The organism is Pseudomonas sp. PDM18 (assembly GCF_014852585.1).
Lineage (GTDB): Bacteria > Pseudomonadota > Gammaproteobacteria > Pseudomonadales > Pseudomonadaceae > Pseudomonas.
In genome coordinates this window covers 56454-113665 of sequence record NZ_JACVBX010000011.1, presented here as the reverse complement: position 1 = coordinate 113665, position 57212 = coordinate 56454, and the positions used below count along the sequence as shown (strand labels likewise).

General features: G+C 64.6%; 50 protein-coding genes (2 of these 50 cut by a window edge). 24 read left to right on the top strand and 26 right to left on the bottom strand.

The window, feature by feature from the left end:
- Window positions 1–663, top strand: partial view of a DUF1302 domain-containing protein gene (locus IB274_RS21395; protein WP_192434561.1) — the end only. It extends 1188 nt beyond the left edge of the window; only the last 663 of its 1851 coding nucleotides appear in the window; its start codon lies beyond the left edge, outside the window; it ends in the stop codon at window positions 661–663.
- A 14-nt stretch (window positions 664–677) separates the two neighbouring features.
- A complete protein-coding gene (locus IB274_RS21390; RefSeq protein WP_192434559.1) occupies window positions 678–2033 on the top strand; it encodes a DUF1329 domain-containing protein in 1356 nt (451 codons plus the stop codon).
- A gap of 77 nt (window positions 2034–2110) precedes the next feature.
- On the opposite strand, the gene brnQ is transcribed toward IB274_RS21390, so the two are convergent.
- The 10 genes from brnQ to sdhC all read right to left on the bottom strand — a co-directional run bounded on the left by brnQ (window position 2111) and on the right by sdhC (window position 15233).
- Window positions 2111–3424 (bottom strand): branched-chain amino acid transport system II carrier protein, encoded by a 1314-nt coding sequence (brnQ, locus tag IB274_RS21385; RefSeq protein WP_192434557.1) that lies wholly within the window; start codon window positions 3422–3424, stop codon window positions 2111–2113.
- 482 nt (window positions 3425–3906) lie between these two features.
- On the bottom strand, window positions 3907–4788 hold the full coding sequence (gene sucD, locus IB274_RS21380) for a succinate--CoA ligase subunit alpha (protein WP_192434555.1): 882 nt from the start codon (window positions 4786–4788) through the stop codon (window positions 3907–3909).
- Window positions 4788–5954 (bottom strand): ADP-forming succinate--CoA ligase subunit beta, encoded by a 1167-nt coding sequence (gene sucC / locus IB274_RS21375; RefSeq protein ID WP_015477516.1) that lies wholly within the window; start codon window positions 5952–5954, stop codon window positions 4788–4790. Before sucC ends, sucD begins: the two co-directional genes overlap by 1 nt.
- Window positions 5955–6114: 160 nt before the next feature.
- Window positions 6115–7551, bottom strand: a complete 1437-nt coding sequence (gene lpdA, locus IB274_RS21370) for a dihydrolipoyl dehydrogenase (RefSeq protein ID WP_192434553.1) — start codon at window positions 7549–7551, stop codon at window positions 6115–6117.
- Between the two features lie 81 nt (window positions 7552–7632).
- A complete protein-coding gene (odhB, locus tag IB274_RS21365; RefSeq protein ID WP_192434551.1) occupies window positions 7633–8865 on the bottom strand; it encodes a 2-oxoglutarate dehydrogenase complex dihydrolipoyllysine-residue succinyltransferase in 1233 nt (410 codons plus the stop codon).
- A 42-nt stretch (window positions 8866–8907) separates the two neighbouring features.
- Window positions 8908–11739: a 2-oxoglutarate dehydrogenase E1 component gene (locus IB274_RS21360; RefSeq protein WP_192434550.1), complete on the bottom strand. Its 2832-nt coding sequence runs from the start codon at window positions 11737–11739 to the stop codon at window positions 8908–8910.
- Window positions 11740–11989: 250 nt separating this feature from the next.
- Window positions 11990–12697: a succinate dehydrogenase iron-sulfur subunit gene (locus IB274_RS21355; RefSeq protein WP_045208028.1), complete on the bottom strand. Its 708-nt coding sequence runs from the start codon at window positions 12695–12697 to the stop codon at window positions 11990–11992.
- An 11-nt stretch (window positions 12698–12708) separates the two neighbouring features.
- Window positions 12709–14481 carry a succinate dehydrogenase flavoprotein subunit gene (sdhA, locus tag IB274_RS21350; RefSeq protein ID WP_192434548.1) on the bottom strand — a complete coding sequence of 591 codons (1773 nt, stop codon included), beginning with the start codon at window positions 14479–14481 and terminating at the stop codon, window positions 12709–12711.
- A 3-nt stretch (window positions 14482–14484) separates the two neighbouring features.
- A complete protein-coding gene (sdhD, locus tag IB274_RS21345; protein ID WP_192434547.1) occupies window positions 14485–14853 on the bottom strand; it encodes a succinate dehydrogenase, hydrophobic membrane anchor protein in 369 nt (122 codons plus the stop codon).
- Entirely contained in the window at window positions 14847–15233 is a 387-nt protein-coding gene (gene sdhC / locus IB274_RS21340; protein ID WP_167523168.1) for a succinate dehydrogenase, cytochrome b556 subunit, read from the bottom strand. Before sdhC ends, sdhD begins: the two co-directional genes overlap by 7 nt.
- 354 nt (window positions 15234–15587) lie before the next feature.
- Between sdhC and gltA the strand changes: the two genes are divergently transcribed.
- Window positions 15588–16871 (top strand): citrate synthase, encoded by a 1284-nt coding sequence (gene gltA / locus IB274_RS21335; RefSeq protein WP_192434545.1) that lies wholly within the window; start codon window positions 15588–15590, stop codon window positions 16869–16871.
- Window positions 16872–17033: 162 nt separating this feature from the next.
- On the opposite strand, the gene IB274_RS21330 is transcribed toward gltA, so the two are convergent.
- Together IB274_RS21330 and IB274_RS21325 are read right to left on the bottom strand one after the other, a co-directional pair.
- Complete coding sequence (locus IB274_RS21330; protein WP_192434543.1) at window positions 17034–17639, bottom strand: START domain-containing protein; 606 nt, start codon at window positions 17637–17639, stop codon at window positions 17034–17036.
- A 124-nt stretch (window positions 17640–17763) separates the two neighbouring features.
- On the bottom strand, window positions 17764–18018 hold the full coding sequence (locus IB274_RS21325; protein WP_138216628.1) for a YkgJ family cysteine cluster protein: 255 nt from the start codon (window positions 18016–18018) through the stop codon (window positions 17764–17766).
- Between the two features lie 596 nt (window positions 18019–18614).
- Here IB274_RS21325 and IB274_RS21320 point away from each other — a divergent pair.
- The gene (locus IB274_RS21320; protein ID WP_045208042.1) at window positions 18615–18956 is read left to right on the top strand and encodes a DMT family protein; all 342 of its coding nucleotides are present in this window, start codon (window positions 18615–18617) and stop codon (window positions 18954–18956) included.
- A 55-nt stretch (window positions 18957–19011) separates the two neighbouring features.
- Here the strand turns inward: IB274_RS21320 and IB274_RS21315 are convergent, their stop codons facing one another.
- On the bottom strand, window positions 19012–19890 hold the full coding sequence (locus tag IB274_RS21315; RefSeq protein WP_192434541.1) for an NAD(P)-dependent oxidoreductase: 879 nt from the start codon (window positions 19888–19890) through the stop codon (window positions 19012–19014).
- Between the two features lie 103 nt (window positions 19891–19993).
- Between IB274_RS21315 and IB274_RS21310 the strand changes: the two genes are divergently transcribed.
- Together IB274_RS21310 and IB274_RS21305 are read left to right on the top strand one after the other, a co-directional pair.
- The gene (locus IB274_RS21310; protein ID WP_192434538.1) at window positions 19994–20545 is read left to right on the top strand and encodes an exonuclease domain-containing protein; all 552 of its coding nucleotides are present in this window, start codon (window positions 19994–19996) and stop codon (window positions 20543–20545) included.
- A 130-nt stretch (window positions 20546–20675) separates the two neighbouring features.
- Complete coding sequence (locus IB274_RS21305; protein WP_192434536.1) at window positions 20676–20957, top strand: pyrimidine/purine nucleoside phosphorylase; 282 nt, start codon at window positions 20676–20678, stop codon at window positions 20955–20957.
- A 156-nt stretch (window positions 20958–21113) separates the two neighbouring features.
- On the opposite strand, the gene IB274_RS21300 is transcribed toward IB274_RS21305, so the two are convergent.
- Window positions 21114–22031, bottom strand: coding sequence for a CobW family GTP-binding protein (locus IB274_RS21300; RefSeq protein ID WP_192434534.1), 918 nt, complete (start codon window positions 22029–22031; stop codon window positions 21114–21116).
- Window positions 22028–23776: an amidohydrolase gene (locus tag IB274_RS21295; protein WP_192434532.1), complete on the bottom strand. Its 1749-nt coding sequence runs from the start codon at window positions 23774–23776 to the stop codon at window positions 22028–22030. The genes IB274_RS21300 and IB274_RS21295 overlap by 4 nt, the downstream gene beginning before the upstream one ends.
- A gap of 111 nt (window positions 23777–23887) precedes the next feature.
- On the opposite strand from IB274_RS21295, the gene IB274_RS21290 reads away from it, so the two are divergent.
- Window positions 23888–24934 carry a helix-turn-helix transcriptional regulator gene (locus tag IB274_RS21290; protein ID WP_192434530.1) on the top strand — a complete coding sequence of 349 codons (1047 nt, stop codon included), beginning with the start codon at window positions 23888–23890 and terminating at the stop codon, window positions 24932–24934.
- 189 nt (window positions 24935–25123) lie between these two features.
- On the opposite strand, the gene IB274_RS21285 is transcribed toward IB274_RS21290, so the two are convergent.
- Window positions 25124–25540: a VOC family protein gene (locus IB274_RS21285; RefSeq protein WP_024765484.1), complete on the bottom strand. Its 417-nt coding sequence runs from the start codon at window positions 25538–25540 to the stop codon at window positions 25124–25126.
- 17 nt (window positions 25541–25557) lie between these two features.
- Window positions 25558–25983 carry a YciI family protein gene (locus IB274_RS21280; RefSeq protein ID WP_192434528.1) on the bottom strand — a complete coding sequence of 142 codons (426 nt, stop codon included), beginning with the start codon at window positions 25981–25983 and terminating at the stop codon, window positions 25558–25560.
- A gap of 242 nt (window positions 25984–26225) precedes the next feature.
- Between IB274_RS21280 and IB274_RS21275 the strand changes: the two genes are divergently transcribed.
- The 14 genes from IB274_RS21275 (at window position 26226) to IB274_RS21210 (ending at window position 40708) form a co-directional block, all read left to right on the top strand.
- Complete coding sequence (locus IB274_RS21275; RefSeq protein WP_192434526.1) at window positions 26226–26912, top strand: hypothetical protein; 687 nt, start codon at window positions 26226–26228, stop codon at window positions 26910–26912.
- A 35-nt stretch (window positions 26913–26947) separates the two neighbouring features.
- Complete coding sequence (locus IB274_RS21270; RefSeq protein ID WP_192434524.1) at window positions 26948–27415, top strand: YbaK/EbsC family protein; 468 nt, start codon at window positions 26948–26950, stop codon at window positions 27413–27415.
- 275 nt (window positions 27416–27690) lie between these two features.
- Complete coding sequence (locus IB274_RS21265; RefSeq protein WP_192434522.1) at window positions 27691–28914, top strand: SfnB family sulfur acquisition oxidoreductase; 1224 nt, start codon at window positions 27691–27693, stop codon at window positions 28912–28914.
- Between the two features lie 151 nt (window positions 28915–29065).
- The gene (locus tag IB274_RS21260; protein ID WP_192434520.1) at window positions 29066–30436 is read left to right on the top strand and encodes an LLM class flavin-dependent oxidoreductase; all 1371 of its coding nucleotides are present in this window, start codon (window positions 29066–29068) and stop codon (window positions 30434–30436) included.
- Window positions 30436–31101 (top strand): methionine ABC transporter permease, encoded by a 666-nt coding sequence (locus tag IB274_RS21255; RefSeq protein WP_192434518.1) that lies wholly within the window; start codon window positions 30436–30438, stop codon window positions 31099–31101. Before IB274_RS21260 ends, IB274_RS21255 begins: the two co-directional genes overlap by 1 nt.
- A 128-nt stretch (window positions 31102–31229) precedes the next feature.
- Window positions 31230–32000, top strand: coding sequence for a MetQ/NlpA family ABC transporter substrate-binding protein (locus IB274_RS21250; protein ID WP_192434516.1), 771 nt, complete (start codon window positions 31230–31232; stop codon window positions 31998–32000).
- Between the two features lie 174 nt (window positions 32001–32174).
- Entirely contained in the window at window positions 32175–33410 is a 1236-nt protein-coding gene (locus tag IB274_RS21245) for an SfnB family sulfur acquisition oxidoreductase (protein WP_192434514.1), read from the top strand.
- Window positions 33411–33419: 9 nt separating this feature from the next.
- Window positions 33420–34619, top strand: coding sequence for an SfnB family sulfur acquisition oxidoreductase (locus IB274_RS21240; RefSeq protein ID WP_192434512.1), 1200 nt, complete (start codon window positions 33420–33422; stop codon window positions 34617–34619).
- Window positions 34616–36013, top strand: a complete 1398-nt coding sequence (locus IB274_RS21235; protein WP_192434510.1) for an LLM class flavin-dependent oxidoreductase — start codon at window positions 34616–34618, stop codon at window positions 36011–36013. The genes IB274_RS21240 and IB274_RS21235 overlap by 4 nt, the downstream gene beginning before the upstream one ends.
- 20 nt (window positions 36014–36033) lie before the next feature.
- Window positions 36034–36831, top strand: coding sequence for a MetQ/NlpA family ABC transporter substrate-binding protein (locus IB274_RS21230; RefSeq protein WP_192434508.1), 798 nt, complete (start codon window positions 36034–36036; stop codon window positions 36829–36831).
- Window positions 36832–36990: 159 nt separating this feature from the next.
- A complete protein-coding gene (locus IB274_RS21225; RefSeq protein WP_192434506.1) occupies window positions 36991–38052 on the top strand; it encodes a methionine ABC transporter ATP-binding protein in 1062 nt (353 codons plus the stop codon).
- Window positions 38015–38689 carry a methionine ABC transporter permease gene (locus tag IB274_RS21220; protein WP_156160322.1) on the top strand — a complete coding sequence of 225 codons (675 nt, stop codon included), beginning with the start codon at window positions 38015–38017 and terminating at the stop codon, window positions 38687–38689. The genes IB274_RS21225 and IB274_RS21220 overlap by 38 nt, the downstream gene beginning before the upstream one ends.
- A 151-nt stretch (window positions 38690–38840) precedes the next feature.
- Window positions 38841–39404: a VOC family protein gene (locus IB274_RS29720; RefSeq protein WP_225614963.1), complete on the top strand. Its 564-nt coding sequence runs from the start codon at window positions 38841–38843 to the stop codon at window positions 39402–39404.
- Window positions 39405–39778: 374 nt separating this feature from the next.
- The gene (locus tag IB274_RS21210) at window positions 39779–40708 is read left to right on the top strand and encodes a hypothetical protein (RefSeq protein WP_192434504.1); all 930 of its coding nucleotides are present in this window, start codon (window positions 39779–39781) and stop codon (window positions 40706–40708) included.
- Window positions 40709–40751: 43 nt separating this feature from the next.
- Here IB274_RS21210 and IB274_RS21205 read toward each other — a convergent pair whose 3' ends face one another.
- Window positions 40752–41573, bottom strand: coding sequence for an alpha/beta fold hydrolase (locus IB274_RS21205; protein ID WP_192434502.1), 822 nt, complete (start codon window positions 41571–41573; stop codon window positions 40752–40754).
- A gap of 138 nt (window positions 41574–41711) precedes the next feature.
- The gene (locus IB274_RS21200; RefSeq protein ID WP_192434500.1) at window positions 41712–42611 is read right to left on the bottom strand and encodes a LysR family transcriptional regulator; all 900 of its coding nucleotides are present in this window, start codon (window positions 42609–42611) and stop codon (window positions 41712–41714) included.
- 115 nt (window positions 42612–42726) lie between these two features.
- On the opposite strand from IB274_RS21200, the gene IB274_RS21195 reads away from it, so the two are divergent.
- Together IB274_RS21195 and IB274_RS21190 are read left to right on the top strand one after the other, a co-directional pair.
- Window positions 42727–43719, top strand: a complete 993-nt coding sequence (locus IB274_RS21195; RefSeq protein ID WP_192434498.1) for an aldo/keto reductase — start codon at window positions 42727–42729, stop codon at window positions 43717–43719.
- A gap of 67 nt (window positions 43720–43786) precedes the next feature.
- Entirely contained in the window at window positions 43787–44254 is a 468-nt protein-coding gene (locus tag IB274_RS21190) for a thermonuclease family protein (protein ID WP_192434496.1), read from the top strand.
- 3 nt (window positions 44255–44257) lie between these two features.
- Here the strand turns inward: IB274_RS21190 and IB274_RS21185 are convergent, their stop codons facing one another.
- The 5 genes from IB274_RS21185 to IB274_RS21165 all read right to left on the bottom strand — a co-directional run bounded on the left by IB274_RS21185 (window position 44258) and on the right by IB274_RS21165 (window position 54128).
- Window positions 44258–45064, bottom strand: coding sequence for a substrate-binding periplasmic protein (locus tag IB274_RS21185; protein ID WP_192434494.1), 807 nt, complete (start codon window positions 45062–45064; stop codon window positions 44258–44260).
- Between the two features lie 95 nt (window positions 45065–45159).
- On the bottom strand, window positions 45160–47877 hold the full coding sequence (gene mgtA, locus IB274_RS21180) for a magnesium-translocating P-type ATPase (RefSeq protein ID WP_192434492.1): 2718 nt from the start codon (window positions 47875–47877) through the stop codon (window positions 45160–45162).
- Between the two features lie 114 nt (window positions 47878–47991).
- On the bottom strand, window positions 47992–51657 hold the full coding sequence (locus tag IB274_RS21175; RefSeq protein ID WP_192434795.1) for a translocation/assembly module TamB domain-containing protein: 3666 nt from the start codon (window positions 51655–51657) through the stop codon (window positions 47992–47994).
- A 14-nt stretch (window positions 51658–51671) separates the two neighbouring features.
- A complete protein-coding gene (locus IB274_RS21170) occupies window positions 51672–53399 on the bottom strand; it encodes an autotransporter assembly complex protein TamA (protein WP_192434490.1) in 1728 nt (575 codons plus the stop codon).
- Between the two features lie 81 nt (window positions 53400–53480).
- Window positions 53481–54128: a GNAT family N-acetyltransferase gene (locus IB274_RS21165; RefSeq protein WP_192434488.1), complete on the bottom strand. Its 648-nt coding sequence runs from the start codon at window positions 54126–54128 to the stop codon at window positions 53481–53483.
- Between the two features lie 129 nt (window positions 54129–54257).
- Between IB274_RS21165 and xthA the strand changes: the two genes are divergently transcribed.
- The gene (gene xthA / locus IB274_RS21160) at window positions 54258–55070 is read left to right on the top strand and encodes an exodeoxyribonuclease III (RefSeq protein ID WP_192434485.1); all 813 of its coding nucleotides are present in this window, start codon (window positions 54258–54260) and stop codon (window positions 55068–55070) included.
- A gap of 57 nt (window positions 55071–55127) precedes the next feature.
- Here the strand turns inward: xthA and IB274_RS21155 are convergent, their stop codons facing one another.
- Window positions 55128–56333 carry a hypothetical protein gene (locus tag IB274_RS21155; RefSeq protein WP_192434483.1) on the bottom strand — a complete coding sequence of 402 codons (1206 nt, stop codon included), beginning with the start codon at window positions 56331–56333 and terminating at the stop codon, window positions 55128–55130.
- Window positions 56334–56641: 308 nt separating this feature from the next.
- Window positions 56642–57212: the 3' portion of a response regulator transcription factor gene (locus tag IB274_RS21150; protein ID WP_192434481.1), read on the bottom strand. The gene runs 80 nt beyond the window's last position; the window shows 571 of its 651 coding nt (coding positions 81–651); the start codon falls outside the window, past its right edge; it ends in the stop codon at window positions 56642–56644.

Below are 57212 nucleotides of genomic sequence, written 5' to 3'. Positions count from 1 at the left end.
GAGATCAGCTACCGGCCGAACATGCCGGTGCAGATCAACCCGGTCGACCTGGTCACCTCGACCCTGGGCGTACCGGCGCTCACACCGGTCTACGGCGCTGCGCCGGCACCGGCCAACGACGCAGTCCTCAAGGGCTACCGGCGCAAGGAAGTGACCCAGGCGCAGGTCACCGCCACGCACTTCTTCGACCAGGTGATGGGCGCCGACCGCCTGACCCTGATCGGCGAGATCGGCGTCACCCACGTCGGCGGCCTGGGTGGCGATGACGAGCTGCGCTATGGCCGCAGCCCGGTGTTCGGCCAGGGCGCGTTGTACCCCGATAACAGCTTGTGCAGCGGCAACAGCGTCACGCCGCAGTACTGCAACGACTCCGGCTTCGTCACCAGCACCGCCTGGGGCTACCAGACGCGGGCGATCTGGGAATACGCCGACCTCATCGACGGCGCCACGGTGCGACCCAACCTGGCCTGGTCCCACGACGTCCACGGCTACGCCCCGGAGCCGGGCTTCAACCAGGGCGCGCGGGCGATCAGCATCGGCGTCGATGGCACCTACCTCAACACCTACAACATGAGCCTTTCCTACACCAACTTCTTCGGCGGTAAGTACAACGTGAATACCGACCGGGACTTCCTTGCCCTGAGCTTTGGCGTGTCGTTCTAAGCGGAGAAAAACCGATGAACAAGAAACTTGCGTGCGCTTCACTGCTGTTCCTGGCCCTGCCCTTCAACCTCCAGGCTGCCGTTCCCGAAACGGAAGCGGCGAAACTGGGCAACACCCTCACGCCCCTGGGTGCGGAGCGCGCCGGCAATGCCGACGGCAGCATTCCCGCCTGGGACGGCGGCCTGCCAGCCAACGCAGGCAGTCGCGGCGCTGACGGCCGCCTGAGCGACCCCTTCGCCGCGGAAAAACCGCTGTTCACCATCACCGCGAAGAATATGGCGCAGTACGAGGCGAACCTCACGCCGGGCCAGCAGGCGATGCTGCAGCGCTACCCGGATTACCACCTCAACGTCTATCCCGCGCATCGCTCGGCGACCTACCCGGCAGCGGTACTGCAAGCTGTGTCCGCGAATGCGCGCCATGCCAGCCTGGTCGAGGGCGGCAATGGCCTGAAGGACTTCCAGACGGCGATTCCCTTCCCCATTCCGCAGAGCGGCGTCGAGGCGTTGTGGAACCACATCACCCGCTACCGCGGCGGCAGCGCCCAGCGTCTGCACGTGCAGGCGACGCCCACCGCCAGCGGCACCTACACGCCCACCTACTTCCAGCAGCAGTTCAGCTATCGCGACCAGCTCACCGATTACAGCCCGGACAAGGACAACAACGTCCTCTTCTACTACAAGCAGCTGGTCACCGCGCCGGCGCGCCTGGCGGGCGATGTGGTGCTGGTCCACGAAACCCTCGACCAGGTCCGCGAGCCACGCATGGCCTGGGTCTACAACGCTGGCCAGCGCCGCGTGCGCCGCGCCCCGCAGATCGCCTACGACGGCCCCTACCCGGCCTCCGATGGCCTGCGTGTCGCGGACAACCTGGACATGTTCAACGGCGCGCCGGACCGCTACGACTGGAAGCTGGTGGGCAAAAAGGAAATCTATGTGCCCTACAACAGCTTCGCCCTCGACTCCACCGCCCACCGCTATGACGATCTCGTCAAACCCGGCCATCTCAATCAGGACCTGGTCCGCTACGAGAAGCACCGCGTCTGGCAGGTCGAAGGCACCCTGCGCGCCGGCGAGCGACACATCTATGCACGCCGCGTGCTGTTCCTCGACGAGGACACCTGGCAGGCCGTGCTCGCCGACCACTATGACGGCCGCGGCACCCTCTGGCGCGTCGGCGAGAGCTTCATGACCCAGCTGTACGACAAGCAGATTCCCTGGCTGGGCGTGGAGGCCATCTATGACCTCATCAATGGTCGCTACCTGGTGTCCGGCCTGACCAACCAGGAGAAGTCCCAGGTGGAGTTCGGCTTCAAGGCCAGCAGCGTCGACTACACGCCGACGGCGCTGAGGAACCAGGGCATACGCTGACCTTCAGTGAATGGGATAAACCGACCTGAATGAAAAAGGCCGCCTTGTGGGCGGCCTTTTTCGTGGATCGCGGGATATCAGGCCATCGCTTCCTGGGGTTTGCCCAGAAGGCGGTCGATGAGCACCATCACGGCCAGCATGACCACCGAGGGGATCAGCCAGGCGAGGCCCTGCTCGGCCAGCGGCAGGTGTTCCATCCACGCCGGCATCCAGGCGTCGAGCTTGGCGCCCTTCAGGGCATCGATGAGACCGAAGACGAAGGAGATCACCATCACCGGGGCGACGATGCGGGTCTGCGAACGCCACAGGCTGGCGCAGAAGCTCAGCGCCACCAGCACGATGCACGGCGGGTAGATGGCGGTCAGCACCGGGATCGAGAACTGGATGAGCTTGGTCAGGCCCAGGTTCGATACCAGCAGCGAGAAGCCGGCCAGGATGACCACCAGGCTGCGGTACGACAGCGGCAGGATGCGGCAGAAGTACTCGGCGCAGGCGCAGGTCAGGCCGACGGCGGTCACCAGGCAGGCCAGCGCGATGAGTACGGCGAGGAAGGTGCTGCCCAGCGAGCCGAAGGTGTGCTGCACATAGGCGTGCAGGACGGCTGCGCCGTTGGCGGCACCAGCGGCGATGTCGTGGCTGCCAGCGCCCAGGCGGAACAGACTGATGTACACCAGCGCCAGGCCGACCCCGGCGATCAGGCCGGCGATGATGGCGTAGCGGGTGATCAGGCGCGGCGACTGCACGCCACGCGAGCGGATCGCATTGACGATGACGATGCCGAAGACCAGCGCGCCGAGGGTATCCATGGTCAGGTAGCCATTGACGAAGCCCTGGGAGAACGCTGCGGCCTGGTAGGCCGGTTCGGCGACACCAATGGGACCGGCCGGCAGCATGAAGGCAGCGATGCCCAGTGCGGCCAGGGCGATGATCTTCAGCGGCGCGAGGAAGCGGCCGACGGTATCGAGCAGCTTGCCCGGATACAGCGAGATCACCAGCACCACCGCGAAGTACACCAGGCTGTAAAGGAACAGCGGCAGCGCGCCCTCCCCGGTCAGCGGCGCCATGCCGACTTCGAAGGAGACGGTGGCGGTACGCGGGGTGGCGAACAGCGGCCCGACCGAGAGGTAGCAGACAGCCGCCAGCAACCCGCCGGCGACCTTGCCGATAGGATGGCTGAGGGTGTCCATCGCACCACCAACCTTGGCCAGCGCGACGACGGTGATCACCGGCAGGCCGACTGCGGTGATCAGGAAGCCCAGCGCGGCCATCCACACGTGCGGCCCCGACTGCAGGCCCACGATCGGCGGGAAGATGATGTTGCCCGCGCCGACGAACAGCGCGAAGGTCATAAAACCAAGTGCCAGGATGTCCTGGCCTTTCAAGACTTTCATGAAGGGAAATACCACAGTGCTGAAACGGTTTCGTGGTCTCCCAAGGCACCTCGCCCGTACAGACGTGACAAAGCCGCATCGAACGGGATTGGCCAACTCACGGCGGGTGAGCCTGCGCATCCTGTGATGCTGCTGTCATCGGTACGGTGATTTGTTCTTGGAAGTCCGATAGCAGAGGTTTTCCATGGGCTCGTGGCCCGGTTGCTCCTGCATTCTGGTTATCCCGGCATCCGTGCCGGTCAGGAATCGCCGTCGCTTCCGGGTAGGAATGGACGGTGAGCGAGCCTTCCCTTGTGGGGAACGCGACGCTTCATATAGTTGCTAGCCTAACGATCTATTCCGATGAACTGCACTGACATACGTCAGATCGTCCGCGGAATGAAAGCGGGTGTCGCCTGAACGACACTTTGTAGACGTGGCCATAACGACAGAGGCCACCCCAAGGTGGCCTCTGTTGACGGACGGTTAAATAAGCGAGGCGCTTACTTGACCGGCCAGCCGGTCAGCTCGGCCAGGGCCTTGCCGATGTCAGCCAGGGAACGCACGGTTTTCACACCAGCGTCCTGCAGGGCAGCGAACTTCTCGTCCGCAGTGCCCTTGCCGCCGGAAATGATGGCGCCCGCGTGGCCCATGCGCTTGCCGGGCGGTGCGGTGACACCAGCAATGTAGGACACCACCGGCTTGGTCACGCTGGCCTTGATGTAGGCAGCCGCTTCTTCTTCGGCCGAACCACCGATTTCGCCGATCATGACGATGGCTTCGGTTTTCGGGTCTTCCTGGAACAGCTTCAGGATGTCGATGAAGTTGGAACCCGGGATCGGGTCACCACCGATGCCCACGCAGGTGGACTGGCCGAAGCCGGCGTCGGTGGTCTGCTTCACGGCTTCGTAGGTCAGCGTGCCGGAACGCGACACGATGCCTACCTTGCCCGGCAGGTGGATGTGACCCGGCATGATGCCGATCTTGCACTCGCCGGGAGTGATCACGCCCGGGCAGTTCGGGCCGATCAGGCGTACGCCCAGCTCGTCGCACTTGACCTTGGCTTCCAGCATGTCGATGGTCGGAATGCCTTCGGTGATGCAGACGATCAGCTTGATGCCGCCGAAGGCAGCTTCCAGGATCGAGTCCTTGCAGAACGGAGCCGGAACGTAGATGACCGAAGCGTCAGCGCCGGTGGCTTCCACGGCTTCCTTGACGGTGTTGAACACCGGCAGGCCGAGGTGGGTGGTGCCGCCCTTGCCGGGGGTCACGCCGCCAACCATCTTGGTGCCGTAGGCGATGGCTTGTTCGGAGTGGAAGGTACCCTGCGAGCCGGTGAAGCCCTGGCAGATGACTTTGGTGTCTTTATTGATCAGGACGCTCATTACTTACCCTCCGCGGCCTTGACGACTTGCTGGGCAGCGTCGGTCAGGCTGGTCGCCGCGATGATGTTCAGACCGCTTTCGGCCAGGACCTTGGCGCCGAGGTCGGCGTTGTTGCCTTCCAGACGAACGACAACCGGGATTTTCACGCCGACTTCTTTCACGGCGCCGATGATGCCTTCGGCAATCATGTCGCAGCGAACGATGCCGCCGAAGATGTTCACCAGAACGGCAGCGACGTTGCTGTCGGACAGGATGATCTTGAACGCTTCGGTCACGCGCTCTTTGGTAGCACCGCCGCCAACGTCGAGGAAGTTGGCCGGCTTGCCGCCGTGCAGGTTGACGATGTCCATGGTGCCCATGGCCAGGCCAGCGCCGTTGACCATGCAGCCGATGTTGCCTTCCAGCGCAACGTAGTTCAGTTCCCACTTCTGCGCATGGGCTTCACGAGCGTCGTCCTGGGACGGGTCGTGCATGGCGCGCAGCTTGGGCTGACGGTACATGGCGTTGGAGTCGATGTTGATCTTGGCGTCCAGGCAGTGCAGGTTGCCGTCTTTCTTGATCACCAGCGGGTTCACTTCCAGCAGCGCCAGGTCGTAGTCCTGGAACAGCTTGGCCAGGCCAACGAAGATGTGGGTGAACTGCTTGATCTGGTCGCCTTTCAGGCCCAGCTGGAAGGCCAGCTCGCGACCCTGGTAGGGCTGAGCGCCAACCAGCGGATCGATGGTGGCCTTCAGAATCTTCTCGGGAGTCTCGTGCGCAACTTTCTCGATGTCCACGCCACCTTCGGTGGAGGCCATGAAGACGATGCGACGGCTGGAACGGTCGACAACGGCGCCGAGGTACAGCTCCTTGTCGATATCGGTGCAGGATTCCACCAGGATCTTGCTGACCGGCTGGCCGTTGGCGTCAGTCTGGTAAGTCACCAGACGCTTGCCCAGCCAGTTGGCGGCGAACGCCTTGGCGTCCTCTTTGCTCTTGACCAGCTTCACACCGCCCGCTTTACCGCGGCCACCGGCGTGTACCTGGGCTTTAACGACCCACTCGGTACCACCGATTTTTTCACAGGCTTCTGCGGCCTCTTCGGGTGTGTCGACGGCGAAGCCCTTGGATACGGGCAGGCCGTACTCAGCGAACAGCTGCTTACCCTGATATTCGTGGAGATTCATGCTTGTCTACCGTTTTCGTCTTGGGTATTGCGCATTCGGCGCGGCGCTCGTGGCACCACGCCACCTGTGACCGAGTCCCCCTCGGGGGAGAAACGATCCGGCGGGATGGACGGCAGCCCCTCGCAAAAGACTGCCGCCCTCCCCGCCGTGGTCCCGTTCCTTAGCGCTTCTTGCGGTTGGCGATGTGGATGGCGTGGCCATTCACTGCCAGGGCCGCTTCGTGCAGCGCTTCGGACAGAGTCGGGTGGGAGAAGACCATCATGCCCAGGTCTTCGGCACTGGTGCCGAATTCCATGCCGATCGCACCTTGCTGAACCAGCTCGGCGGCGCTAGGGCCGATCACGTGGACGCCCAGTACGCGGTCGGTCTTGGCATCGGCGATGACCTTGACCAGACCGCCAGTGTCGTTGGCAGCCATGGCGCGGCCGCTGGCAGCGAACGGGAAGGTACCGACGTTGACTTCGACGCCTTCACCCTTGAGCTGCTGCTCGGTCTTGCCGACCCATGCGATTTCCGGGTGGGTGTAGATCACCGACGGAATCAGGTCGTAGTTCATCTGGGCTTTGTGGCCGGCGATGCGCTCGGCAACCATCACGCCCTCTTCCGAGGCCTTGTGCGCCAGCATGGCGCCGCGGACCACGTCACCGATGGCGTAGACGCCCGGAACGCTGGTCTTGCACTGGTCGTCGACGAAGATGAAACCACGCTCGTCCAGGGTCACGCCGCTGTCGGCAGCCAGCAGATCGGTAGTCACCGGGCGACGGCCCACGGCCACGATCAGCTTGTCGAAGACTTCCTTCTGCTCGCCATTGGCGTCGGTGAAGGTGACGGTGACCTGCTTCTTCTTCACGTCCGAACCGGTGACGCGAGCGCCCAGGCGGATGTTCAGACCTTGCTTGGTCAGGGTCTTCAGGGCTTCCTTGGCGATCTGCTCGTCGGCGGCCGGGAGGAACTTGTCCAGGGCTTCAAGGACGGTGACTTCAGCGCCCAGGCGAGCCCAGACCGAACCCAGTTCCAGGCCGATGACGCCGGCGCCGATCACGCCCAGCTTCTTCGGTACGCTCTGGAATTCCAGGGCGCCGGTGGAGTCGACGATGACGTCGTCGGTCAGCGGGGCCGGCGGGATTTCCACCGGGCGCGAGCCCGAGGCGATGATGATGTTGTCGGCTTCCAGAACCTGGGTCTTGCCATCCAGGCCGGTCACTTCGACCTGCTTGTTGGCCAGGACCTTGCCGTGGCCTTCGAAGGAGGTCACGCCGTTGGCCTTGAACAGGGTGGCGATGCCGCCAGTCAGGTTCTTCACGATGTTGGCCTTGCGGCCGATCATCGCCGGAACGTCCATCTTCACTTCGCCAGTGGAGATACCGTGAACGTCGAAGCTCTCTTTGGCTTCCTTGTACTTCCAGGAGCTGTCCAGCAGCGCCTTGGACGGAATGCAGCCTACGTTCAGGCAGGTACCGCCGAGAGCGACCTTGCCCTCTTTACCGATGTACTTCTCGATGCAAGCGGTCTTCAGGCCGAGTTGGGCGGCACGGATGGCGGCTACGTAACCGCCAGGGCCGGCACCAATCACAACCACGTCGAATTTCTGGCTCATGTCTCAATCCTTATTCCGGTGAAGCGGACGGCCCCTTTCGGGGCCGTCGTGTAGTACGGGGCCGTCGTGTGAACTGACGTATCAGACGTCGAGCAGCAGGCGAGCCGGATCTTCCAGCAGATCCTTCATGGTGACCAGGAAGCTGACCGCTTCCTTGCCATCGATCATGCGGTGATCGTAGGACAGCGCCAGGTACATCATCGGCAGGATCACGACCTGGCCATTAACGGCCATCGGGCGCTCCTGGATCTTGTGCATGCCGAGGATCGCGGTCTGCGGCGGGTTGACGATCGGAGTCGACAGAAGAGAACCGAATACGCCACCGTTGGAAATGGTGAAAGTACCACCGGTCATGTCTTCGATGGACAGCTTGCCGTCTTTGGCTTTCTTGCCGAAGGTGGCGATGCCGTTCTCGATCTCGGCCAGGCTCATGAACTCGGCGTTACGCAGTACCGGTACGACCAGACCGCGGTCGCTGGAAACTGCCACACCGATGTCCTGGTAGCCGTGGTAGACGATGTCGTTGCCGTCGATCGAGGCGTTGACACCCGGGAAGCGCTTCAGGGCTTCGGTGGCGGCCTTGACAAAGAAGGACATGAAGCCCAGGCGAACGCCGTTATGCTTCTTCTCGAACAGGTCCTTGTACTTGTTGCGCAGGTCCATGATCGGCTTCATGTTGACTTCGTTGAAGGTGGTCAGCATGGCCATGGAGGACTGGGCTTCGACCAGCCGCTCGGCAACCTTGGCGCGCAGGCGGGTCATCGGAACGCGCTTCTCGACGCGGTCGCCAGCGGCGAACACGGGAGCGGCGGCAGCAGCCGGAGCGGCAGCCTTGGCGGCCGGAGCGGCAGCCGGGGCGTTCTTCTTGGCTTCAACAGCAGCTACGACGTCTTCCTTGGTCACGCGACCGCCCTTGCCGGTGCCGGCCAGGCTGTTCGGGTCGATGCCGTTCTCTTCGGCCAGCTTGCGGGCGGCCGGCGAGAGGATGTTGTCGTCACCAGCGGCGGCAGCCGGGGCAGCAGCGGCCGGCGCGGCAGCCGCAGCCGAGGCAGCAGCCGGAGCGGCAGCGGCAGCACCGCCTTCACTCAGCTTGCCCAGCAGTTCGTTGGAGAGAACGGTGTCGCCTTCGTTCTTGACGATCTCAGCCAGGACACCGTCGGCCTCGGCCAGTACTTCGATCACGACCTTGTCGGTTTCGATGTCGACGATCAGCTCGTCACGCTTGACAGCTTCACCGACCTTCTTGTGCCAGGTTGCGACGGTACCGTCGGCAACCGATTCCGGGAAGGTTGGGGCTTTGATTTCGATAGCCATTATGTGTGTTTCCTTAAATTCGGTATCAACTGCGCGTTGGCGTTAAACGGTGAAGGCGTCCTGCAGCAGTTTTTCCTGCTGCTCGGCGTGCATCGAAGCGTAGCCGCAAGCCGGAGCTGCCGAGCCTTCGCGGCCCGCGTACTCCAGGTTGAGACCTTTCTTGTGCGCGGCGATGACACGACGCATGTGGTGCTGCGAGCAGTACCAGGCGCCCTGGTTCATCGGCTCTTCCTGGCACCAGACGATGTGCTTGAGGTTCTTGTACTGCGACAGGACCTCCGCCAGATCGTCTTCCGGGAACGGATACAGCTGCTCGAGACGAACGATCGCGATGTTCTCGAGACCTTCGGCACGACGCTTCTCCAGCAGGTCGTAGTAGACCTTGCCGCTGCACAGCACGATGCGGTCGACCTTCTTCGGATCCAGGCTGTCGATCTCGTTGATCACAGTCTGGAACGAACCGTCGGCCAGATCTTCCAGGGTCGAGATGGCCAGCTTGTGACGCAGCAGCGACTTCGGAGTCATCACGATCAGCGGCTTGCGCAGCGGACGGATCACCTGACGGCGCAGCATGTGGTAGACCTGGGCCGGAGTAGTCGGCACGCAGACCTGGATGTTCTGCTCGGCGCACAGCTGCAGGTAACGCTCCAGACGCGCGGAGGAGTGCTCCGGGCCCTGGCCTTCGTAACCGTGCGGCAGCAGCATGGTCAGACCACACAGGCGTTGCCACTTGGTTTCGCCGCTGGTGATGAACTGGTCGATCACGACCTGCGCACCGTTGGCGAAGTCACCGAACTGCGCTTCCCACACCACGAGTGCATCCGGGGTGGTGGTGGCGTAGCCGTATTCGAACGCCAGTACAGCTTCTTCCGAGAGGTAGGAGTCGTACAGGCTGACGCGCGGCTGGCCGTCGAACAGGTTGGCCAGCGGGATGTAGACCGAGTCGTCCTTCTGGTTGTGCAGCGCCGCGTGGCGGTGCGAGAAGGTGCCGCGGCCGACGTCCTGACCGGTCATGCGGACCGGGTGACCTTCGAACAGCAGGGTGGCGTAGGCCAGGTTCTCGGCGAAGCCCCAGTTGATCGGGAAGCCACCGGCAGCCATCTTGGCGCGGTCTTCGTAGATCTTCTGGACCTGACGCTGCATGACGAAGCCGTCCGGGGTTTCCAGCAGCTTGTTGGACAGGTCCTGCAGGGTCTTCAGGTCGCAACGGGTGTCGTGACGCGCGGTCCAGCCGTGGCCGATGTACGGACGCCAGTCGACGAAGAGCTCCTTGTTGGGCTCCTTCACCAGGCTTTTCACCACGTGCAGGCCGTTGTCGAGAGCGTCGCGGTATTCGTCGACTTTCTCCTGGGCCTGCTCGGCAGTCTGCACGCCAGCGGCGATCAATGCATCGGCATAGATTTCGCGGGTGGTGCGCTGCTTGGCGATCTGCTGGTACATCAGCGGCTGGGTGCCGCTCGGCTCGTCGGCCTCGTTGTGGCCGCGACGGCGGTAGCAGACCAGGTCGATGACCACGTCACGCTTGAACTGCATGCGGTAATCTATGGCCAGCTGGGTCACGAACAGGACCGCTTCCGGATCGTCGCCATTCACATGGAAGATCGGCGCCTGGATCATCTTCGCCACGTCGGTCGCGTACTCGGTGGAACGAGCATCGTCCTGACGGCTGGTGGTGAAGCCGACCTGGTTGTTGATCACGATGTGGATGGTGCCGCCCGTCTTGTAAGCACGGGTCTGCGACATCTGGAAGGTTTCCATGACCACGCCCTGCCCCGCGAAAGCAGCATCGCCGTGGATGGAGATCGGTACGACCTTGTCGCCGCTGCCATCTTTACGACGGTCCTGGCGGGCACGTACCGAGCCCTCGACCACCGGGGAAACGATTTCCAGGTGCGAGGGGTTGAACGCCAGTGCCAGGTGGACTTCGCCGCCGGTGGTCATGACGTTGGAGGAGAAGCCCTGATGGTACTTCACGTCACCCGAGCCCATCTCTACCAGCTTCTTGCCTTCGAACTCGTCGAACAGCTCGCGCGGGTTCTTGCCCAGGGTGTTGACCAGGACGTTCAGACGGCCACGGTGGGCCATACCGATGACGATTTCCTTGACGCCGTAGGAACCGGAGCGCTGGATGATCTCGTCAACCATCGGGATGAGGCTCTCGCCACCTTCCAGGCCGAAACGCTTGGTGCCTGGATACTTGGTGCCCAGGTACTTTTCCAGACCTTCGGCGGCGGTGAGGCGCTCGAGCAGGTGGGAACGGGCGTCGACAGAGTACGTCGGACGGCCGCGCACGCTTTCCAGGCGCTGGGCGAACCAGTGGCGTTGCTCGGAATCGACGATGTGCATGAATTCGGCGCCGATAGTGCTGCAGTAGGTCTGCTTCAGCGCATCGATGATTTCACGCAGGGTCGCCTCTTCCTTGCCGATGTAGAGCTCACCGGTACGGAAAGTAGTGTCGAGGTCTGCAGCGGTGAGCCCGTAGTGTTCGAGCGACAGATCGGAGGGAGCGGTACGCACCCAGAGACCCAGCGGATCGAGCGATGCTGCCTGATGTCCACGCAGACGGTATGCCAGGATCAGACGCAGGACTTCAACCTGCTTTTTCTCGTGCTCGGTGCTTACGCTGCCAGCGGAAACAGGCGCGGCGCGGCGCTGATTCTTGGCCAGGAGTACGAAATGATCACGGATAGAGGAATGCGAGACGTCGGGGGCAGGATTGCCGTCGGCGGGGAGCTTCTGGAAGTACGTGCGCCACTCTTCTGGCACAGCGTTCGGGTCGTGCAGGTAGAGCTCGTAGAGCTCTTCGACGTAGGCAGCGTTTCCACCGGATAGATGGGCACTGTTCCACATCCGCTGCATTACGCTTTCGTGCATGCTTGGTCACCCTCGGTAAGGGGACTCCACCTGTGGAATCTCTGGCGCGAAGTCATACACAGCGACTTCAAGCCACCGATCCCCGCAGATAGTCCGGGTACCAGCCCGGATGCCCCTGCTGGTCATATATACGTTTTCAAAACAGGACCCCCGCTTTGTGGGCTTGGGTCCTAGGGACTGTACCGCCGGAAAATGTTCCGGCGGTACAGGTGTCGCTCTTGCAATGATCTTTGGGCGCGCGGCCCTCGGATCAAGTGCCGCTCTGCAGCAGCATGTTACGGATGTGACCGATTGCCTTGGTGGGGTTCAGACCCTTCGGGCAGACGTTCACGCAGTTCATGATCCCGCGGCAGCGGAAGACGCTGAACGGGTCATCCAGGCTCGCCAGGCGCGCCTGAGTTTCGGTGTCACGGCTGTCGGCCAGGAAGCGATAGGCTTGCAGCAGTGCGGCGGGACCCAGGAACTTGTCGGGGTTCCACCAGAACGACGGGCAGGAGGTCGAGCAGCAGGCGCACAGGATGCACTCGTACAGACCGTCCAGCTTCTCGCGCTCTTCCGGGCTTTGCAGACGTTCGATGGCCGGCGCTGCATATTTGTTCTGCAGGAACGGCTTCACGCTCTCGTACTGCTTGTAGAAGATGCGCATGTCGACGACCAGGTCACGGATGACCGGCAGGCCGGGCAGCGGGCGAATGACCAGCTTGCCGCCCTTCAGGCCAACGGCCGACAGAGGCGTGATGCAGGCCAGGCCGTTCTTGCCATTCATGTTCATACCATCGGAACCGCACACGCCTTCACGGCAGGAACGACGGTAGGAGAAGCCCTCGTCCTGTTCCTTGATCAGCGCCAGCACGTCCAGGACCATGATGTCCTTGCCGTCGGTATCGACCTGGAAGTCCTGCATGTAAGGTGCAGCGTCCTTCTCAGGGTTGTAGCGGTAAACACTCACTTGCAACATGGCGGGCACCCTTAGTAAGTACGAACCTTGGGTTCGAATGCCGGAACAGTTTTCGGCGCGAAGTTGACGGCACGCTTGGCTACACGCTTCTCACCCGGGAAGTACAGGGTGTGGCACAGCCAGTTCTCGTCGTCGCGCTCCTCGAAATCTTCACGGGCATGCGCGCCGCGGGACTCTTTGCGGGCTTCAGCCGCAATCGCAGTGGCTTCGGCCACTTCGAGGAGGTTCTGCAGTTCCAGCGCTTCGATACGCGCCGTGTTGAATGCCTGGCTCTTGTCGTTGATCTTGACCGCAGCGATGCGCTCACGCAGATCAGCCAGCTGAGCGATACCTTTCTGCATGTATTCGCCGGTACGGAATACACCGAAGTAGTTCTGCATGCAGGATTGCAGTTCGCGCTTGAGCGGAGCGACTTCTTCGCCACTGGTGCGCTCGTTCACGCCGTTCAGACGCTTGAAAGCGGATTCCAGGTCGGACTCGGAAGCCTGGCGGTGCTCGATACCATCCTTGAGCGCCTTCTCCAGGTGCAGGCCGGTGGCACGACCGAACACAACCAGGTCGAGCAGCGAGTTGCCCCCCAGGCGGTTGGCGCCGTGAACCGATACGCAAGCCACTTCGCCGACGGCGAACAGGCCTTCGATGATCTGCTCGTTGCCGTTGGAGTCCATGGTCAGGGCCTGTCCATGGATGTTGGTGGCAACGCCGCCCATCATGTAGTGGCAGGTCGGGATAACCGGGATCGGAGCGACGACCGGGTCAACATGGGCGAAGGTCTTGGACAGTTCGCAGATGCCGGGCAGGCGGCTGTGCAGAACTTCTTCGCCGAGGTGGTCGAGCTTCAGCAGTACGTGGTCCTTGTTCGGGCCAACGCCGTTGCCGGCGATCACTTCCTTGACCATGGAGCGGGCAACCACGTCGCGGCCTGCCAGGTCTTTCGCGTTCGGAGCGTAACGCTCCATGAAACGCTCGCCATGGGCGTTGATCAGGTAGCCACCTTCACCGCGGCAGCCTTCGGTAACCAGTACACCTGCGCCGGCGATGCCGGTCGGGTGGAACTGCCACATCTCGATGTCCTGCACCGGCACGCCAGCACGCAGGGCCATACCGATGCCGTCACCGGTGTTGATCAGGGCGTTGGTGGTGGAGGCGTAGATACGGCCGGCACCGCCAGTGGCCAGGACCACGGCTTTGGAGCGGATATAAACGGTGTCGCCGGTTTCGATGTCGATGGCGATGACGCCAACCACATGACCGTCCTGGTTCTTCACCAGGTCAACCGCGTACCACTCATTAAGGAAAGAAGTACCGCTCTTCAGGTTGGCCTGATAGAGAGTGTGCAGCAGGGCGTGACCGGTACGGTCAGCCGCGGCGCAGGTACGGGCAGCCTGGCCACCCTTGCCGAAGTCCTTGGACTGGCCACCGAATGGACGCTGGTAGATGCGGCCCTGCTCGGTACGGGAGAACGGCAGCCCCATGTGTTCGAGCTCGAACACGGCTTCCGGGCCGACGGAGCACATGTATTCGATAGCGTCCTGGTCACCGATGTAGTCGGAGCCCTTGACGGTGTCGTACATGTGCCAGCGCCAATCGTCGTTCGGGTCAGCCGAAGCGATGGCGCAGGTGATGCCGCCCTGGGCGGACACGGTGTGCGAACGGGTCGGGAAGACCTTGGTCACCACGGCAGTCTTGTGACCGCCTTGGGCCAGTTGCAGCGCAGCGCGCATGCCGGCGCCGCCACCACCAACGATGATGGCGTCGAAGGAAAGAGTACGAATGCTAGCCATGGATCAGTTACCCCAGAGAATCTGCACACCCCAGACGAAGAATGCGAACATGGCCATGCCGCATACCGCCTGGACGAGGAAACGCACGACGGTCGCGGACTTGCCCAGCGCCATCGGAGTCAGGTAGTCAGTAGTGATGGTCCACATACCAACCCACGCGTGCACGCTCAGGGAAACCAGCGTCAACAGGCTGAAAATCTTCATCAGGCTGTGGGAGAACAGACCATGCCACTCGGTGTAGGTAACACCCGGGTGAGCGATCAGGAAGCCCAGCAGGAAGAGAACATAAGCCGCGAGAACGACCGCGGAGACGCGCTGGACCATCCAGTCATAGAGACCCGAACGCGACAAGTTTGTGACGTTAGTTACCATACCCATACCCCCGCCAGAACGATCAGCACCACTGCGACAGCGATGACGATTTTCGAACCACGCTTACCGCCTTCCAGCGTTTCGCCAATACCTGCGTCCATGACGAGGTGACGAATACCGGCTACCAGGTGGTACAGGAGCGCAGACAGCAGGCCCCAGATCACAAGCTTGACCAACGGATGGGTCAGACACGCCTTCACCTGCTCGAAGCTTTCTTCCGAAGCGAGGGAACGATCCAGTGCGAACAGCAGCACTGCGATGCCCACGAACAGAATGACGCCAGAGATACGGTGGAGAATCGACGTGTAAGCAGTGATAGGGAGTTGGATGGTCCTTAGGTCTAGGTTTACGGGTCGTTTGCTATTCACGGCTTTTTTCACACTGAGAGCCCTTCTATGAATCGGGGCTAGTTGTCGGGAGGTGCACTTGTCAGGTACCCATCACCTTCGGGAGTGACAACCACCAATCAAGCTAGGCCGGACGGCCCTTGGCGGCTGGTCGCCGAGTATAGACAGTTAGGCTCCTAATGACAACGGAAAGACCTCCACCTAAGGACTAATTGCCGCACCCCCCGAAAAGGCGTAAACAGGCAAATTTTTCCGGCAAAACAGGGGCTTGGAGGAGCCAAACTTCTCCGATTGTGCAAATTGACATTCGGATTTATCTCTCTATAGTGGTGCGGGCCCTGCGTGGGGGGTCGTACAGATGATTTCAAGCATAAATAGGAGGCCATCATGGCTGACAAAAAAGCGCAGTTGATCATCGAGGGCGCTGCCCCCGTCGAACTGCCTGTCCTCTCCGGCACGCTGGGTCCCGATGTAGTCGACGTGCGTGGCCTGACCTCCACGGGTCACTTCACTTTCGACCCCGGCTTCATGTCCACCGCCTCCTGCGAGTCGAAGATCACCTACATCGATGGTGATAATGGCGTACTGCTGCACCGCGGCTACCCGATCGAACAGCTCGCCGAGAAGTCCGACTACCTGGAAACCTGCTTCCTGCTGCTCAACGGCGAACTGCCCACTGCCGAGCAGAAGGAAAAGTTCGTCGGCACCATCAAGAACCACACCATGGTTCATGAACAGCTGAAGACCTTCTTTAACGGCTTCCGCCGTGATGCGCACCCGATGGCCGTGATGTGCGGCGTGATCGGTGCCCTCTCCGCCTTCTATCACGACTCCCTGGACATCAATAATCCGAAGCACCGGGAAGTCTCGGCGCATCGTCTGATCGCCAAGATGCCGACCATCGCCGCCATGGTGTACAAGTACTCCAAGGGCGAGCCGATGATGTACCCGCGCAACGATCTGAACTATGCAGAAAACTTCCTGCATATGATGTTCAACACACCTTGCGAGACCAAGCCGATCAGCCCTGTGCTGGCCAAGGCCATGGACCGCATCTTCATCCTGCACGCCGACCACGAGCAGAATGCCTCCACCTCCACCGTGCGTCTGGCGGGCTCCTCGGGTGCCAACCCGTTCGCCTGTATCGCCTCGGGCATCGCCGCCCTGTGGGGTCCGGCTCACGGCGGCGCGAACGAAGCCGTTCTGCGCATGCTTGACGAGATCGGCGACGTATCGAACATCGAGAAGTTCGTGGCCAAGGCCAAGGACAAGAACGATCCGTTCAAGCTGATGGGCTTCGGCCACCGCGTGTACAAGAACTTCGACCCGCGCGCCAAGGTCATGAAACAGACCTGCGACGAGGTTCTCCAGGAACTGGGCATCAACGACCCGCAACTGGAACTGGCCATGAAGCTGGAAGAAATCGCCCGCCACGATCCCTACTTCGTGGAGCGCAACCTCTACCCGAACGTGGACTTCTACTCCGGCATCATCCTGAAGGCCATCGGCATTCCGACCAGCATGTTCACCGTGATCTTCGCCCTGGCACGTACCGTGGGCTGGATCTCGCACTGGCAGGAAATGCTCTCCGGTCCGTACAAGATCGGCCGTCCGCGTCAGCTCTACACCGGCGCCACCCAGCGCGACTTCGTGGACCTCAAAGCCCGCTAAGCGCTACGGCGTACGAGAAAAGGCCGCCTTCGGGCGGCCTTTTTTTATTGCCATGGACAAGGCTTCGCCTTCCAGTAGGAGCGAGCCTCACCGACGCGCCACGACAGGAACGAAAAAGCCGCCCGAAGGCGGCTTTTCATGAGGGGGGAACGTCAGCGCCTGTTATTTCTCGGCAGCGCTGCGCAGGCCCTTCAGGGTGTTCATCGGCGCATCCACCACGAAGCTGTTGGCCAGCCAGGATGGGATGCTGCCACCCGGCTCGGTCTGTACCTGGTAGGTCACTTCGGTCACGCCGGCGCCCTTGGGCACCAGCTTCCACTCGCCGATCAGCTTCGGCACGCGAATTTCGCCCTTCTCTTCCGGGATGTAGGTCGGCTCGGCCTTGAGATGACGAATCAGGCCGCCGTCTGCGGTCTTCTCGGTGGTCACGTGGATCACCACGTCGCGGCCGGTCACCGGCCAGGGCATGTCGATCTTCGAGTAGGTCCAGGAATTGTCGCCTTCGGTTTTCAGCAGGCGCATTTCGGCGCAGGCGTGGATCCACTTGCAGGACCCGGTCACGTCTTCCTGCAGGGCGTTGATCTTGGCCACATCGGCCTTGATGTCGACGACGCCACGGTAAGCCTTGTACTTGGAGCCTGCCACAGGGCTGAGGAAGACCTTCACGCCGTCGTCTTCCTTCTCCAGCTTCCAGTCTTCCGCCAGGACAGTACCGGCAAAGCCCATCACGGCAGTGGCCAGCAGGGTCATACGCAATACACCACGCATCGTCTTACCTCTCTTTATTCTTGATCTTGTGGGGGCAGCAAAAGCCGCCGCCCCGTCGCAATCCGCGGTCTTGAGCGGGTCGGGGCGTCAGTATGGACCGCGAAAACGTGACTTCCAAGTCACATCAGGCGGCGGTGATGCGTTCCCACTCGGTGAGGATCTGCAGGGCCTGCTCGTTGCTGCTGCCGCAGGCGTCCGCGTCCGCCTCGAAGGCCGCACAGACCTTTGGACGCCGCGAGTCGCCGAATAGTTTGCACAGATTACGCTCATCCAGTTGCACGCAGCGCACGCCCGCCGGCTTGCCGTCAGGCATGCCGGGGATGGGCGAGGAAATCGACGGCGCTATGCAGCAGGCGCCACAGCCGATACGGCATTGCATGGGATGAATTCTCTACTCGACGTCAAGGATTGGAGCGCAGCAGCCCCTGCTCGCGCAGCGCCGCTACCAGGTGCTCGCCTTTGGCGGAGCCAGCACGTTAGAACACCGCCGGCTCACCAATGGGTACAGCGACTTCGACTGCACCACCGGAAGCCACCTCGAAGGCGCTACCGCCCCAAAGGTGCACCCAGCGGCCCTCGGACAAAGTCGCGCTCAGGCGCTAGACACCCGGGTTCCAGCACCGGGGCCACCAGAAATTGGTCGCCGAGCATATAGCTCGTCGGCGTTTCCGCCAAGCTGGCCGGATCAGCGCACACGGAGTCCAACTGTCGCTGACGACACAGAAGCTCATGGTGTTCGTGGACAAACATCGCGCCGCAACGGGTTTGCCACAGCGTCTGCACGCGACACGCGCGCAGAGCGAAGGACGCACTATCCCACTCCAGGCGATAGTCACCCGGACGCCAGGTCTGCTCGGCCGCCATGGCCGGTACCATTGCTGCTCCCCGCAATAGGAACCTGATCAATTCCCCCCCTTGGCTGTCACGTCGCGCATCCACTAGGCTCTGGCGCAGTCCCTCACTGGAGTCGCTGTCATGCCGGTCTGGCTGCAAACCGCGTTTCTTCTGTCGCTCTCAAACCTGTTCATGACCTTCGCCTGGTACGGCCACCTAAAAACCCTGAGCAGCAAGCCATGGATCATCGCGGCGCTGGTCAGCTGGGGCATCGCACTGTTCGAGTATTTGCTGCAGGTGCCGGCCAACCGCATCGGGTACACGGTGATGTCGGTGGGGCAGCTGAAGATCATGCAGGAGGTCATCACGCTGGCGGTCTTCGTGCCATTCAGCGTGTACTTCATGCAACAGCCACTGAAGCTCGACTATCTATGGGCCGGCTTGTGCCTGCTGGGCGCGGTGTACTTTATCTTCCGCGCCTGAAGCGATCAGGAGTGGCGCGCGACCGATGGCGCCACCTGAGGGGGAGGAAAATGGATCAGGCCTTGGGTGAGTCCTGAAGGCGGGTGATCAGGCTGGAGGTGTCCCAGCGTCCGCCACCGGCGGCCTGCACCTCGGCGTAGAACTGGTCGACCAGCGCCGTGACCGGCAGTTGCGCGCCGTTGCGGCGGGCTTCATCGAGGACGATGCCCAGGTCCTTGCGCATCCAGTCCACCGCAAAGCCGAAGTCGAAACGCCCTTCCAGCATGCTCTGGTGACGATTCTCCAGCTGCCAGGACTGCGCGGCGCCCTTGCTGATCACCTCCATCGCGGCCATGCCATCGAGGCCGGCGCACTGGGCGAAGTGCAGCGCCTCGGACAAACCTTGAAGCAGGCCGCCGACACAGATCTGGTTGACCATCTTGGTCAGTTGCCCGCTGCCCACCGGACCCATGCGCCGCACCATTCGCGAATAGGTGGCAATCACCGGCTCCGCGCGCGTGTAGAGGTTCTCGTCGCCGCCGACCATCACCGTCAGCGCGCCATTCTCGGCGCCGGCCTGGCCGCCGGACACCGGCGCATCGAGGAAGCCCAGCTCGCGCTCGGCCGCCGCCACCGCCAGCTCGCGCGCCACTTCGGCCGAGGCAGTAGTGTGGTCCACCAGCACAGCGCCGGGCTGCATGCCGGCCAGCGCCCCGTCCGCGCCCAGCACCACGCTGCGCAGATCGTCATCATTACCCACGCAGCACATCACAAAGTCGGCCCACTGCGCGGCGTCACGCGGGGTCTCGGCCGAGCGGCCGCCGAACTGCTTGACCCACTGGACGGCGCGACTAGCGGTGCGGTTGTAGACGCACACATCATGCCCTTCACGCGCCAGATGCCCGGCCATGGGATAACCCATCACGCCCAGGCCAATGAAAGCCACTTTCGCCATCGCAGTCCCCTTGTCCGATCGAGTCGCTCAGCCTAGCACAGCGGTTTGCCGGTCCCGCAAACGCCTTCCATACTCGATTCGAACCCAACCAAGAGCACCGACTATGCCCCACTGGCTGGTGATCGACCTGGAAGCCACCACCGAGGAAGGCGGCTGGCCGGTCGAGGAAATGGAGATCATCGAGATCGGCGCAAGCCTGGTGGCCGAGGCCGACGGCCGCGAGCTGGACCATTTCCAGCGTTTCGTCCGCCCGCAGCGGCGCCCGCTACTGACGACCTTCTGTCGCGAACTCACCCACATCACCCAGGCCAACGTCGATGCCGCCGCGCCGCTGCACGAGGTCTGGCCGCAGTTTGAGCGCTGGCTCGCCCAGCACAGCCCGCGCCTGGCCGGCTGGACCAGCTGGGGCGACTACGACCGCCACCAGCTGGAATTGGAGTGGCGCCGCCAGCACCTGGACAGCCACCTGTCCCGCGTCCCCCACGTCAACCTCAAGCAGCGCTTCGCCCAGGCCCGCCAACTCAAGCGCCCGGTGGGCCTGAACGCCGCGCTGCATCTGGCCGGCCTGCATTTCCAGGGGCAGCCGCACCGTGCCTTGGAAGACGCCCGCAATACCGCCCGCCTACTGCCGCTGACCCTGCCCGTTGCCGGCTGAAAGCACCGATCCATCGATTCAGCACCAACCTGGCACTGACTGCACGGTCGCCTGCGCCGCTCTAGTGACGGGGCCTGCGGCCTTGGGCATACTGGCGGGCCATTTTTCACCCCTCTAGCAGGAGAAGCCCATGTTCAAGGTCAACGAGTACTTCGACGGCACTGTCAAATCCATCGCCTTCGACATGGCCGCAGGCCCCGCCACCATTGGCGTGATGGCTCCCGGCGAATACGAATTCGGCACCAGCCAGCTGGAGGTGATGCACGTCGTCGCCGGCGCGCTGACCGTCAAGCTGCCGGGCAGCGACAGCTGGGAAACCTTCGAAGGCGGCAGCAACTTCACCGTGCCGGCCAATAGCAAGTTCCAGCTGAAAGTCGCCCAGGATACCGCCTACCTCTGCGAATACCGCTGAGTTCGGGGCGTGATGAGAAACCGGCCCTAGTGGCCGGTTTTTTATTGTCTGCTGCTTGGGAGCTGACCTTGTAGGAGCGAGCTAGCTCGCGAACTCCTCACAGGCAACTCCGGCGCTGGGCGGTTCGCGAGCAAGAACTAGGCGTCCCCCTCGATCCTACGAAGAGCAGCTACGCAGGCCGACCTCGAGATCCGCCCGCAACCCAGCATCCTTCTCCGCAATGAACACCAGCCGCGAACCCTGCTCAGCCTCGCCTGCCGTCGCTGTGCGTAACTGATAACGCCCGCCCACATATTGCAGCCAGACCGCCTCGCCCTGCCCCGCCAGGCGAATCAGCCCCTTCAGGCGCAGCAGGCCTCGCGGCAGCGTCTCCAGCCAGTGCTTCAGCCGCGTGCCATCGAAGGTCGCGTCGCCCTGCCAGCTCCAGCTGTCGAACAGGTCGCCATGGTCGATACCGTCCTGTCCGCGGGGCCGCAGCTTGCGTGACGGTTCACCGAGCAGCAGCTCATCGGGAACCTGCGCCTGGATGGTCTCCAGTACCCGCGCGCCGCGGCCAAAGCGCTCTCGCTGGCGGGCGCGTTCGTCAGCGGCCAGCAGGTCGCACTTGTTCAGCAGCAGCAGATCGGCGGCTGCCGCCTGCATGCGCTCCAGTCGCGCGTACTCGCCCTCCAGCGGTTCCCGGCGGGCAGCATCGACCACGGTGAGCACCGCATCCAGATGCAGGCGCTTGCGCAGCTTCGGATAACCCAGCGTCTGCACGATGCGCTGCGGGTCGGACACCCCGCTGCACTCGATCACCACCTGTTCCAGCGGCGGGTGCATAGTCGCCAATCGCTCCAGCTGCGCCAGCAGGTCGTCCTGCACGCTGCAACAGATGCAGCCGTTCTCCAGGCTGTACACCGCCTCGGTCTGCTCGGCGATCATCCCGGCATCGATATTCAGCTCGCCGAAATCATTGACGATCACCGCCAGGCGCCGGCCTTCGCAGCGCTCCAGCAGGTTGCGCAGCAGCGTGGTCTTGCCCGCGCCGAGGAAGCCGGCGACCACCGTCACCGGGATGCTCGCGGCGTTCATGCGTTGACGCCTTCGATGCACGGCGGCTCGCCCTGCCACACCGCCGCCAGGGCGGTATCGCTGAACTGGCCGAGGCGGTCGTACACCGGGCGGCCTTCGACGAAGGTCAGTTGCACCTGGGTGCGGTGGATAAAGTTGCGCGCCGGCTGCTCGAACAGGTTGCGGTCGAGCACGATGAAGTCCGCCGACTTGCCAGCCTCCAGGCTGCCGGTGAGCTTCTCCAGGCCCATGGCATAGGCGCCATTGAGGGTCGCCACGCGGATCGCCTGCTCCAGGCTGATCGGCTCGCCGAAGCAGGCCGGGTCGTCATTCCACGGGTTTTGCCGGGTGACCAGGGTTTCCAGCGCCAGCCAGGGGTCGATGGACGCCACCGGCCAGTCGGTGCCGAACACTGCGATACCGCCGGCGGCCAGCACGCCCTTGAAATCGTAGATGCGCTTCAGCCGATCCGTGCCATAGCCCGAACGCGCTCCGCTGGCAAACGGCGTCGGATACCAGGCTGCCGGGGAGAACTCGGCGATCACTTCCAGCTCGCGGAAGCGCTTGAGATTGCCCGGATGCAGGATAGTGCTGTGCGCGCACTGGTGACGCACACCACTGAAACCGTTGCGCCGGCGCGCCTCGGCCACCGCATCGAGGAACACGTCGGACGCCGCATCGCCAGTGCAGTGGGCGATGACGCGGATGCCACGGTTGTCCATGTCCACCACCATGTCGGTGATGTGCTCGGGGGTCAGATTGAGCTTGCCGCGCCAGGCGTCTTCGCCCGGCCAGGGTGTAATAAGGAAGGAGGAGCGCGGCTCGACGGTACCGTCGAAGTGGAACTTCACAGCGTTCGCCGACAACCGTGCGCTGCGATAGTAGTGACGCTCGCCGCTTAGCAGCTCCCAGCGGCGACGCACCGGGAAGATGTCGTCCTGCCAGCTGATCGCCGCTTCCACGCGCAGGGTCAGTTGCCCGGCATCGTCGAGGTACTTGAGCGCGTCCAGGCGATTCTCGCAGACGTGCAGGTACTTGGCCGCAGTGACGCCGCGCGAGCTCTGGAAGTGCACGCCCTCGCGATAAGACTGGCGCAGCACCTTCGCCGGGGTGGGCGGCATGGCGGCGTGGATCAGCGCGTAGGCGCCGTCGATCATCAGGCCGTTGGGCTCGCCGGTCAGCTCGTCGCGCTCCAGATAGCCGTTGCGCGGGTCAGGGGTACTGGCGTCGATGCCGGCCAGCTCCAGCGCGCGGGAGTTGACCATCATGGTGCCCCACATGCGGTCGAGCAGCGCCACCGGGCGGTCCGGCAGGATGCTGTCGAGCCACTCGCGGCCCGGCTTCAGCCCAGCTTCGCGGAAGGTGTAGCGCACCCAGTACTGGCCGTAGACCCAGCCATCGCCGGGGTGGCTGTCAGCGTAGTCGCGGATGGCTTTGGCAAGCTGCTCCGGGGTCGGGTCCTCGATGCCGACATCGAGGTCGTCGGCGTAGCGCGGGTTCAGCGCCAGGTCCGGGTGGGTGTGCATATCGTGCAGGCCGGGCATGCAGAACGCGCCTTCGAGGTCGCGCACCAGGGTATCCGGGCCGATCAGCTGCTCCATGTCCTCCCGGCGGCCCACCGCCAGCAGCCGGCCATCACGGATGGCCACGGCCTCGGCCCAGGACTGGGCTGGGTCAAGGGTGTAGAAACGGCCGTTGTGCAGCAGCAGTTCGGCGAAGCGATCGGCAGGGGAATGGGTGGAGCGGAAGCGGTCCGGAGCGGTCATGGGAAGCCCTTGTTGTTCTTGTCCGTGAAGGCAGTATAGGGCTCGGCTTTCAACCACTGACTAGCATAAGATGACAACTAGCTAGCACTAGACGACAGCTTGAGTCCGCCCATGCCCACAGCGTCCTTCGACATCGATTACGCCGCCCGCCAGCTGTTTCGCCACTTCCTCGACGAATGGCGCGCCCGCCCCGCCCTGCCGGCCCTGGCGCCGCTGCTAGGCGGCCTCGGCTTGCCCACTGGCAGCGAAGCGGCAGCCGCCGAGATGAACTTCGCCCGCTATTACCGGCTGCTGCAGCAGGCCGCCGGGCTGCTCGGCCCGAGCGACTTCTTCCTGCGCCTGGGCCAGCGCTACAACCTCTACGACCTGGGGGTGATCGGCTACGCGCTGATCAGCGCGGCCAACCTGCGGCGCTCCTGGGACATCTCCCTCGGCCAGCCGTCGAGCCTGATGCCACACCCAATCCACACCCACCGCGAGGAAGTCGGCGAGCACATCCGTCTGACGCTGCAGCTGCCGCCCTTCGGCGAGGTGGAGCGCATCGCCCTCTGCGAGGAATGGCTGAGCAGCACCTGGCGCTGGTTGTGCCAACGCCTGCCGGACCTGGAGAACTGCGCCGGCATGCAACTGCACCTGCCCTACCCGCCGCCGGTCCACGCGGCCTTGTATGGCGAGCTCTTCCCCGGCCCCTGCCACTTCAATGCCGGGCAGGCCGAGCTGTGGATGCCGAAGTCCTTCCATGACCAGCCCTTCTCCACGGCCAACCCGTCAGTGAGCCGGCTGTGCCAGGCCCAGGGGGCGGCCACGCTGGCCAGCTTCGAGCGTGGCCCGGCGTTGCCGGACGATGTGCGCTACTACCTGCTGCAGAATGCGCGCATCCCACTGCCGGACCTGGAGCAGACAGCCGCCTGGTTGCGCCTGCCGCCGCATACGCTGCAGCGCCGACTGCGCGAGCACGGGCTGACCTTCAAGGGAATCGTGCTGGAAGTGCGGATGGCGCTGGCCCAGCGTTACCTGCTGGCCAGCCGGATGGCGCTGCAGGAGATCGCTTTCCTGCTTGGCTATGAACACGTCACCAGTTTCCACCGGGCTTTCCAGCGGTTCACCGGGACGACGCCGGAGCGGTTTCGCGTAGCGGGTGGGATCTCGTCTGAGTGAAGCGATCACGGACAGAGTCCGCTTATTGGATAGCTCTGCGCTCGGATCGCCCCTCACCCTTTCCCTAGGGAGAGGGTTGGGGTGAGGGGAAGCACAAACACAGACCTATCCATAAAAAGACAGCTGCTCCGACGCCAGGATGGGCTTCCGCAGGATCGAAGTACGTCCGCGATCAGCTCCGGAGCGCGCTCAGGCCTCTTTCTCGCAGTTGATCATCCACGGCACCCCGAAGCGGTCTTCTACGGCACCGAACAGCTCGGCCCAGAAGGTCTGCTCCAGCGGCATGGTGACTTTGCCGCCCTTGCCGAGTGCCTCGAAGAGGCGCCGGGCCTCAGCCTTGGAGTCAACGTTGAGGGTGATCGAAACGCCCTTCACGCCTTCGTACTGACCGCATTGCGGGGAGGCGTCCGAGCCCATCAGCACGTGGCCGTCCACCTCCAAGCGCACGTGGATCACACGGTTCTTCAGCGCTTCGGGCATGTCCTCGCAGCCCGGCGCATCGGAGAAACGCATCAGTGCCGGCAACTCGGCGCGCAACACTTCGGCGTAGTAACGGAAGGCTTCTTCACAGTTGCCGTCGAAGACCAGATAAGCATTCATCAACATGGCGGTACCCTCCAGGCTCAGGATTTGCTGGCGATTTCGGCGCGCAGGCGCTCTTCCTGCTCGCGCAGCTCAGGGGTGAATTCGGCGCCGAAGTCCTCGGCCTCGAAAATCTGCCGGATCTCGATCTCGGACTCGCCGTCGAAGGGGTTGGGACAGCGCTTGACCCAGTCGACGCACTCCTGCAGCGACGCGGTCTGCATGATCCAGAAGCCGGCGATCAGCTCCTTGGTCTCGGCGAATGGGCCGTCGAGCACCTGCCGCGACGCGCCATCGAAGTGCACGCGCGCGCCTTTCGCGCTGGGATGCAGGCCTTCGCCGGCCAGCATCACACCCGCTTTCACCAACTCCTCGTTGTAGGCTCCCATGGCAGCGAGCAGCTCTTCCTTGGGCATCACACCGGCTTCGGAGTCGGCGGTGGCTTTGACGATCACCATGAAACGCATGGTCTTTCTCCTCTTGTTGTCATTTTCAGCGTGGCGGCCGGTTACTTCCGGTTCCTGACTAGTAGTCGAAAGGCGTGACGGTAGATCGACAGACCTCGCGAAAAAAATTTTCGAGCGGACTTACGGGGGCTTTGAGCATAGGTCGGGTCGGGGTTAATCGGCGGCGATATGGGAAATTTCGCAATGGACGCCAAGAACCCACGCATTTAGAACGTGCCACTCGGAAAATTCTCGGCATTCCCATGCACGTCCAGCTCATCCCCGTCATCGAAATGTTCTACCTGGTCGACTCCGTTCCCCTGCCGTCCCACGGGCCGTACTGGGAGCACGTGGCAGGCTGGCGTGATTACCATGAGCGCAATCTGCGGGCCAACGGCTTCAGCACACGACTTCGGCCGTATCTACCGGGCAGTGCGTTCCATCGTATTGCCGAGCTGAGCGACATGGATATTTCGCGGTTGATCCAGTTGCATTGCGCCGAGGGCATGGACGGTTCCGGGGACTGGCGTCAGGTTCCTCCGCTATCGGGCGGCTATGTGTTAAGGGTCGGCGATCTCGACGTCCTGTTCCCGCAATGCTGCAGCGACCTGGGCGACCTGCACAGCTGGAAGCGCATCGCCGCCGGCAAAGGGGCATACCTGTACAGCGGCCATCCCTCGCCCGATATCAACCACCACAACCAATCTGCCAGCTTCGATTTCAACGGACCGGGCGAGGCCTTCACACCGCCGCCGCCCCTGCACTCGGTCACGGTGCCGCTGTCCACGCTGACCCGCGCGGTGCAGGCGGCCGACCGCGAGCTGAGAATTTTCGCCGCCCGCCTGGAACTGCTGAACGCCAACCAGGCTATGGGCATACCTGACATCGAGACCCTGCTCATCCACGGACACCGAAAGCCCGCTCTGGACAGCTCCGCCCACGCTCCCTAGATTCAATCCTTTTCGCACGACACGGAGCATCGCCCATGAGCCTGGAATCGGTTCGCGCCTTCTTCGCCGAAAAGGCCCCCGACATCGCCATCATTGAGCTGGAAACCAGCACCGCCACCGTCGCCCTGGCCGCCGAGGCCCATGGCGTTGAGCCGGGCCGCATCGCCAAGACCCTGTCCCTGCGCGTCGGCGAACGCACTGTGCTGGTGGTCGCGCGCGGCGATGCGCGGCTGGACAACCGCAAGCTCAAGGAAGCGTTCGGCGGCAAGGCCAAGATGCTCGGCGCCGAGGACGTGGTAGCCCTGACCGGCCACCCGGTAGGGGGCGTCTGCCCGTTCGGCCTGGCGACGCCGTTGCCGGTGTATTGCGATGTCTCGCTGCAGGCATTCGACGAGGTGCTGCCGGCGGCCGGCGCGGTGCACAGCGCGGTAAGGATCGAGCCAAAGCGCATGGCGCAGCTGGTGGCGGCCGATTGGATCGATGTTTGTCAGGAATTGGCCTGAGATCGCCGGTCCACCTGCGGGAACAAAGTCTGTCTGCAAAAACCGCCGAACCCGCCGGACCATCCATGACCTGTCGATTACGCCCCTGCTCCAACACTGTTGCTACAGCAACACCCGCCCAACACTTTGCTGTCTGCCCAGCGCCGCAACTGTTGGACAAAACTCTCAAACAACTGATTTAAAAGGATTTATATTTTCGGCACAGCTTGTGCAATGACCTGAACAGACAGACCCGAACGCCGGGTCGATTCATCTGCCGAGGTCGCTGTACTGCCATGCCCCAACTCCCCGAATCCGCCCATTACGACATCCGCGAACCCAACGCGCACCGGATCGGCTCCGACGCCGAGGCCATCGACGTCGCCCACAAGGTCGCCGCCTTCCTGCTCGAGGGCGCCGCCGAGCGCGACCGCAACCGCGAAGTCCCCCCGGAGGTTGTCGAGGTCTACTCCAACAGCGGCCTGTGGGGCATCACCGTGCCCCGCGAATTCGGCGGCGCCGAGGTGTCCTACGCCACCCTCGCCGAAGTCATCGCCATCATCTCCGCCGCCGACCCGTCGCTGGGGCAGATTCCGCAGAACCACTACTGCCTGCTGGAAGACATCCGCCTGCAGGGCAGCGACGAGCAGAAGCGCTTCTTCTTCGACCTCGCGCTCAAGGGCAACCGCTTCGCCAACGCGCTTTCGGAAACTGGCGGCAAGAACGTCCAGGACATCCAGACCCGCCTGCGCCAGGACGGCGACAGCGTTGTCATCGACGGCCGCAAGGGCTACTGCACCGGCTCGCTCTACGCCCACTGGATCGGCGTGCTCGGCCTGGACGAGCAGAACAACGCCCAGCTCGCCTTCGTCCCGCGCGGTACGCCGGGGCTGGTGATCGTCGACGACTGGGCCAGCATCGGCCAGCGCACCACCTCCAGCGGCACTGTGCTGGTGGAAGGCCTGCGCGTGCCGGCGTTCAACGTATTCCCCACGCACCGCTCCTACGACGTGCCGACCCTGGCCGGCCCGTTCGCGCAGATCACCACCGCTGCCATCGATGCCGGCATCGCCCGCGCGGCGCTGCGCGACACCATCGCCTTCGTCCGCGAGCAGGCGCGCCCCTGGATCGACGCCGGCGTGGAGAAGGCCAGCGAAGACCCGCTGACCATCATCCAGGTCGGTGAGCTGGGCATCCGCATCGAAGCAGCCGATGCCCTGCTGGAACGCGCCGGCAAGGTAATGGACGCGGCCCGCCCGGCGCCGGACGAAGACAGCGTCGCCCGCGCCTCGGTCGCCGTGGCCAAGGCCAAGGTGCTGACCACCGAAGTCGCCATCGACGCCACGAACAAGCTGTTCGAACTCGGCGGCACCCGCTCCACCCTTGCCCGCCATGGCTTCGACCGTCACTGGCGCAACGCCCGCGTGCACACCCTGCACGACCCGGTGCGCTGGAAGTACCACCTGGTCGGCAACTGGCTGTTGAACGAAAAGCGTCCGCCGCGCCACGACTGGAACTGAAAACGGTGAATACGCCTGCTGCGCGAACCGATAGCTGCGTTGGGCGGTGCTCGCTCCTCGCCTATCAAACTCGATATGTCTCGTCGCTGCGCTCCGTCTGCCTTGCTCTCGGATCGCTCGCGACGGCCTATTCACCGTTTTGGTACCCGCTATGAAAGAGATCCGCCTCAACGCCTTCGCCATGAACTGCGTCGGCCACCTGTCGCCCGGCCTCTGGCGCCACCCGCGCGACCAGCAGGCCGCGCGCTACACCGACATCCACTACTGGATCGAGCTGGCGAAAACCCTCGAACGGGGCAAGATCGACGGGCTGTTCCTCGCCGACGTGCTGGGCGTCTATGACGTCTATCACGGCAACGCCGACGCAGCCCTGAGCGCCGGCGCGCAGGTGCCGGCCAACGATCCGCTGCAACTGGTCCCGGCCATGGCCGCGGCCACCGAGCACCTGGGTTTCGGCATCACCGCCTCGGTGTCTTTCGAGCACCCGTTCCCCTTCGCCCGGCGCATCTCCACACTTGACCACCTGACCGGCGGCCGCGCCGGCTGGAACATCGTCACCTCCTACCTGAACAGCGGCGCGCGCAACCTGGGGTTGAAGCAGCAGCTCAACCACCAGCAGCGCTATGCGTTGGCCGAGGAATACCTGGAGGTCTGCTACAAGCTCTGGGAAGCCAGCTGGGACGATGACGCGGTGGTCGCTGATCGCAATACCGGGGTCTACGCCGACCCGCGCAAGGTGCACCCCATCGAGCACAAGGGCGAACACTTCGAGGTGCCCGGCTTCCACCTCAGCCAGCCGTCGCCGCAGCGCACCCCGGTGCTCTACCAGGCCGGTGCATCGAGTCGCGGCAAGGCGTTCGCCGCCGGTAACGCTGAGTGTGTGTTCGTCGCCGCGCCGACCAAGCGCATCCTCCGCGACCAGGTCGCCGATCTGCGCCGCCTCGCCGTGGAATCCGGGCGCCAGGCCAGCGACGTACTGGTGCTGAACCAGCTCACTGTGATCGTCGCGCCGACCGACGCAGAGGCCCTGGCCAAACTGGACGACTACCGCCGCTACAGCGACCGCGAAGGCGCCCTGGCACTGGTCTCCGGCTGGACCGGCATCGACTTCGGCCAGTACGCGCCGGACCAGGTGCTGCGCCACGTACAGAGCAACGCCATCCAGTCCGCGGTGGACGCCTTCAGCGCCGCCGACCCGGAGCGCCAGTGGACCGCCGCTGAGATCGCCGACTACTGCGCCCTGGGTGGCGACGGCCCGCTGCTGGTGGGTTCGCCTCAGACCGTGGCGGACCAACTGCAGGCCTGGGTCGAGGAGACCGACGTCGACGGCTTCAACCTCTCCAGCCTGGTGGCGCCGGAGACCTTCGTCGACATCGTCGACCTGCTGGTGCCCGAACTGCAGGCGCGCGGGCTGTTCAAGCGCGAGTACGAGCAAGGCACCCTGCGCCACAAGCTGTTCGGCCAAGGCGACCGCCTGCGCTCTCCGCACCGCGCCGCGAAGCTGCGACGAGGTGAACAGTAATGGACGGTTGGTTCCGCAACCTCGACTGGCACGACCTCGCCCAGGCTTGCCTGGACACCCTCGCCATGCTCGGCGGCGCGCTGGCCTTCACCGTGCTGCTGGGTCTGCCGCTGGGCGTGCTGCTGTACCTCACCGGCAAGCGCCAGCTGCACGCGAAACCCGGCCTGTACCGCGCATTGTCTGTGGTGGTAAACATGCTGCGCTCGCTGCCGTTCATCATCCTGCTGATCGTGCTGATCCCGGTCACCACGCTGATCACTGGCACGTCGCTGGGCGTCGCCGGGGCCATCCCGCCGCTGGTGGTGGGCTGCACGCCGTTCTTCGCGCGGCTGGTGGAAACCGCCCTGCGCGAAGTCGACCGCGGCCTGGTGGAAGCTACCCAGGCGATGGGCGCCAGCACCTGGCAGATCATCTGGCACACCCTGCTGCCGGAAGCGCGCACCGGGCTGATCGCCGCCGTGACCGTCACCGCCATCGTGCTGGTGGACTACACCGCGATGTCCGGCGTGATCGGCGGCGGCGGCTTGGGCGACCTGGCCATCCGCTTCGGTTACCAGCGCTTCCAGACCGACGTGATGATCATCACCGTCGCTCTGCTGATTCTGCTGGTGCAGGCCCTGCAGATGAGCGGCGACCGCCTCGTCGCGCGCTACACGAGGCGCTGAATTCCCCGCCCACTCCCCGCCCGGGAGCGGCACTTACGATCCAGCCGCCGGCAGCCGGCCCCGCTGCCATCAAGGCCCCACGTCCACCCCACGACGGCCCACCCACTACTGTTCAAGGAGCAACACCCATGAAAAAGGCCATCGCCATCCTGGCAGCCGTCGTCGCCTTCTCCGCCCACGCTGGGGAGAAACTCGTGGTCGGCGCCACCCCGGTGCCCCACGCCGAGATCCTCGAATTCGTCAAACCGGAACTGGCCAAGGAAGGCGTCGACCTAGACATCAAGGTCTTCACCGACTTCATCCAGCCCAACCTGCAGCTCGCGCAGAAGAACCTCGACGCCAACTACTACCAGTACCGCCCCTTCCTCGATGACTTCAACAAGACCCGCCACACCGACCTGGTGCCGGTCGTGGGCATCCACATCGAGCCGTTCGGCGCCTACTCCACCAAGTACACATCCCTCGCCGACCTGCCCGACGGCGCCAGCGTGGCCATCCCCAACGACCCGGTGAACACCGGCCGCGCCCTGGTGCTGCTCGCCGAAAGCGGCCTGATCAAGCTCAAGGACCCGACCAACCCGCAGTCCACCGAGCGCGACATCACCGAAAACCCCAAGCACCTGAAGATCCGCGAGCTGGAGGGCGCCCTGCTGGCCCGCGCGGTGAAGCAGGTAGACCTGGCGTTCATCTTCGCCAACTACGCGCTGGAGGCCGGCATCGACACCAAGAGCGCGCTGATCGTGGAGAAAGGCAAGGACCTCTACGCCGAGTTCCTCGTCGCCCGTCCGGACAACATCCAGGACCCAGGCATCCAGAAGCTGGCCAAAGCGCTGAATTCGCCGGAAGTTCGCCAGTTCATCCTGACCCGTTACAAGGGCGAGATTGCTCCGGCGTTCTGATCGAGTTCCGGAATCGGTCTGCTGCGCGTCGGCCATGCCGCGTTGGGCAGGGACTCGTAATGCTCATTCACTGGAGTGAACTGCGCTTCCGAGTCCCTGCCCGCCTTGCCTGGCTCTAGCTCGCAAGACCTTGGTCTCACAGGTGGCAACAAAAGCAAAAACAGAAGGCAACGCATGACCTACGAATCCGCACCCAAGGACCTTCGTGACCAGGCGCCCCGGCAACTCCCGGCGCGCCGCATCGACAATGACGCCCAGGCCATCGACGCCGCCCACGAAGTGGCCCGCCTGGCGAAACCCGGAGCCGCCGCCCGCGACCGCGAGCGCGCCCTGCCCTGGCGCGAGCTGGAGCATTTCACCGCCCTCGGCCTGGGCGGTATCAGCATTCCCCGCGAGTACGGCGGCGCGCAGGTCTCCTACGCCACTGTGGCGGAAGTCTTCCGCGTGATCTGCGCCGCCGACCCGGCATTGGGTCAGATTCCGCAGAACCAGTTCGGCCTGCTCAACGTGATCGACAACGTCGCCTGCGACGCGCAGAAACGCGTGCTGTTCGGCGGCGTGCTCAATGGCCGGCGTATCGGCAATGCCGGCCCCGAACGCAACACCCGCAACACCCTCGAACTCAAGGCGCGGCTGGTTCGCGATGGCGAGCAGTTCCGCATCAGCGGCGAGAAGTTCTACTCCACCGGCGCGCTGTTCGCCCACTGGGTCGCGGTGAAGGCTATCGACGAGGACGGCCGCGCGGTGATGGGCTTCGTCGAGCGCGGCGTGGAAGGCCTGCGCATCGTCGACGACTGGTCCGGCTTTGGCCAGCGCACCACCGCCAGCGGCACCGTGCTGCTGGACAACGCCCCCGTCGCGGCTTCGCTGGTGATCCACAATGGCCGCCTCGCCGATGTGCCGAACATCCAGGGCGCCGTGTCGCAACTGATCCAGGCCGCCATCGATGCCGGCATCGCGGCGAACGCCCTGGAAGATGCCATCGATTTCATCCGCACACGGACGCGCCCCTTCATCGACGCCAACGTCGAGCAGGCCAGCGAAGAGCCCTTCACCATCGCCGAGATCGGCCGCCTGCAGGTCGAACTCCACGCCGCCGAGGCGCTGCTGGAGCGCGCTGGCCATGTGCTCGACGAGGTCAGCGCACGGCCCATCGACGACGAGTCCGCCGCCCGCGCGTCCATCGCCGTGGCCGAGGCCAAGGTGCTGACCACCGAGATCAGCCTGGCCGCCAGCGAGAAGCTCTTCGAGCTGGCCGGCAGCCGCGCCACCCTCGCCGAATTCAACCTCGACCGCCATTGGCGCAACGCCCGCGTGCACACCCTGCACGACCCGGTCCGCTGGAAGGTCCAGGCGGTTGGCGCCTACCACCTCAACGGCGCACGCCCCGCGCGTCATTCCTGGATCTGAGGAGCGCCAATGAACAGTCTCGTACAACCACCAGTCCACATCATCCGCAGCGACGACGAAGCCCTCGATGTCGCCCGCGCTATCGCCGCCGATTTCCGCGAAGGCGCCATCCTCCGTGACCGCGAGCGGCGCCTGCCGTGGGACGAACTGGAGCGTTTCAGCCGCTCCGGCCTGTGGGGCATCACCGTGCCGCGCGAGCATGGCGGCGCGGGAGTTTCCCGCGTCACGGTGGCCCGCGTGATCGCCATCATCTCTGCCGCCGACGGTTCGCTGGGGCAGATTCCGCAGAACCACTTCTATGCCGTCGAACTGCTGCGGGTGAACGGCAGCGAAGAGCAGAAAGCCCGCCTGTTCGCCGAGGTGCTGGCCGGCGTGCGCTTCGGCAACGCACTGGCGGAAATCGGCACGCGCACCGCCCACGACCGCACCACCCGCCTCAAGCGCGAAGGCGGCCAACTGCGCATTCACGGGCGCAAGTTCTACTGCACCGGCGCGCTCTACGCGCAACGCATTCCGACCCTGGTAATCGATGATGACGGAGTCCAGCAGTTCGCCTTCATCGCCAGCGACAGCCAGGGCGTGGAAGTGATCGACGACTGGTCCGGTTTCGGCCAGCGCACTACCGGCAGCGGCAGCGTGGTGTTCGATGGCGCGCCGGTCAGCGAGGACGACATCGTGCCGTTCCAGAGCGCCTTCGAACGCCCGACCACGGTCGGCCCCTTCGCGCAGATCCTGCACGCCGCCATCGATGTCGGCATCGCCCGTGGCGCCTATGAAGACGCGCGGGTATTCCTGCGCGAGAAGGCCCGGCCATGGATCGACGCGGGCGTGGACAGGGCCAGCGACGACCCGCTGGCGATCAACGAAGTCGGCCGTCTGGCGATCCGCCTGCACGCCGCCGAGGCGCTGCTGGACCGCGCGGGCCGCGTGCTCGATGCCGCCACCGTCGAGCCCAGCGCCGAGCGCGTCGCCGCCGCGTCCATCGCGGTGGCCGAGGCACGGGCGATCACCACCGAGGTCTCGCTGCTGGCCGGCTCCAAACTGATCGAACTGGGCGGCAGCCGCGCCAGCCTCGCCGAACTGGGCCTGGACCGCCACTGGCGCAACGCCCGCGTGCACACCCTGCACGACCCCGCGCGCTGGAAGTACTTCGCGGTGGGCAACTACTACCTCAACGACCAGTTGCCGCCTCGTCGGGGGACGCTATGACCCAGAAGCAGATCCTCCTCAACGCCTTCAGCATGAATTGCGTCGGCCACATCAACCACGGCCTGTGGACCCACCCCCGCGACCGTTCCAGCGACTTCAACAAGCTCAGCCATTGGACCGACCTCGCCCGCCTGCTGGAAAAGGGCCTGTTCGATGGCCTGTTCCTGGCCGATATCCTCGGCGTCTACGACGTGTACCAGAACGGCATCGAGCTCACCGCCAAGGAGGCCATCCAGCTGCCGGTGAACGACCCGCTGATGCTGGTCTCGGCCATGGCTGGCGCAACCGAGCACCTGGGCTTCGGCGTCACCGCCAACCTCACCTACGAGGCGCCCTACCCGTTCGCCCGGCGGCTCTCGACGCTGGATCACCTGAGCGATGGCCGCATCGGCTGGAACATCGTCACCGGCTACCTGGAGAGCACCGCACGCGCCATGGGCCAGGAGCGGCAGATCGACCACGACCGCCGCTACGACCGCGCCGACGAATACCTGGAGGTGCTCTACAAGCTCTGGGAAGGCAGCTGGGAAGACGATGCGGTGCTCGCCGACCGCCAGCGCCGCGTCTACGCGCAGCCAGGCAAGGTGCACAAGGTCCGCCACCACGGCGAGTTCTTCGATGTCGAGGGTTACCACCTCAGCCAGCCGTCGCCGCAACGCACGCCGTTGCTGTTCCAGGCCGGCGCGTCCAATCGCGGGCTGGCCTTCGCTGCGCGGCACGCCGAGTGCGTGTTCGTCTCGGCACAGACCCGCGAAGCCACCCGCGTGCTGGTGGACCGCATCCGCCAGGCAGCCGTGGATGCCGGTCGCCGCGCGGACGATATCAAGGTGTTCATGGGCATCAACGTCATCGTCGCGCCGACCGAGGCCGAGGCTCGCGAGAAGCTCGCCGAGTACCGCCGCTTCGCCAGTGCCGAGGCGGGTCTGGCGCACTTCGCCAGCACCACCGGCATCGACTTCTCGCGCTACGCGCTGGACGAGCCGATCCGCTACGAGAAGACCAACGCCATCGAGTCCGCTACCAAGGCCCTGACCGTCGCCCGCACCGACGCCACCGTGCGCCAGCTGCTGGAGCAGTTCACCCTCGGCGGCCGCTACACCACGTTGGTGGGCGACTCCGTGCAGGTGGCCGACGAGCTGCTGGGCTGGATCAACGAGGCCGGCCTCGACGGCTTCAACCTGACCCGCACCGTGGAGCCGGAAAGCTACGCCGACTTCATCGACCTCGTAGTGCCCGAACTGCAGAACCGCGGCGCCTACAAGACCGCCTACGCCCACGGCACCCTGCGGGAAAAACTCTTCGGCGCCGACCGCGCCCGACTGCCCGCGCGGCACGTCGGCGCGAGCTTCCGCCAGGCAACCGCCACTGGAGCGACTCCAGCCTTCTCCGTTTAAACCCATAAGGATTCGTTGCCATGCATGCACGCTTCAAGCTTTCCCTCGGCCTCTCCCTGGGCCTCCTCGCCGCCGGCCTCGCCCAGGCCGCCGACACCCTGCGACTGGGCACCACCGCCGCCTTCGCCCCGCCGCTGGAAGTGGCGGTGAAGGAAGCCGCCCAGCAGGGCCTGAAGGTCGAGTTGGTGGAATTCACCGACTGGAACGCGCCGAACATCACCCTCGACCACGGTGACATCGACGCCAACTACTTCCAGCACACGCCCTTCCTGGAAAACGCCAATCGCGAGGGCGGCCTGCACCTGAAGGCGTTCGCACCGGGGATCATCAACAACGTCGGCCTGTACTCAACCAAGTACAAGGCCATCGCCGACCTGCCCGATGGCGCCAAGGTCGCCATCGCCAATGACCCGATCAATGGCGGCCGCGGCCTGCAGCTGCTGCAGAAGGCCGGGCTGCTCAAGCTCAAGGATGGCGTGGGTTACAAGGCGACGCTGGACGACATCGTGGCCAATCCGAAGCACATCCAGATCATCGAGCTGGAGGCCGTGCAACTGGTGCGCGCGCTGGACGATGTGGACCTCGCCCAGGGCTACCCGCACTACATCCGCCTGGCCGGGACCATCGATCCGAACAGCGCGCTGCTGTTCGACGGCATCGAGAACAAGGAATACGTCATCCAGTTCGTCACCCGTGACGACTACAAGGACCCGGACGGCAAGCTGAAGAAGTTCGTCGATCTCTACCAGCACTCGCCGCAGGTGCGCGCCGCGCTGGACAAGGCCCACGGCTCGCTCTACCAGCCGGGCTGGCAGTAACCACTGCCGGCGTCCACCCCCTCAACGGTCGCGCGCCCATTCGTAGGGCGCATAACGCGCCAGCGTTATCCGCCGTGCAGCCGCCGGCGGATAACCTGTTCCAGGTTATGCGCCCTACGTTCTGACCGCACCTTTGCACCAACAGAACAGGCCCCCACCATGGTCAGCTTCAACCGCAATCTCGAACTCGCCACCCAGCACATCGCCCTGCGCGGGCTGGGCAAGACCTACGCCGGCCATCACGGCCCGGTGGAGGCACTCAGCGACATCGAACTCTCCGTCCGCCGTGGCGAGGTGTTCGGCATCATCGGCCGTAGCGGCGCCGGCAAGAGCTCGCTGATCCGCACCCTCAACCGCCTTGAGCAACCCAGCGTCGGCCAGGTACTGATCGACGGCGAAGACATCGGCGCCTTCGACGCTCAGCAACTGGTCGGCCTGCGCCGCCGAGTCGGCATGATCTTCCAGCACTTCAACCTGATGTCGGCCAAGACCGTCGCGCAGAACATCGCCCTGCCTCTGCGCGTGGCCGGCGTGCCCAAGGCGCGCATCGCCGAGCGAGTGGACGAGCTGCTGCAGCTCGTGGGCCTGGAAGACAAGCGCCACGCCTACCCGGCGCAACTCTCCGGCGGGCAGAAGCAACGCGTCGGCATCGCCCGCGCGCTGGTGCACCAGCCGGAAATCCTGCTCTGCGACGAGGCGACCTCGGCGCTGGACCCGGAGAGCACCCAGGCCATCCTCGCCCTGCTGCGCGACATCAACCGCCGCCTCGGCCTGACTATCGTGCTGATCACCCACGAGATGGCGGTGATCCGCGAAATCTGCGACCGCGTGGTGGTGCTCGAACGCGGGCGCATCGTCGAGCATGGCGACGTCTGGGAAGTCTTCGGCAACCCGCAGCACGAGGTCAGCCGTACCCTGCTCGGCTCGCTGCAACAGCACCTGCCGCCGGACCTGCTGGCACGGCTGGAGCATCCCTCGGACAATGAAGTCATCCTCGACCTGCACTACACCGGCGCGCGCGAACAGGAGCCGGACCTGCTGGCTATCGCCCAAGCCCTCGGCAGCCGTATCAGCCTGCTGCACGGCGGCATCGAGCGCATCCAGGGCCGCGCCCTCGGCCGCCTGCTGCTGAGCGTCGCCGCGCCTGCCTCCAGTGCCCCGCAACTGCTCGAACGTGCCCGCGATGTCGCCGATCGCCTGGAGGTGCTCACCCATGCCTGATCGCCTGCTGCAAGGCCTGCTCGATACCCTGCTGATGATCGGCGCGTCCTCGGCCATCGTCCTGCTGGTGGGCATCCCGCTGGCCCTGGTGTTGGTCACCACCGGCCCCGGCGGGATCTTCCAGGCGCGCCTGCTCAACCAGGGCCTGGGCAGCGTGGTCAACGTGCTGCGCTCGATCCCGTTCCTGATCCTGATGGTCGCATTGATCCCCTTCACCCGGCTGATCGTCGGCACCAGCTACGGCGTGTGGGCGGCGGTAGTGCCGCTGACCATCGCTGCCACGCCATTCTTCGCGCGCATCGCCGAAGTCAGCCTGCGCGAGGTCGACCACGGCCTGATCGAAGCAGCCCAGGCCATGGGCTGCCAGCCCCGGCACATCATCTGGAACGTGCTGTTGCCCGAGGCGCGGCCGGGCATCGTCGCCGGCTTCACCATCACCCTGGTGACCATGATCAACTCCTCCGCCATGGCAGGCGCTATCGGGGCCGGGGGTCTCGGCGACCTCGCCTACCGCTATGGGTACCAGCGCTTCGACACCCAGGTAATGCTCACCGTGATCATCCTGTTGGTAGCGCTGGTGACCCTGATCCAGTTCGGCGGCGACCGCCTGGCGCGCTGGCTCAACAAGCGCCTGTGACGTTCGTCGGCTGAAATCCGCACGAGTCTGCTGCCACGCGGGTTGCGTCTAACCAGACAACACACCCGCCCCTCCATGCCCCGGCACGGCTTGTGGATGCGTGGCGTCCCTGCTCGTAAGAGAGTGTCCGCTCACCGCGCAGATGTTGCCCATGGCCAATCCCCTCTCCACCCAGGGTATCGTGCATGCCGCCATCAGCCTGGTGCCACTGGCCGCCAGTGCAGATGGCAGCAATGGTCGCGTCGCTGGCACTGGTGGTCGGCGTGATCTACCAGTTCTACCGCATCCACCGTCGGCGCATGCCACCGGCACGCCCGGCACACAGAGCGGCTATGCTGGCGGACTCCAGCCACGGAGTTCTGCCATGACCGTCCGCCGCATCGTCGCCAACCTCGCCACTGGCAAGCCTGCCGACGTCGCGCGTTTCTACCGCGAGCTGTTCGACCTGGACGTGGTGATGGACCACGGCTGGCTGATCACCCTTGCCAGCGCCGACAGTGCGCTCGCACAAATGAGCCTGGCCAGCGAAGGCGGCTCCGGCGCACCAGTGCCGGACCTGTCCATCGAGGTGGACAATCTCGAGGAGGTACACGAACGCGCCGTCGTGGCCGGCCATGAAATCACCTATCCGCTGACTATCGAGCCCTGGGGCGTGCGCCGGTTCTTTCTGCGTGATCCGCTGGGGACGCTGGTAAACGTGCTGGAACACCGCTGACAGCCCACCGTTCGTCACCCACGGCGCCACAAATCCGCTCAGCCCAGCAAAACATCGACCACGACCTAAACTGCTACTGGGCGCTCGTCAGCTACCCACGGGAGAGCGGGCCAGGCAGTCCGACGCCCGAGCCAGCGCAAGCATTCCGCGTGAGTACCGCCATGTCAGAGCCGCTCGAATTCTCCTCCTCCGCGCCGTCCGTGTCCTTGCAGGCACAGATGAATACCCAGGCTCCGGCCCTGCCGCAGCGGCTGCCCGCCATGGCACGGGTTCGCCAGTTCACCGCGCGCCTGGGCAGCCTGCTTGCACCGCGGCCCAGTCCATCTCCCCTGATACAGCCGGGCGACTCGAAGCAACAGCCCCAGGAGACCACCATGAGTATCCGCAACTCCAAGGAACCGGCTGAAGGCGCCGGCCAGCCCGATCCACAGCGCCCATTCGCCAATCCGGATGATCACCTGTCGCAACTCTACGACCTGCCTCCCGGCCAGTTGCCGGACTTCCCCGGTGCCGCCCCCGACCAGTCCTCCGGCTATTCGCCAGGCGTCACCGACTACGCCCTGAAACAGCAACAAAGCGCGCAGCACACCCTGGATCAGCTCAACCAGTTGAACGAGACCCTGCATCAGGAGGCGAGCCGGACCAGCAGCGAGCCCGTTACCGCGCCCGTCAGCTCGCTGGGCTCGGCAGATCATTTGCTGGCAGAAGCCCTGTCACCGCAGGCCAGCGACACCGAGAACGTCCTGCTGGACGTGCAGAGCACCCTGGATTCCCTGGCCGGCATGGCCCAGGGGTTGTCACAGCAGCGGCTGGATTCCATCAAAGAGCGCGAGACGCTGGACGCGCGCCACGAACAGGCCGATGAGCGCGAGCGCCTGCTTAATGAGCGAGAGGAAGCCTTGCGCCAATGGGAGCAACGCCTGCAGCAGGAGAAGGCCGCGCTGGCCCGACTGGGCGAACAACAAGCCGCTACGCTGGCCGAACGCAGCGCCACCCTGCAGTCGCTGGCGGAGACCGTCGACAGCCGCGACCGCGCCACCGCCAAGCGTTCGGAGGTACTGCAGGCGGAGCAGGAGCAACTGGAGAGGAAGCTGGCGCAGATGCGTGTCCGCCATACCGAGCTCGATGGTCGCGAGACGATGCTGCAGCAGAAGGACCACGAGCTCACCGAACGCTTCAAGCAGTTGGTGGACGCCAAGGAGCGCTTCAGCGCCATCGTCCGCAGCTTCAACGAGACCGTGCGCTTCAACACAGCGTTGAGCGCCATCAACAAGACTGTCGGCGGGCAGTCCAGCGATCGCTGAAGCCTTGCGAAAGCCGGGGCCAGGCGGCCCCGGCGACTTCGCTTCAGCGATTGAGGAAACCCAGCAGGTCCTCGTTCACCTGGTCGGCCATCGTGACGCACATGCCGTGCGAACCGCCCTTGTAGACCTTGAGCTCGCCCTTCTGCACCAGCTCCACCGAACGCTGGCCAGCAGCGCCGATGGGGACAATCTGGTCGTCGTCGCCGTGGAGGATCAGCGCCGGCACGTCGATCTTCTTCAGGTCCTCGGTGTAGTCCACTTCGGAGAATTCGCGGATGCACAGGTAAAGGCCCAGGTGCCCGCCCGTCATGCCCTGCAGCCAGAAGTTGTCGATCACACCCTGGGACTGCTTCGCACCCGGCCGGTTGTAGCCATAGAACGGTATTGCCAGGTCCTTGAAGAACTGTGAGCGGTCTTCCTTCACGCCCTTGCGGATGCCGTCGAACACATCGATCGGCAGCCCGCCCGGGTTGGCGGCGGTCTTGAGCATCAGCGGCGGCACCGCTCCGATCAGCACGGCGCCGGAAAGCCGCTTGGTACCATGACGGCCAATGTAATGCGCTACCTCGCCACCGCCGGTGGAATGGCCTACCAGCGTGGCAGACTTGAGATCGAGCGCTTCGATCACCGCCGCGAGGTCGTCGGCGTAGGTATCCATGTCATTGCCCTTGGCAGGCTGGCCCGAGCGGCCGTGACCGCGGCGATCATGGGCGATGACCCGGTAACCCTTCTGCACCAGGAACAGCATCTGCGCGTCCCAGGCATCGGCGTTGAGCGGCCAGCCGTGGGAGAACACCACCGGCTGCCCGCTGCCCCAATCCTTGTAGAAGATCTCAGTGCCATCTTTCGCTTTGACGAAGCTCATTTGGTCGTTTCCTTCAGGGAATGGTTGAAAAGAAACGCCGCAATTTCAGCGACTACGGACCGCTCTACGGCGGCCTTTAGCATAGCCAGCGCAGTGACTCGGGCAGCTGTGCCCGACGGCTTTCCGACGAGCGACCGCTCAGCCGATGCCGGCCGCGAACAAGCCGCCGAGCCAGTCGGAGAACACCCGCAGACGCCGCGACATCTGCCGGCGCACCGGGTACAGCACGCTGACCGGCAGCGGCGGCGGCTGCCAGGCGCGCAACACTTCCACCAGCTCACCGCTGGCCAACCCCTCGTTCAGGTGATAGCGCGGCGCCTGGATCAGGCCGAAGCCGGCGCGGCAGGCGGCGATGTAGGCATCGGCGTTGTTCACCGCGATCCGACTGGGCAACCGCTGGGTGCGCAACCGGCCGTCGAAGCGAAACTCCAGGTCGAAGATGCGTCCGCTGGAGGCTGATTGGTAATTGACCGCGAGATGTCCTTCGAGGCGGTCCGGATGCTCGGGCAAACCGAACTCCTGCACGTAGGCGCGGCTCACGCAGGTCAGTTGCTCCAGCTCGGCGATGCGCCGACCGACCAGGCTGGAGTCCGGCAGCTCGCCGGCGCGCAGCACGCAATCCACGCCCTCGCGCACCAGGTCCACCTGGCGGTCATTGAGGCTCAGTTCGAGCTCGATCTGCGGATAGCGCCGGCAGAACCCCGGTAGCGCCGGGATAACCACCAGCCGCCCCAACGAGCTGGGCAGGTCGATACGCAGCTTGCCGCGCGGGTTGTCGGACGAATTGGAGAAGCAGTTTTCCGCCTCCTCCAGGTCCTCCAGCAGACGCACGCAGCGCTCGTAGTAAGCCTGGCCATCGGCGGTGACGCTGACCTGCCGCGTGGTGCGGCGCAGCAGTTGCACGCCCAGGTGCGTCTCCAGTTGCTGGATCAGCTGGGTCACGCTGGCGCGCGGCATCTGCAGACTGTCCGCCGCCTTGCCGAAGGCCTTGAGTTCGACGATGCGGGTGTAGACCTGCATGGCCTGCAAGCGGTCCATGGTGCACTCCGATTATTCATCCAGGCCGAATAGTTAAACCGCAATCCGCCGGTTTATCCACGCCTGACAAACAACAAGAATGGTCCTACCCCTGACCCACCCTGGAGAATCCCGCATGAAGACCCGCCGCCTGGGCTCGCAAGGCCCCGTCGTCTCCGCCATCGGCCTCGGCTGCATGGGCATGTCCGACTTCTACACAACCGGCAGCGATGAAGCCGAATCCATCGCCACCCTGCACCGCGCGCTGGAGCTGGGCGTCACCTTGCTCGACACCGCCGACATCTATGGCCCGCACACCAATGAGGAGCTGCTCGGCCGAGCCCTGAAAGGCAAGCGCGAGCAGGTCTTCCTCGCCACCAAGTTCGGTATCGTGCGTACCCCGGACCAGCCGCAGGTGCGCGGCGCCAACGGCAGCCCGGAATACATCCGCCAGGCCGTTGAAGGCAGCCTGAAGCGCCTGGGCACCGACCATATCGACCTCTACTACCAGCACCGCGTCGACCCCAAGGTGCCCATCGAGGAAACCGTCGGTGCCATGGCGGAGTTGGTGAAGGCGGGCAAGGTGCGCTATCTGGGCCTGAGCGAAGCCTCGGCAGAAACGCTGGAGCGCGCGTACAAGATCCACCCGATCACCGCGCTGCAGAGCGAATACTCGCTGTGGACCCGCGACCCGGAAGAGAACGGCGTGCTGGCCGCCTGCGAACGACTGGGTGTTGGTTTCGTCCCCTACAGCCCATTGGGCCGCGGCTTCCTCACCGGAGCGCTGAAGAGCCCGGATGATTTCGCCGAGGACGACTACCGCCGCTCCAGCCCGCGTTTCACTGGCGAGAACTTCGCGAAGAATCTGCTGCTGGTGGACAAGGTCGCCGAGCTGGCCGCCGCCCGTGGGGTGAGGCCCTCGCAACTGGCGCTGGCCTGGGTGCTGACGCAGGGCGAGCACCTGGTACCGATCCCCGGCACCAAGCAGCGCAAGTACCTGGAAGAGAACGTCGCCGCCGTGGACCTGGCACTGACCCCGGCAGAACTGCTGGAACTGGACGCGATCTTCCCGGTCGGTGCGGCCGCTGGCGGTCGCTACAGCGAACAAGTGTTGGCGCTGATCCAGTAAAAGCTCTGCAACGGGGCTCCGATGGACGCTCCCAGCGGTTATGCTGGGGAGGTCCACCGGAGGCTCCATGCGATTCGTTCCCGCCGCACTGCTCGTATTTTCCTTCCTTCCCCTCGCCGCCTACGCGGATGAGGAATGCCAGGTGACGGCCGTGTTCAGCGGCGATCAACTGACCTGCCAGCGTGCGGACGGCGGCGATACCACCATCCACCTGCGCGGCGTCACCGCTCCCGAACTGGAGCAGCCCTTTGGCCAGCGCTCCCGCGCGGCCCTGGTGCAGCTCGCACTGGGCAAAAGCGCCACGCTCAAGCACGCCGAGCAGTTGCCCGACGGCAGTCTGCGCGCGGCGGTCTGGGTCACCCCGGCGGAATGCCCGAACTGCGGCCACACCCTGGATATCGGCCGGGCACAGCTAAGCATCGGCCTCGCACGCTGGCGGCAAAGCGACGCGCAGACACCTGAGGAAGTCGGTCAGTACCAATTCGAGGAACACGAGGCCAAGGCGCGACGCACCAATCTCTGGCGCAAGCCCTGAGCGTCAATTGCTGACGTAGTGCTGCAGGATGCGCCGGTCCTCTCCCTCTTCCACCAGCATCTTGAGCGTCTGCGCATAGCGACGGACAAAGTCCTCGTCCTGGGTGCGCTTGCTGAAAGCGACTTCCGCCGACTCCGCTGACACCACCACTCCGGTGGGCTCGATACGCCTGGCCAGCCCCAGCTGCTGCAGCTCGTACTGCCCACTGTGCTCGTCGGCGATGATGCCGTCGATGCGGCCCTTGTCGACCATGTGCCAGAGGTTGCTGCGGCTGGGGTTGAAGAACACCCGCGCGGCGTAGCCCGGGTCGGCCATCAGTTGACGGTAAGGTTCGCCGTAAGACACATCGATCTGCGCGCCGAGGCGAAAGTCGCGGCCGGGCAGGTCGGAAAGCTGTCGCAGACTGTCGAGCTGGGGCAGACCGCGACGGACGAAGAGGATGTTGCGCGAGGGTGGCAACACCGTGCCGGAGAACCAGGCGTAGACCTCGCGCTCGGGCTTGCGGAAGGCGCCGGGCAGCACGTCGAGGCGGCCCAGCTCCAGCTCCTTGAGCGCTCGCGCCCAGGGCAGCTTGATCATCCGCACCTCGCAACCCAGGCGCTCCAGCACGGCACGGTTCAAATCGACATAGAGCCCGCCGACGCGGCCATCGGGCAGTTGCATGCTGAAGGGCGGGTCGTCATCCCAGCGCAGGGTCTTCTCGCAGGCGGCCAGCGGCACGCTGGCCAGTGCCAGACCCAACAGGACCAGGCGCTTCAGGCGCGCATGCGGAGGCAACGGCAGGCGATGGGCTTGCGAAGGCAAGATCACGACTCACAGCAGGAGAAGACGGATGCCGTGAGTGTAGTGAACCCGGCACTCGCGTGACCAGCGATGATCGGGTTCGCACGTTGGTTCCGTTTCGCTCACTGCCAGCCATAGCGCCGGGCGAACCAGCCCTTCACCGTCTGGGTCAGCGCCATGTAGCCCAGCAGGATCGCTGCCAGCCACGGCCAGTAGCCCAGCGGCAACGTCTCCATGCGGAAGGAATGCGCCAGCGGCCCCATGGGCAGGGAGATCGCCACCGCGACTATCACCAGGGTCATGCCCAGCAGCGGCCAGGCGGCGCGGCTCTGCAGGAAAGGGATGCGCCGGGTGCGGATCATGTGCACGACCAGCAATTGCGAGATCAGACCTTCGACGAACCAGCCGGACTGGAACAGCGTCTGGTGCGCCGGTGAATTCGCACCGAACACGTGCCAGAGCACAAGGAAAGTGGCGATGTCGAAGATCGAGCTGATCGGCCCGAAGAACACCATGAAGCGCCCCAGTCCATCCGGGTTCCACTGCTGCGGCTTGCGCAGCAGTTCGTCGTCGACATGGTCGAAGGGAATGGCGATCTGCGACAAGTCGTAGAGCAGGTTCTGCACCAGCAGTTGCAGCGGGAGCATCGGCAGGAACGGAATGAAGGCGCTGGCCACCAGCACGCTGAACACATTGCCGAAGTTGGAACTGGCGGTCATGCGGATGTACTTGAGCATGTTGGCGAAGGTGCGGCGCCCTTCGATCACGCCCTCCTCCAGGACCATCAGGCTCTTTTCCAGGAGGATCAGGTCGGCGGCTTCCTTGGCGATGTCCACCGCCGAATCCACCGAGATGCCGATATCCGCCGTGCGCAGGGCCGGCGCATCGTTGATGCCGTCGCCGAGGAAACCGACCACGTGGCCGCGCTCGCGCAGCACCCGCACCAGGCGCTCCTTGTGGCTGGGAGTGAGCTTGGCGAACAGCGTGGTGCGCTCGGCCAGTTCGCCCAGCTCGGCGTCGTCGAATTCGTCCAGTTGCGGGCCCAGCAGCACGCCTTCGACCAACAGCCCCACATCACGGCAGACCTTCAGGCTCACGCGGTCGTTGTCGCCGGTCAGCACTTTCACCGCCACGCCGTTCTCCGCCAGCGCCCTGAGCGCCGGGGCGGTGGTTTCCTTGGGCGGGTCGAGGAAGGCTATGTAGCCGGCCAGGCACAAATCACTCTCGTCGGCCACGCCATAGACATCGCGGGTGGGCGGCAGCTCACGGGTGGCCACGGCGACCACCCGCAGGCCTTCCTGGTTAAGCCCATCGGCCACCGCGCGGATGCTCTCCAGACGCGCCCCGGTGAGCGGCTCGACGCCGTCGGCGGTCTCCACCGTGGTGCAGACCGACAGCACCTCCTCCAGCGCGCCCTTGCAGATCAGCAGGTGGTTGTCCTCACGTTCGCTGACCACCACCGACATGCGCCGGCGGGCGAAGTCGAAGGGAATCTCGTCGAGCTTGCGGAAGCGGCTGTCCACCTTCAGCGCATGGCGCAGTTCGACGTGCTCGAGGACGGCGACATCCAGCAGGTTCTTCAGCCCGGTCTGGTAGTGGCTGTTGAGGAAGGCCAGCTGCAACACGCGGTCCTGCACCTGGCCAAAGGCGTCGGTGTGGCGCTCGAGGACGATGCGGTCCTGGGTCAGGGTGCCGGTTTTGTCGGTGCAGAGGATGTCCATGGCACCGAAGTTCTGGATGGCGTCCAGGCGCTTGACGATCACCTTGCGCCGGCTGAGCACCACCGCGCCCTTGGCCAGGGTCGAGGTGACGATCATCGGGAGCATTTCCGGGGTCAAGCCGACGGCGATGGACAGCGCGAACAGCGCGGCCTCCAGCCAGTCGCCCTTGGTGAAGCCGTTGATCAGCAGGACCACCGGCGCCATCACCAGCATGAAGCGGATGAGCAGCCAGCTGACCCGGTTGACGCCGGTTTGGAAGGCCGTCGGCGTCGGATCGCTGGCGATCACCCGCTCGGCGAGGGAACCGAAATAGGTGCGCGGGCCGGTACCGATCACCACCGCAAGGGCCGAGCCGCTGACCACCGTGGTGCCCATGAAGCACAGGCTGTCACGCTCCAGCGGATTGCCCTGGCGGGCGTCGCGCAGTTGGGCGAACTTCTCCACCGGCAGCGATTCGCCGGTGAGCGCGGCCTGGCCGACGAACAGGTCCTTGGCGCTGAGCAGGCGTACGTCTGCCGGGACCATGTCGCCCGCCGACAACCACAGCACGTCGCCGGGAACCAGCTCGCGGATCGGCACTTCCACCCGCAGCGCGGGGCCATCGCCTTCGGCACTGCGGAACACCGTGGCGGTGTTGCTGACCATCGCCTTGAGCTTCTCGGCCGCACGGTTGGAGCGCTTCTCCTGGATGAAGCGCAGCAGCGTGGAAATACCCACCATGCTGCCGATCACCACCGCGGCCTCGACGTCTTCGGTGAGCCAGGAAATGGTCGCCAGTACGGTGAGCAGCAGGTTGAAGGGATTGCAGTAGCAGTACCACAGGTGCATCCAGGCGCCGATGGGGCGGTCCTGGTCCACTTCGTTGAGCCCGTCGCGCTGGCGGCGTTCGCCCGCCTCGGTCTCGTTGAGGCCGTCACGTCGACTTGCAAGGCGCTCCAGCACCGATGTCGGTTCCAGCGCGGACCACTCCAGCAACCCCGAGGTCAGTGCATTGGGCGCCTGCCTCCCGGCCGCCGAACCACGCAGCAGGTCGCGAGCGGCCAACCGGCGCAGTTGACGGGCCGGGAAGCCCTTGTTGATGAATTCGAGCAGGTGGGTCCTGATGAGGTCCAGGCGCATGATGACGTTCCCCTTGTGCGCACATCGTCCGGCGGCGGTGGGGAGTCTGTGCCGAGTACCTTAAGGGGCTATGAAGGCTGTCAGCGGCGCGGATGCGCCGCTGACAGCGAGCACTCAGAAGTCGCGCTTGTAGAAGATGTCCAGGGAACTGGCCAGGCCGCTGGCGGCCTCCAGGTAGACCTTCTTGCTCAGCAGGTAGCGCAGCGCGATGGTGTTGGCCGGCTCGAACACACCCACGCCGTAACGCAGGCTGAGGCGGTCGGAAAGCTGGCCGCTGGCGACCACACTGGTGCTGTTGCCGGTGCCTTCGGTGTCCAGTTGGAAGTCCTGGATGCCCAGGCGCTGGGCGACTTCACCGGTCAGCGGCGCGCTGCCTGCCAGGCCGAGCGCCAGGGCCGCCTCACCGAGCATGTTGCTGTCCTCGCCGCTGGACATCGGTCGGCCCAGCACCAGGTAGGACAGCGCCTGCTGCTGGCTCATGGCGGGCTCGGAGAACACCTCGCTGCGCGGCTGCTCTGCGTTGCCGGTCAGGCGCAGGCCGGCGACCACGTCGTCGACTTTGCGGATCGCCTCGACATCGAGGAACGGCTGGTCGATAGGCCCAGCGAACAGCAGGCGTGCGCGGCGGATGGTCAGCTTCTGACCGTAGGCGCGGTAGCGGCCGTTGTTCAGGCGCAGTTCGCCACGGGTATCCATGTTGTCGCCGATGTGCACCTGGCCGGCCAGCTCCGCATTCAGGCCGAAGCCGCTGAAGGTCAGCTTGTCGCTGCCGACCCTGACGTCGATATCCATGTTCACCGCCAGGGCGCTTTTCGGCTCCTGCTTCGCGCCGACGATCACGGTGTCGTCGGATACCTTGACCGTGGATGGCGGCAGCTGGCGAATAGTGATGGCGCCGCGCGGCACCTGCACCGAGCCCGAAACGGCGAGCCTTTCACCCGCCATCTGCACGGTGAGATCAGGCTCCACCTCGAGGTTGGCGTAGGGCTCCACTGTTACCGGCAGGCGGCTGCCACGCAGCTTCACGTCGACATCCAAGCCACTGAACCAGGCGATACGTCCGGAAAGGCTGCCGTTGCCATGCTCTCCAGCCTTCCAGTCGCCGCTCAGATCAACCTGCTCGCCGGCGATGCGGGCGGCGACCTGCAACTGCTCGAAGCGGGTCGGCAGGTCACCGCCGGAGATTTCCCCGTCGCTCAGGCGCAGCTCGCCATCCACTCGTGGCGCCAGCAGGCCGCCGGAGATCTGCCCGCTGCCGTTGAGGTGGCCTTTCAGGGTTTCCACCATGGGCGCGAAAGGCCGCGCCACGGAGATGTCCAGACCATTGAGGCTGAAGGTGCCATTCACCGGCTTGGCTTTCGGCCGCGGGTCGAGCTGGACCTGGGCCTGCAGGCTGCCGAGCTTGTCGCCCTGGAACTGCAGGGAGGTGTCTATACGCCGGGGCATCAAGCGGCTCTCCAGTTGCAGTCGCTGGTAGGGGAAGTCGACCCACTCCTCCTGCTCCTTGATGCGCAGGGTGCCGTTGTTGGCATTGATCAGGATCGAACCGTTGGGTCCGCTGGCGGGCAGGTCGAGCTGCACGTCGCCGTCGAGCTTGCCGCTCCAGGCGAAGTCCTCGGGCAGCCAGCGCGCCAGGCTGTCCAGCGGGAACTCGCGCAGGTGCATGCGCAGGCGTGGGTCGGGCATCAGCCGCTGGTCTTCCATGCACAGGCTGGCGGGGCCTGAAGCCCAGCAATGGGCGCCGAGATTGATTCGCCCGTCCGCCAGGCGTTCCAGGCGTGCCGGCTGTTGCAGACGCCAGTCCTGGCCACCGCTCTGGATGTCACCCTTGGTCAATCGCCCGCGCCAGTCCTTGCCGTTCCAGTTGCCGTCCAGGCCGAGGTCGAGCGCCACCGGCTTACCCGTCAGGTTGAGGGCGAGTTGCTGACGCTTCAGGTCGCCGCTGCCATCGAGCTTTAGCACGCCGAAGTCCGTTTCGCCGCTGTGCAGACCCTGGGCTGTCAGGTTGATGCGACCACGCTGGGCGGCGTCGAGGGCAGCCGTCAGGTCCAGCGTGCGCAGGCCCTGGTCGGCGTAGGCGACGCGCTGGCCATCGAGTTTCAGTTGGCCTTGCGGCGCCTGCAGTGTGCCAGCCAGGTCAAGACGGCCACTCACTTGGCCAAAAAGCTGTGGCCACAGTTGACCGAGGCGATTCAAGGCGATGTCCAGGCGGCCGGAAAGGCGCTGGTCCAGCGCGGCCTGTCCGCTGATGCGGTTGTCGCCCAACTGCAGCACCAGGCCGTCGAGTTTCCACGCCTGCCCCGCCGCCATGGCATTCGCTTTGAAGGCAGCGGGTTGGCCGCGCAGACGGCCCTGCAGGTCGAGGTTGGCATCGAGGTTCAGCGCCTCGCCCTTGAACGAGCCCTTGCTGCGCAGCGGCCCGCCGAGGCGGCCGGGCATCTCGGCGAGCCAGTAGGCCGGGTCGAGATCGGACAGGTCGAGCGCCGCGTCCCAGGTCACTGCATCGGCGAAACCGACCTTCAGGTGCCCTTCCGCCTTGCCCTGCCCCGCCACCAGTTTCAACGATGGCAGGAAGACTTCCGCGAGGTTGCCCGACACCGGGCTGGCCAGGGCGAAATCGCCGGCCGGTCCCTTGAAGGCGCCGTCGAAGTTGCCCAGGTAGGCGCCGTCGCTGTAGCTCACTTCGGCCTTGAAGGTGTGCACGCTCACCGGAGGCTCATCGATCTCCGGGTATAGCCGACGCCAAGGGAAGTCCAGCCAGTCGAGCTGGGCGTTGGCGGCAAATGCGTCCTTCCAGTCCAGACGGCCGGTGACCGCCACGCGCTGGTCCTTGGCGGCGCTCAGGTCGAGTGCGGCGATATCCGCACCCTCGGCGTCGACGCGGCCGCGCAGGGTGAGCACCACCGGGCTTTCCTCGGCGGGCAGCACGGCGGCGCCAGCAAGCTGGTAGCCATCCTTGAGGTTGCCGCTGGCATTCAGCCGTAGTTGGTTCAGCGTCAGGGTGTCGGGTAAGGAAGCATCGGCCTTGAAGCCGTCGGCGGTGACCAGCGCAGTGGCCGGCAGGTTCTCCGCCAGTGGCTGCAGGTCTCCTTCCAGGTTGCCGTTCAGGTAGCCATTGCTCTGCGCCTGCAATTTGAGGTGGCCCATCAGCTCGCCCTTGGCCTGCAGTTGCAGGTTCCAGGGCTTCTCGCCCGGCGCCGGCAGCCCAAGAGTACCCTCGGCCTCCAGCGGCCAGCCCTGGGTCGGCTTCAGCAGGCCCTTGAGCGACAGGTTCAAGCCATCGCGGGCGAGCTTCACCGAGTCAATGTGCAGGCCTTCTTGGTCCCAGTGCGCGGCCAGTTCGGCGTCGCGCAGTTGCTCCTGGCCATCGAGCAGGAAGCGACCGATACGGATATCGCCCAGCTCCAGCGACAGCGGCAGGCTCAGGTCGGGCAGCTCAATGGGGCCGGACGATTCGCTCGGCTCGCTCGGCGGCAGGGTCAGCAGCACTTCCTTGGCCACAACCTTGTGCAAGCACAGGGTCATGCGCAGCAGGCAGGCCGGTGACCAGTCGATCTGTGGCTGATCCAGCACCAGGCGGGTGGCTCCGTCGGTCCACTCCACACGTTTGGCGCTGAGACCACCGGCAAGGCGGCCGTCAAAATCATCGACGCTCAGGCCCGGCACCCAGCTCAGCACCGCGCGGCTGCCCGCAGGCGTGCAGAGCAAGGCGGCCACCACGATGACCAGCAGCAGGATCAGCCCGAGCAGGCCGCCCAGGCTCCAGCGCAGCGCGCGCATCCAGCCTGCGCGGGTCACAGTTCAGGCCCCATGGAGAAGTGCAGGCGGATGCCGCCGTCTTCGTCCAGGCCGTCGGCGAGGTCCAGACGCAGCGGACCGACCGGGGAAATCCAGCGGATGCCGATACCGACGCCGGTCTTGATCGAGGGGAAGTCCAGCGAGTTGAACGAGTTGCCCTGATCGACGAAGGCTGCAATGCGCCAGCGCTCTGCGATGGGGTACTGGTATTCGACGCTGCCGGCGACCATGTAGCGGCCACCGATGCGGTCGCCGTCTGAGTTCTTCGGCGACAGTGTCTGGTAGTCGTAGCCGCGCACGCTCTGGTCGCCGCCAGCGAAGAAGCGCAGCGACGGCGGGATCGCGCTGTAGTCGTTGGTGGCGATGCCGCCGACCTGGATGCGTCCGAGCAACCGCTGCCCTCCCCAGAAACTGGTCACGCCCTTGGCCATGGCGTTGATATGGGCGACGTCCGCATCCGCCAGCAGTCCCTCCTTGGCGCCCTTCACCTCGAACTGCAGGCGATAGCCCTTGCCGGGGTCAATCTTGTTGTCGGCCTCGAGGATCGAATAGCCGATGCCCGGCATCAGGAAACTGCTCAGGCCCGAATCGTCGCCCAGTTTGTACTCCTCGCGCTGCCAGTTCAGCGAAACGACCCGCTGCCAGCCGCTGTCGAGCTTGTGGTGCCACTCCCCGCCGAGGGTCAGCAGCTTGCTCTCGGTGTCCACCAGGTCTTCGTACTGGTAGCCGCTGGTGAAACGCAGCTTGTCGGTGAGCGGCGGGTCCAGCGGAATTTCGTACCAGGCACCGACGTTCTGCCGGGGCGCGGAAACCTCCGCCTCGAAGCCCAGGCTGTGTCCCTGCGGGTTGACCCAGTGGCGGGTCCAGGTCGCCCGTGCGCGCGGGCCGACATCGGTCGAGAAGCCCAGGCCGAGGCCCATGGTGCGCGGCTTGCGCGCCTCCAGATGAACGTTCACCGGCACCACTTCGCCATCGGCGTTGGTCGGCGCGGCATCCACCCGCACACCATCGAAGTAGCCGCTGGACTGCAGCGCCTGGTTGAGGTCGGCGATCTGTTCGGAGTCGTAGTCGGCGCCTTCCTTGAACGGCACCATGCGCTGCAGCAGGTCCTCGTCGAAGGGGAAATCGCCAGCGAATTCGACCTTGCCCAGGCGATAACGCGGCCCGCTGGCGTATACCAGCTCGATGTCCGCCACGCCGGCTTCGGGGTCGATGCGCAATTGCTGCTGGGTAAACTGGCCACGGAAGAAGCCAAAGCGTGAGGCCTGGTTCTGGATCAGCCGCTTGGCGTCCTCGTAGGCGCCGTGGTTGAGCTGCGCGCCGGGCTTCAGGGCGTCGCCACCGGGCACCCGGAAGCTCTTGAGCTGGGCGGCCGGGCCCTCGACGCGCACGGTGACGTTGCGCAGGTGAATGGGTTCGCCGGGCCGGACGTTGATGCGCAGGGTGGGCACATTGTCATTGGTAACCCGCCCACGAATGCGTGCCTGGTAGTAACCCAAAGCCTGGGCGGCCTTCTGCGCCTGCTCCACGGCATTGCGCCGGAATCTGTGCAGGGCCGCCTGGTCACGCTCGCCAAGGCTGCCCAAATAGGCCTCGATATTGGCCTTAAGCGCAGCGTTGGCGGGGGTGATATGAACGTCGAGATGGGCTTCGGCCGCCAGTGCCCTCTGCAAGCAGAAGGCCAGCACCAGCAGAAGCCCAAGCAATCCTTGGACAACTCTCATGGCGCGAAATGCTAGCACGGGTTTTCCCCGTATTGCCTTTCTTAGAGCCCATAAGAAGCGTCTGAGGATTCAAAGCACCGACTATCCTGCCGACACTTTCACCGCCTCGTGCCCGTGGGCGGGATGGAACAGCACGTGCTCGCGAATCGGCCCCAGCGCCACCTCCCCCAGCTCCTCGTAACCATGGCGCCGGTAGAATTCCAGATAGCGGGCATTGCCCGTATCCAGCACCAGCCCCTGGGAGCCGCCATCCTCGGCGCACCAGGCGTGCAGCGCATCGAGCAACTGCTCGCCCAGGTGCTTGCCCTGGAACTCCGGGTGCACGCCGATCAGCGGCAGGATGTGATAAGGCCCCGGCGGCAAGCAGCCGAGCACGGCGGCGTGGTAGTCCAGGTAGCGCCGGGTGCAACCCAGGCCGGTGGTGAGCAGCATGCGCATGCGCCAGAACCAGCTCTCGGTGACGTCCAGGCGACGCTGCGGCGGCACCACCAGCGCCACGCCCACCAGGCGATCCTCGATCAGTAGGCCGATGGCTGGCAGTTCCTCGAGGAAGTGCTGGTTGACCAGCTCGCGGACGGTCGCCCGCACGCGCTGGTCGAAACCGGCACGGTCGGATTCGAACAGGTAGGCGAAGGTGGGTTCGTGGCGATACGCGTGATAAAGCAGCGAGCGGACTTCACGACTGTAGTTGCCGTCCAGTAGACGGACTTCGGCGAGGGTATCAGGCATGCGGACGCCTCTTCGGGTGAGCTCTTCTTATGGTTATGAGTCCAGCCACAAAACCCTAGCAGCGCCTCGCCGGGGTCGCCAGGGTCGGCCCACCTGGGCTAGCATCGTGCTTTTGCCAGGGCGCTCAGGATGAAAATCGTCTCCTTCAATATCAACGGTTTGCGCGCACGTCCCCACCAGCTCCAGGCGATCATCGAACGCCACCAGCCAGACGTGATCGGCCTGCAGGAAACCAAGGTCGCCGACGAGCAGTTCCCCCTCGAGGAGATCGAAGCCCTCGGCTACCACGTGTATTATCACGGGCAGAAAGGCCACTACGGCGTTGCCCTGCTCTCCCGCCAGGAGCCGCTGGAATTGCAACGCGGCTTCCCCAATGACGGCGAGGAATCCCAGCGCCGCTTCATCTGGGGCACCTTCCAGGACGCCGACGGCCAGCCGATCACCGTGATGAACGGCTACTTCCCCCAGGGCGAGAGCCGCGACCATCCGGTGAAGTTTCCCGCCAAGCAGCGCTTCTACGCCGACCTGCAGGACCTGCTGGAAACCCGCTTCCAGCCCGACCAGCCGCTGGTGGTGATGGGTGATATCAACATCTCGCCGGAAGACTGCGACATCGGCATCGGTGAAGAGAACCGCAAGCGCTGGCTGAAGACCGGCAAGTGCAGCTTCCTGCCGGAAGAACGCGAATGGCTGGCGCGCCTTAAGAGCTGGGGCCTGGTGGACAGCTTCCGCCTGCAGAACCCACGCGTGGACGACCGCTTCAGCTGGTTCGACTACCGCAGCCGTGGTTTCGAGGACACGCCCAAGCGAGGCCTGCGCATCGACGTGATCCTCGCCTCCGAGGCGCTGCGTGGTCGCATCGCCGAGACCGGTGTGGACTACGATATCCGCGGCATGGAAAAGCCCTCGGACCACGCGCCGATCTGGCTGCAGTTGAAGTAATCGCCCTGAACGAAAAAGCCCGGCCAATGCCGGGCTTTTTCATTTCTCGGTGAGCGATCAGGCGTCTTCCGCGCCGGTCGCGACCGTCTTGCTGATGGCGCTGTAGGTCGTGTTGAAGCGCACGGTCTCGTTGAAACCCTTGACGATGGCGCCAAAGCGCTCCTTGGCATCGAGCAGCTGCTTGAAACGGTCCGCCAGCTCGCCGCTCTGGCGCTGCAGGCCGGCCTCACGGTCATCCAGCTCCTGAACCCGCGCACGCAGCTGGTTCTGCTGGCGGTCGATGCTCTGCTGTTCCTGGCTCAGGACCTCAGCGCGCTTGATGGTCGCCCGGTCGCGGCTATCGACGGTTTCGGCCAGGGCCTGCAGCGCACTGCTACGCTCGGCGAGCACAGCAGCATTATGTTCGGCTACGCGCTCGATGCACTGCTTTTCCTCCTGCAAGCGCTGTTCCTGCTGACTCAGGCGCTGTTCTCGCTCGGCCAACTGACGCTCACGCTCCAGCGTCGCCAGACGCCGCTCCTCCAGCGCCTCGCGCATCTTTGTGATATCCAGCTTCTGCTGAGACAGCCCCTGGGCCATGCCGGCCAACGAGTCGAGAGTGGACTGCACATCGTGAAGAACACCATCGGTTTCAAGGGCCGAAGATTGGCGCACGGAAACGGCGGACTCCACAGGCACCTGGGAACTCGCAGTTTCGGAATTGGCGGGTTGGGCTTGGGAGTTCATGGCGAAAGGGGCCTCGTTCGAAATAGGAGAGCTTGGCTGGCTGGCAAGCAGCATGGTTGCCGCGTCAGCCGTATTGGATTCAATGCCCTGCACTGGTGTCGGTAACAGAAGCGCATCGAGCAGGTTGGTGACTGCGCCATCTTCGGTAACCGCGCTGACACCCGTGGAAACACCAGTATTTCTGGGGAGCGGCCCGACAAACTCGAAGCTGTCGGGCTCGCCAGCGTCCAGTCCCGAACAGGCCGAGGCGAGTTCGGCGAGATCTCTTTCGAGGTTTTCGAAGGCCTCGAAGGTTTGCGGATTCTGAGGTTGCCCGGAAGACGATGAGAGATTGCCCTGTATCGGGATATAGCCTGCCGATAACACCGGGCGAACGATGCCCTCGGAGCGCTCGGACGAGGGAGTTATGTGGCCGGCCAACTCTTCCTCGTTACCGGAAGAGCGAAGCGCAGTCGCCTGATCGGACGGCTGAGGGACAGCTATGGCTGCCAATCCTTCATCCTGATGTCCCTCGAACCACTTCGTATCTGAAGTCATGAATCGTCCTACCCTGAGGATGGTCAGCCGCGTCGCCCCATTGCACAGTTCGACAATAGCGAACGAGGCGGGAAGCTCGATGCCCGTTGCGATCAAGCGCAATCAGGCCGACTGAAAGAACCGATGGGATGCCCCACTAATTCTCAGCTGCGGAAGTAAGGGGCAAGTTGCAGTGAGAATTCTTACAACTTGGAACCACTGTGAATGTCAGTAAATTCCTGCTTAGACGAAGGAAAACTATGCAAGGCAATTAGGCCGAATCGACTCAGTCGTACGGCTATCCAACTTTGCCAAGGCCACCTGCCCCACTACAAAACTGGAAGCGCTGTCAGGCGCTGAAGCAGGCCGATTTCCTCACAGATGGTGAACAGTTCCTCCAGGGTCGAAGCAGACAGCTTTCGCATCAGCTGCCGCTTATGCTGACCTATGTTCTCGCCCGATAACGCCAGAATTTCTGCAAGCGAGGCCACTGAATGCCCACGATGCAGGCCATGCAGTATGGCGACCAGGTGGGCAGAGAGGACCAGCGCCGACTTCAGCCGGGGATCGCCATCCAGCGGCAAGCGTCCATGCTCGGGATACACCTTGCCGCCAGCGAGAACGGCATCGACAGCCCGACCGATCAAGGCCAGTCGATCATTCATCAGCAAAAATCCAGACACGCCGGTGCGAATCGCCCGTTGAATGCTCAGCGGCGAACCAAGGCTGGAGCAGACCAGCACAGGTGTGGTGGGCTTGAGCCGGCCATCGCGCCGGAGCATGGTGACCAACTGCATGCCATGAATGTCCGGCAGCTCCAGCGTAACCACCAAAAGGTCGCAGTCGCTGGCGTCCATATCACTAAGGGCTTGCCGTGCAAGTCTGAAATACACGTCGCAC

What these genes read in the sequence shown, in the direction of transcription:
- IB274_RS21265 (WP_192434522.1), top strand. Translation starts at nt 27,691, where the DNA reads ATGCCCCAACTCCCCGAATCCGCCCATTACGACATCCGCGAACCCAAC.
- IB274_RS21270 (WP_192434524.1), top strand. Translation starts at nt 26,948, where the DNA reads ATGAGCCTGGAATCGGTTCGCGCCTTCTTCGCCGAAAAGGCCCCCGAC.
- IB274_RS21220 (WP_156160322.1), top strand. Translation starts at nt 38,015, where the DNA reads ATGTCGCCGATCGCCTGGAGGTGCTCACCCATGCCTGATCGCCTGCTG.
- IB274_RS21390 (WP_192434559.1), top strand. Translation starts at nt 678, where the DNA reads ATGAACAAGAAACTTGCGTGCGCTTCACTGCTGTTCCTGGCCCTGCCC.
- sdhA (WP_192434548.1), bottom strand. Translation starts at nt 14,481, where the DNA reads ATGGCTAGCATTCGTACTCTTTCCTTCGACGCCATCATCGTTGGTGGT.
- IB274_RS21360 (WP_192434550.1), bottom strand. Translation starts at nt 11,739, where the DNA reads ATGCACGAAAGCGTAATGCAGCGGATGTGGAACAGTGCCCATCTATCC.
- IB274_RS21155 (WP_192434483.1), bottom strand. Translation starts at nt 56,333, where the DNA reads ATGACTTCAGATACGAAGTGGTTCGAGGGACATCAGGATGAAGGATTG.
- IB274_RS21300 (WP_192434534.1), bottom strand. Translation starts at nt 22,031, where the DNA reads ATGAACGCCGCGAGCATCCCGGTGACGGTGGTCGCCGGCTTCCTCGGC.
- IB274_RS21330 (WP_192434543.1), bottom strand. Translation starts at nt 17,639, where the DNA reads ATGCGTGGTGTATTGCGTATGACCCTGCTGGCCACTGCCGTGATGGGC.
- IB274_RS21250 (WP_192434516.1), top strand. Translation starts at nt 31,230, where the DNA reads ATGAAAAAGGCCATCGCCATCCTGGCAGCCGTCGTCGCCTTCTCCGCC.
- sucD (WP_192434555.1), bottom strand. Translation starts at nt 4,788, where the DNA reads ATGAGCGTCCTGATCAATAAAGACACCAAAGTCATCTGCCAGGGCTTC.
- odhB (WP_192434551.1), bottom strand. Translation starts at nt 8,865, where the DNA reads ATGGCTATCGAAATCAAAGCCCCAACCTTCCCGGAATCGGTTGCCGAC.
- IB274_RS21195 (WP_192434498.1), top strand. Translation starts at nt 42,727, where the DNA reads ATGAAGACCCGCCGCCTGGGCTCGCAAGGCCCCGTCGTCTCCGCCATC.
- IB274_RS21315 (WP_192434541.1), bottom strand. Translation starts at nt 19,890, where the DNA reads ATGGCGAAAGTGGCTTTCATTGGCCTGGGCGTGATGGGTTATCCCATG.
- gltA (WP_192434545.1), top strand. Translation starts at nt 15,588, where the DNA reads ATGGCTGACAAAAAAGCGCAGTTGATCATCGAGGGCGCTGCCCCCGTC.
- brnQ (WP_192434557.1), bottom strand. Translation starts at nt 3,424, where the DNA reads ATGAAAGTCTTGAAAGGCCAGGACATCCTGGCACTTGGTTTTATGACC.
- mgtA (WP_192434492.1), bottom strand. Translation starts at nt 47,877, where the DNA reads ATGCGCCTGGACCTCATCAGGACCCACCTGCTCGAATTCATCAACAAG.
- IB274_RS21230 (WP_192434508.1), top strand. Translation starts at nt 36,034, where the DNA reads ATGCATGCACGCTTCAAGCTTTCCCTCGGCCTCTCCCTGGGCCTCCTC.
- IB274_RS21175 (WP_192434795.1), bottom strand. Translation starts at nt 51,657, where the DNA reads ATGCGCGCGCTGCGCTGGAGCCTGGGCGGCCTGCTCGGGCTGATCCTG.
- IB274_RS21325 (WP_138216628.1), bottom strand. Translation starts at nt 18,018, where the DNA reads ATGCAATGCCGTATCGGCTGTGGCGCCTGCTGCATAGCGCCGTCGATT.
- IB274_RS21240 (WP_192434512.1), top strand. Translation starts at nt 33,420, where the DNA reads ATGAACAGTCTCGTACAACCACCAGTCCACATCATCCGCAGCGACGAC.
- IB274_RS21170 (WP_192434490.1), bottom strand. Translation starts at nt 53,399, where the DNA reads ATGAGAGTTGTCCAAGGATTGCTTGGGCTTCTGCTGGTGCTGGCCTTC.
- IB274_RS21190 (WP_192434496.1), top strand. Translation starts at nt 43,787, where the DNA reads ATGCGATTCGTTCCCGCCGCACTGCTCGTATTTTCCTTCCTTCCCCTC.
- IB274_RS21275 (WP_192434526.1), top strand. Translation starts at nt 26,226, where the DNA reads ATGCACGTCCAGCTCATCCCCGTCATCGAAATGTTCTACCTGGTCGAC.
- IB274_RS21255 (WP_192434518.1), top strand. Translation starts at nt 30,436, where the DNA reads ATGGACGGTTGGTTCCGCAACCTCGACTGGCACGACCTCGCCCAGGCT.
- IB274_RS21205 (WP_192434502.1), bottom strand. Translation starts at nt 41,573, where the DNA reads ATGAGCTTCGTCAAAGCGAAAGATGGCACTGAGATCTTCTACAAGGAT.
- lpdA (WP_192434553.1), bottom strand. Translation starts at nt 7,551, where the DNA reads ATGAGCCAGAAATTCGACGTGGTTGTGATTGGTGCCGGCCCTGGCGGT.
- IB274_RS21305 (WP_192434536.1), top strand. Translation starts at nt 20,676, where the DNA reads ATGTTCAAGGTCAACGAGTACTTCGACGGCACTGTCAAATCCATCGCC.
- IB274_RS21210 (WP_192434504.1), top strand. Translation starts at nt 39,779, where the DNA reads ATGAGTATCCGCAACTCCAAGGAACCGGCTGAAGGCGCCGGCCAGCCC.
- IB274_RS21280 (WP_192434528.1), bottom strand. Translation starts at nt 25,983, where the DNA reads ATGCGTTTCATGGTGATCGTCAAAGCCACCGCCGACTCCGAAGCCGGT.
- IB274_RS29720 (WP_225614963.1), top strand. Translation starts at nt 38,841, where the DNA reads ATGGCCAATCCCCTCTCCACCCAGGGTATCGTGCATGCCGCCATCAGC.
- sdhD (WP_192434547.1), bottom strand. Translation starts at nt 14,853, where the DNA reads ATGGTAACTAACGTCACAAACTTGTCGCGTTCGGGTCTCTATGACTGG.
- IB274_RS21200 (WP_192434500.1), bottom strand. Translation starts at nt 42,611, where the DNA reads ATGGACCGCTTGCAGGCCATGCAGGTCTACACCCGCATCGTCGAACTC.
- IB274_RS21260 (WP_192434520.1), top strand. Translation starts at nt 29,066, where the DNA reads ATGAAAGAGATCCGCCTCAACGCCTTCGCCATGAACTGCGTCGGCCAC.
- IB274_RS21295 (WP_192434532.1), bottom strand. Translation starts at nt 23,776, where the DNA reads ATGACCGCTCCGGACCGCTTCCGCTCCACCCATTCCCCTGCCGATCGC.
- IB274_RS21235 (WP_192434510.1), top strand. Translation starts at nt 34,616, where the DNA reads ATGACCCAGAAGCAGATCCTCCTCAACGCCTTCAGCATGAATTGCGTC.
- IB274_RS21355 (WP_045208028.1), bottom strand. Translation starts at nt 12,697, where the DNA reads ATGTTGCAAGTGAGTGTTTACCGCTACAACCCTGAGAAGGACGCTGCA.
- IB274_RS21310 (WP_192434538.1), top strand. Translation starts at nt 19,994, where the DNA reads ATGCCCCACTGGCTGGTGATCGACCTGGAAGCCACCACCGAGGAAGGC.
- IB274_RS21165 (WP_192434488.1), bottom strand. Translation starts at nt 54,128, where the DNA reads ATGCCTGATACCCTCGCCGAAGTCCGTCTACTGGACGGCAACTACAGT.
- IB274_RS21320 (WP_045208042.1), top strand. Translation starts at nt 18,615, where the DNA reads ATGCCGGTCTGGCTGCAAACCGCGTTTCTTCTGTCGCTCTCAAACCTG.
- xthA (WP_192434485.1), top strand. Translation starts at nt 54,258, where the DNA reads ATGAAAATCGTCTCCTTCAATATCAACGGTTTGCGCGCACGTCCCCAC.
- IB274_RS21290 (WP_192434530.1), top strand. Translation starts at nt 23,888, where the DNA reads ATGCCCACAGCGTCCTTCGACATCGATTACGCCGCCCGCCAGCTGTTT.
- IB274_RS21245 (WP_192434514.1), top strand. Translation starts at nt 32,175, where the DNA reads ATGACCTACGAATCCGCACCCAAGGACCTTCGTGACCAGGCGCCCCGG.
- IB274_RS21225 (WP_192434506.1), top strand. Translation starts at nt 36,991, where the DNA reads ATGGTCAGCTTCAACCGCAATCTCGAACTCGCCACCCAGCACATCGCC.
- sucC (WP_015477516.1), bottom strand. Translation starts at nt 5,954, where the DNA reads ATGAATCTCCACGAATATCAGGGTAAGCAGCTGTTCGCTGAGTACGGC.
- IB274_RS21285 (WP_024765484.1), bottom strand. Translation starts at nt 25,540, where the DNA reads ATGTTGATGAATGCTTATCTGGTCTTCGACGGCAACTGTGAAGAAGCC.